The following is a 46,604-nucleotide window of genomic DNA, read 5'->3' as shown; positions in this document are numbered from 1 at the left end:
GACCGTCGCGGGGGCCGGGTGAGCCCGGCGCACAGCGGAATACCGGCGGTTCGGGGCGTCCGCCGGGGCCCGCACCCGTGCGGGGTCCGGGTGATCCCGCCTCGCAGCGGAATCCGAGGCGGGTGCCGCCGCCCGGCGGGCCCGGTGCGCCGCAGGGTCCGGGGGAGTTCGCGCCCTGGGGGCCGGAAGGACCTGCCTCGCAACCGGTTCCGGGTCCGCCGCCGTATGTGCCCGAGGTGGATGAGGAGACCGTTCGGCGGACGCTGTCCAAGGGTGATATCGATGCGGACTCCGGTGCGAAACCCGCTGTCGCCAAGGAGAAGCCGGACTCGGCGCGGCCCCGGGTGGGGCGCAGGGACGTATCGCTGGCGTCGCTGCTGTTCGCGGTGGATATCGCGATCATGGCGCTGTGGTCCTATGACCTGTTCGGCAAGGCGTTCGGGCTGATCCACAACCGGTGTACGGCCAAGAAGGATTTCTCGGTGCAGTGCACCGTGGTCCGGCCCGGCGCTTCCGCCCTGTGGGGCTTGCTGATCGGCGGTGGCGGTATGTCCCTCGCCCTGGTCGCGGCCCTGGTCCTGGCGGCCGTCGCCGCCATGACCGGTCGCCGTGTCTGGTGGTGGACGGCCGCCGCGCTGCCGATCATCGCGATCTGTGGCGCACTCGGTCATGTGCTGGTGGGTGACCCGGTCGCGGGCTGATCCGAAGCTGCCATGCCGGAGGTATGGCGCAGTGGCGACCGCCGATTCGGTCGGTGGATCTCGCTGTCGCCGGGGTGATCTATCGCGCGGCGGTGGTGGCCGCCCGGGGGCTGCCCTCCGGTCAACAATGCGGGTACCTGCGTGGCCGCGCCGATGGAGTGCGCCGACATCGACGACTTCCGTGCTGAACTGGAGGTCAACCTCATCGGAGTCGCGGCGGTGACGCAGGCCATCCCGCCCCTGCTGCGAGCGGCGGATCCGGCGGTGCCCGCCGCGTGGGCTCGCGCGGGCGGCGATTTCCCCGCCCGGAGCCGGCGGCGGTGCTGTCGTCGGTCTATACGCGGGCGGCGGCCCCGCCGCCGGACGAGGTTGTCGCGCTGGTGGATTCGATCGTGCGCTCGGGTGCGGTGCGCCGGCCAAGGCCGATCGCTGTCGAGCCGCCGCGCTCGCGGAACTGGATGTGGTGTCCATTGATTCACGGGCCCGCGGCGGGCTCGCGGCGGTAGCCGATCCGGCCGTGCGATGGGACCGGCTGGAGCGCGGGGATCCGGTCGGCGGCTGAGTCCGGTCCGCGGGCGTGTCACCCGGTTGAACTCAGTGCAGCGCCTCCAGGATCATGGCGTTGGCCAATCCGCCTGCCTCGCACATGGTTTGCAGGCCGTAGCGGGCGCCGCGGTCGTGCATGGCGTGCGCCAGGGTGGTGGTCAGGCGGGAACCGGACGCGCCGAGCGGGTGGCCGATGGCGATGGCGCCGCCATTGACATTCACCTTGGACAGGTCGGCTCCGGTGTCGTGCGCCCAGGCCAGCACCACCGAGGAGAAGGCCTCGTTCACCTCGAACAGGTCGATATCGGACAGTTGGAGTCCGCTGCGCCGCAATACCTTCCGGGTCGCGGGAATGACGGCGGTCAGCATGAGCAGGGGATCGTCACCGGCGACGGCGAAGCTGTGCAGCCGGGCCAGCGGGGTCAGGCCGAGCTGGGCGGCGCGCTCGCCGGTCATGATGAGCGTCGCGGCGCTGCCGTCATTGATCTGGCTGGCATTGGCGGCGGTGATATTCCAGCCGATCTGCGGGAAGCGGGCCGCCATCTCCTCGCTGTAGTAGGCCGGGCGCAGGTTGCCGAGGGTTTCCAGGGTGCTGCCGACGCGGATGCCCTCATCGGTGGTGAGTCCGGCCAAGGGGGCGAGCTGGGCGTCGAACGCGCCGTCTTTGGTTGCGCGGGCGGCCTTTTCGTGGCTGGAGAGTGCGAACTCGTCCAGTTGGGTGCGGGACAGTCCCCATTTCGCGGCGATCAGCTCGGCGCTGATGCCCTGGGGCACAAGCCCTTCCGGATACCGTTCGGCGAATGCGATCCCGCTGATGTCCTGGGCGCCGACCATATTCGCGCCCATCGGCACGCGGCTCATGGATTCCACGCCACCGGCCACGACGATGTCGTATGCCCCGGCGATCACACCCTGGGCGGCGAAGTGGATGGCCTGCTGGCTGCTGCCGCATTGGCGGTCGACTGTGGTGGCGGGGACGGATTCGGGGTATCCGGCCGCGAGCGCGGCGCGTCGGGTCAGATTGCTGCCCTGTTCGCCGACGGCGGTGACCACGCCGCCGATCACATCGTCGATGAGTTCGGGATCGATGCCGCTGCGCCGGACGACCTCGCGCAGGCTGTGCGCGAACAGGTCGACGGGGTGGGTGCCGTGCAGTGCGCCATTGGCCTTGCCCTTGCCGACCGGGGTGCGTACCGCTTCGACGATGACTGCGTCTCTCATGGCCTGTCCTTTTCCGGAGTAGCTGGCTTCATTGCCCTAATGTCAGGGTAGGAGCTGGCCATAGTTGAGGCAAGTCAGCATGTGTATGATGTACGCCATGCCCGTCGTATTGGAAGGAAAGCTCGCGGACCTGAGCGCGTGGAAGCCGCAGGGCTGCTCCATAGCCAAGGCCCTGGACATCGTCGGCACCCGCTCGGCGATGCTCATCCTGCGCGAATGCTTCTACGGCACGACGCGGTTCGACGGTTTCGCCACCCGCGTCGGCATCACCGATGCCGCCGCCGCCAGCGCGCTGCGCAAACTCACCGAGGCGGGATTGCTCGAGAAACGGCCCTATCGGGAGGAGGGCAAGCGGACCCGGCACGAATACGTGCTCACCCCGATGGGATCGGATCTGCTGCCCGTCGTGCTGGCCCTCTGGCAGTGGGGTGACGAGTATCTACAGGACGGCGAACCGCCGCTGGAGCGCGTCGAGGACGCGACCGGTGAACCGGTGCGGGTGCAGGTCCGCTCCGCCTCGGGACATGAAGTGCCGCTGGAGAATCTGCGCGTGCGCGTCAACAAGAAGTGGCGTCGCCCCGCGTAATGCGGGACGACGCCGTCGTGGATCGCCCACCCGTCATCCCGGCATGGCCGGGATGCGCGGTGTCAGTTCAAGCGCCGTCCGTCCTGCGGGTCGAAGTAGTAGATGTGCTCGGCGGTGGTGACCAGGCTCAGGCGTGCGCCCTTGACCGGCGGGTTGCGCCAATCCGCCCGCGCCACAATGGTTTCCCCGTCGCCGAGGGTGCGGCCGTAGATGTAGGCGTCGGAGCCGAGCTCCTCGACCACGTCCACCTCCATATCGATGGCCTGCCCGTCGCCGGTCGGCTCCAGATGCTCGGGCCGTACGCCCACAACGATATTCGGCCCGGCGGCATCGGCCACCGTGCGCGGCAGTTCGATGCGGTGACCGCCGAGCGATACCCCGCCGTTCCGCACCGGCAGCGTGAACAGGTTCATGGCGGGCGAGCCCATGAATCCGGCCACGAACAGATTCGCCGGATCGCGGTACAGATCGCGCGGTGAGGCGCACTGCTGCAGCAGTCCGTCCTTGAGCACGGCGACCCGGTCGCCCATGGTCATGGCCTCGACCTGATCGTGCGTGACGTACACGGTGGTGGTGCCGAGCCGGCGCTGCAATTGCGCGATCTGGGTGCGGGTCTGCACGCGCAGCTTGGCGTCCAGGTTCGACAGCGGCTCATCCATGAGGAAGACCTGCGGCTGGCGCACGATGGCGCGACCCATGGCCACGCGCTGGCGCTGACCGCCGGAGAGCGCCTTGGGCTTGCGATCCAGGTACGGCTCCAGATCCAGGAGTTTGGCGGCCTCGAGGACGCGCTGCTGCCGCTCCTCCTTGGCGACCTTGGCCATCTTGAGTGCGAAGCCCATATTCTCGGCCACGTTCATATGCGGGTAGAGCGCGTAGTTCTGGAACACCATGGCGATATCGCGTTCCTTGGGCTCGGCATGGGTGACATCCCGGTCGCCGATGAGAATGCGACCTTCGCTCACCTCCTCGAGCCCGGCGAGCATGCGCAGTGAGGTGGATTTGCCGCAGCCGGACGGGCCGACGAGCACCAGGAATTCGCCATCGGCGATCTCCAGATTCAGTTCATCCACAGCGGGTTTGGCCGAGCCCGGGTACAGCCGGGTGGCCTTGTCGAAAGTCACCGTTGCCACGGTGCACATCCCTTCACCGGCAGGAACGTGCCGGACGATCCGAGTAGAGGGGTGGTTCCCGGGCATCGGCCCGGGTCACCGGGACGATATCAGGGCGAATCGCCGCGTGCGGGGGTGCGAGGTTCGCTTCTCGCGAGCGACGGTTCCCGGAGATGAGTAGCCTCGGATTGGAACCTCGCCCGAGCTTGTTCGGGCTACCGGAAATTCCGAGACTCGAGGAGTTGCCCGATGAGCCGACCGGTTCGTATCGGAGTTCAGCTACAGCCGCAGCACGCACCCGATTACGGGCTGATTCGGGACGCGGTGCGCCGCGCCGAGGATGCCGGGGTGGATATCGTCTTCAACTGGGATCACTTCTATCCGCTGTACGGCGATCCCGAGGGCGCGCACTTCGAATGCTGGACCATGCTGGCCGCGGTCGCCGAGCAGACCGAGCGGGTGGAGTTGGGCGCGCTGGTCACCGGCGGCGGCTACCGCAATCCGGATCTGCTGGCCGATATGGCGCGCACGGTCGACCACATCAGTGGCGGGCGGTTGATCCTGGGCATCGGCGCGGGCTGGTTCCAGAAGGACTATGACCAGTACGGCTACCAATTCGGTACCGCCGGAAGCCGTTTGGATCTGCTCAAGGATTACCTGGCGCGGATCACCGATCGGCTGGCCAAGCTGAATCCGCGGCCGGTGCGCGATATTCCGATTCTCATCGGCGGTGGCGGCGAGAAGAAGACGCTGCGCCTGGCCGCGCAGTACGCCGATATCTGGCACAGCTTCGCCGATCTCGAGGTGCTGCGGCGCAAGTCGGGAATTCTGGCCGAGCACTGCGCGGCGGTGGGCACCGATCCGGACACGATCGAGCGGTCGGTGGATTGGCCGGGGGCGGACACGGCGGCCGAGTTCGTGGCGGCGGGCGCGACGCTGTTCACGGTCGGGGTCGGCGGGCCGGACTACAACCTCGACGGCGTGAAACAGGCGATCGCCTGGCGGGATCGCTTCTCGGAATAGGTGTGGATCCCGGCCAAAAGCATGCCGGGATGACGGGGGAGGCCTCGCCGGGGTGATGGGGCGGGCTGGACTCCGGGTGATGGCAACTCTAGGAATGCGGGTCTATCCCACTAGGGTGGTTTGTCATGGTTTGCTTGCGCACGGCCAGGTCCCGACGGTACGGCCGTCGACCTCGCATGCTGTCGATGGCGGGGGCGTTGCTGCTCACCCTGGGCGCGGTCACCCTGGGCGCCGGTCCGGGTGCGGCCGCACCGAGCGGCGGTGATCTCTGCGCACCGCCGGGCCTGGCCGCGGCCAGCGCCGCGCCCACCAATCTGGCGACGGGGTCGGCCACGCCATCCTCGGACAGGTACACCACGGCCACCACCGAACCCCTCGACCGCATCGATGTGACCAAGCTGGGCCTGCTCACCCCGGGCAAGCTCAGCGTCGGCACGCTCTCGGACGCCCCGCCGAGCATCTGCCTGAATTCACAGGGCGTCTTCACCGGCTTCGACAATGAACTGCTGCGCGCGGCCGCCGCCAAGATCGGTGTGCAGGTGGAGTTCACCGGTACCGATTTCGCGGGTCTGCTGGCGCAGGTGGCCAATGGCCGCTTCGATGCCGCGTCGTCGAGCATCACCACCACCGATGCCCGCCGCAAACTGGTCGGCTTCACCAATGGCTACGACTTCGGCTACTTCTCCCTGGTCGCCCCGAACGGCAGTGCCATCAAGGGCTTCTCGGATCTGCACCGCGGCACCCGCATCGGCGTGGTGCAGGGCACCGTGCAGGACGAGTACGTGGTGAACGAACTGCATCTGGATCCGGTGAAGTTCCCCGATTACAACACCGCGTACGCGAATCTGAAGACCGGGCAGATCGATGCCTGGGTGGCCCCGTCGCAGCAGGCCATCGGCGCGATCAAACCGGGCGATCCGACCTCGATCGTGCAGAACACCTTCAGCCTCAACAACTTCACCGGCTGGGCGGTGCGCAAGGACAATCAGCCGCTCACCGATGCGCTCAACGCGGGTCTGGACGCGGTGATCGCCGACGGCACCTACGCGAAACTCTATGAGGACTGGGTGCCGCGCGAGCTGCCACCGGGCTGGAAGCCGGGCTCCAAAGCCGTTGCGCCGCCGCAGCTCCCCGATTTCAACAAGATCGCGGCCGAGCACGCGAACGACAATGCCGGGCAGCCGGTGGCACAGCCGAAATCCACCCTCGCCCAACTGAAGGACACGTTCTTCGACTGGTCGCTGTACCGCAAGGCCTTTCCCGATCTGATCAAGACCGGTCTGCCCAATACCCTTGTTCTGGCGCTGGTCTCGGGCGCGCTGGGCACGGTGCTCGGCATGCTGCTCGCGGTGGCGGGCATCTCCCGCACCCGCTGGCTGCGCTGGCCCGCTCGGGTGTACACCGATATCTTCCGCGGTCTGCCCGCCGTGGTGATCATCCTGATCATCGGCCTCGGCATCGGCCCGGTGGTGAAGAACGTGACCGGCAACAACCCGTACTGGCTGGGTGTGGTGGCGCTGGCGCTGCTGGCTTCGGCCTATATCGGCGAGATCTTCCGCTCCGGTATCCAGTCCGTGGAGCCCGGTCAGCTGGAGGCGGCCCGCGCCATCGGATTCGGCTACCGGCAGTCCATGACCCTGGTGGTGATTCCGCAGGGTGTGCGCCGGGTGCTGCCCGCGCTGATGAATCAGTTCATCGCGCTCATCAAGGACTCCTCGCTCATCTACTTCCTGGGATTGCTCGCCACCCAGCGCGAATTGTTCGCGGTGGGCCGGGATCTGAACGCGCAGACCGGAAATCTCTCACCGCTGGTCGCCGCGGGCCTGATGTACCTGGTGCTGACGGTCCCGCTCACCCACCTGGTGAACTACATCGACCGCCGCCTGCGCACCGGCCGCGCCGAGCAGACGATCGAACCGGTCGAGCAGGCCGTGATCACGGAAGGGCGTGGAGCATGAGTGCCTCTCTCACCGGTACCGGATTGCATGTGACGCTGGGCGGCAATGAGGTGCTGCGCGGTGTGGACATTCATGTGGACGCGGGCAAGACCACCACGGTCATCGGCCCCTCGGGTTCGGGTAAGTCGACCCTGCTGCGCGTGCTGAATCGCCTGTACGAGCCGAGCCGGGGTGACATCCTGCTGGACGGCGCATCGGTGCTGAAGGATGATCCGGATCAGCTGCGCCGCCGGATCGGCATGGTGTTCCAGCACTTCAATCTGTTCCCGCACAAGACCGTTGCCGAGAATGTGGCGCTGGGTCCGCAGAAGTTGCACGGCCTGTCCAAGGAGCAGGCCCGCACCCTCGCCCTCGAGCAGTTGGAGGCGGTCGGGCTGGCGGGCAAGGCCGACTCCCGGCCCGCGAACCTGTCCGGCGGTCAGCAGCAGCGTGTCGCCATCGCCCGTGCGCTGGCCATGAAGCCGCAGCTCATGTTCTTCGACGAGGCCACCTCGGCGCTGGACCCGGAGCTGGTCAAGGGCGTGCTGGCGCTCATGGCCGAGCTGGCCGAGGGCGGTATGTCCATGATCGTGGTGACGCACGAAATGGGTTTCGCCCGTTCGGTATCGGATCGGGTGGTGTTCATGGATCACGGCAGGGTTGTCGAAACCGGTACGCCGGAGGCGCTTTTCGACAACCCCGAAACCCCGCGCCTGCAACAGTTCCTGTCGCAGGTGCTCTGAACCGCGGCAGCGGCTAACCGCTGCCGAAGCTGGGCATATTCGCGAAGCGGCCGAAATCGCCCTGGGCACCGCTGTATACGTTCAGATCGGTGCCCCCGGCGATGCCCGGCACATTCCCGGAATCGGTGTACTGCCAGAACGTCCAGGCGGGCCAGCCGCCCGGCACCTCGGGGCCGTCATTGCCGCGGTAGTCCGCGATCCACAGCGGGTACCTGGTGAATTCCTCGCTGTCCGCCATGGCCGTCCGCCAGAAGCGCGGATAGGTGTAGATGATCGGCACGCGACCGGTCAACGCCTGCACCGTATTCAGATAGCGGTGCGTCCAGTCGATGAGCGCCGGCGCGGGCAGTCCGCCCGAATCCTCCAGATCCAGTACGGGCGGCAGATCGAGCGGTCCGTTCTGGCCGAGCACGGTGGCGGCGTACAGCGCGGCCTGCGCCTCGGGCAGCAGATTCGGCCGCGCGTAGTGGTAGGTGCCGCGCGCCACGCCCGCCGCCCGCATGAGCAGGCTGTCCGCGACGAAGTAGGGGTTCACGTAGTTGACGCCCTCGGTGGCCTTGACCATGGCGAAGTGATTGCCGGAGGCGCGCACCTCGAACCAGTTGATCATGCGGCCGTCGAGGTGCTGCCAGGACGAGACATCCGGCCCGCCCGCATCGGCCGCCGCGGGAGCGGCCGACATTGCTGTGAGGATGCCGGCCACCGCGAGGGTGGCCAGTCCCAGCTTCTTCCGTCGAACCATGCGAGGGGACGCTATGTGGGATTACGCACCTTGTCGGGCGAACGCGCCCGCCTGTTGTCCAAGTGTTAGCTGAATCTCAGCTGCCGCGGGATATCACCCCAGCCAATCGAGTACCGAGGCCGCCGTCCAGGATTGCTGCATACTGCCCAGCGGTTCGCCGGTGAATGGTTCGTAGTACTCGGCGAAGGTGCCGTCACTGGCCTGTCGCAGTCCCTCCGCGCGCAGCATGAAGGACCGTTCGGCCCAGCCGCGGCGCGCGAAGACCCAGGAGAACAGCCAGCTCATTACCGGCCACACCGGCCCGCGCCAGTATTCGCGCGGCCGGAAGTCCCTGGCCACCGGTGAGGTCGAGGGCGGCAGTGCGTATCGCAGATCCGGATGCCCGCACCAGCGCGGCCCCTCGAACAGGCGCAGCAGCCGTCTTTCGGCATCGCGCGGCAACCCGCCGCAGAGCAGCGGCGCGAAGGAGGCGAGGGTTTCGGTCTCGATCCACTTGTCCGCGCGCACATCGAAATCGCGCGCCACCCCGGTGCGCGGATCGGTGGTGCCGACCACGCCCGACCGGAAGTAGTCGGCCCATTCGTACAGTTCGCGCACATCGGCGTTCGGCTGTTTGTAGTCCTCGCCGATATTGGCCAGCACATCGCAGGCGAGCGCGAAAATCGCGGTGACGAACACATCCTCGACGGCGAAGCTCATTGTCGAGGCCAGTTGATAATCGTCGTAGCCGCAGCGCCGCATCTGCTCGACCAGCCACATGTACCGGTCGTATTCGCGATCACTGGGCCGCTGGGTGGGATCGCCGACCACCTGCAGATCCTCGCGCTCATACGGCGGAAGATCCGGTCCCGGAATCACATTGGCGTAGGCGCGATCCCAGCGCGGCGAATTGTCCATTCCGGATTCCCACCCGTGATACAGCGTGATTCGCCCGTGCTGCTTGGGATCTCGCGCATAGGCGAGCCAGCGATGCCAGCGCATCAGATCCGGCCAGCGCCGCTGCAGGAACTCCTCCGCGGTGGCGCGGGTGCTGCGCCCGTGCCGCCGGGAATGATCCAGAATCCGTTGCACCGCAATGGCGTGCACGGGCGGCTGGGTGATGCCGGAGGTGTCGGGACCGTCCGGCGCGTCCGTGGCCAGGCGACGGCACTCCCAGCGGCTCGGTCCCGGGAAGTAGCCGTCCACGCCATTGGCGAAGACGATGTGCGGGATCATCCCGTTGCGCCATTGCGCCGACAACAAGGTGTCCATCTCCAGCACGGCGCGCTCCACGCTCAGCGGGGCCAGACCGACCGCGACGAAGGCGGCGTCCCAACTCCACATGTGTGGATAGAGTCTGGGCGCGGCGGTGGTCATGGACCCCAGGTCGTTGCCGCGCAGCAGGTAGGCGGCGCGGGCCGCGAGCTGGGTAGGCGTGAAACCCGAGTGCGTCATCGCCCTATTCTGCGACGGAACCCGCAGGTATGCGCGGTGTCCGTCCGCTGTCGGGCGGTCGGGCGGCGCTATGGGCGTTATGTCCACCTCCTCGTAGGACGCTGTGCCTGCCGAGGACGCCGGTTCGTCGAATTGCACTGTGTACGCCTTTTCACATTTTCGAACGCGCGTGTGTTTGAGCCCTCTGTGCCTAGCCAACGCATCGTCGGTGCCGCGCACCCGGTTACGGTGATCGCATGGCGAATTCCGCGCAGTCCGGCAGTGACCGTCCTACCGCGTTGATCACCGGAGCGAGCCGGGGCCTCGGCGCCGCCATCGCCCGCGCGCTCGCGCCCACGCACCGGTTGCTGCTGGGTGCGCGCACGCCGGAAGCCCTGGAACCGATACTGCGGGAATTGCCGGATGCCACGGGGTGGCCGGTGCAGCTGACCGACTACGAGGCCGTGGCCGCCGCGGCCGAGTCGATCGAGCGGCTCGATGTCCTGGTGCACAATGCCGGGGTCGCCGACCTGGGAACAATAGCCGATTCGTCCGTTGCGCAGTGGCGGAATACGTTGGAAGCCAACCTGATAGCGGTATCGGAGCTGACCCGGGTGCTGCTGCCCGCCCTGCGCGCGGCGCACGGGCACGTGGTGCTGATCAATTCCGGTGCGGGGTTGCGCGCCAATCCCGGCTGGGGCGTGTACGCGGCGAGCAAATTCGCACTGCGCGCCTTCGGTGACGCATTGCGGCTCGAGGAGCCCGATCTGCGCGTGACCTCCATCCATCCGGGCCGCATCGATACCGATATGCAGCGCGAACTGGTCGCGGGGGAGCAGCGCGAATACCGGCCGAGTGAATTCCTCACCCCGGAGACGGTGGCGTGGACGGTGCGCAATGCCATCGAGACCCCGCGTGACGCCCATCCCACCGAGATCGTATTGCGGCCGATCCCACGCTGAGAGCAGCCTTAACGTTTCTCTTGAATTCGGATCGTTTCGCGCGGAATTGGTGTCCAGTTCATCGCGGGTGGATATAACCGGATGAACCGCCCGAAACTCGCGCGGGGCTGAGGTGATTCCGCATGCGGAACCGAAATTCGGAGCGATCGAACACGATGGACAGACGACGGCTGCTGACCCTGCTCGCGGCGGGCACGGCGGTCGCCCTCACGGGCTGCACCCAGGCGCACAGCGATCCCCTGGACTCCGGATCCGCGGGCGGGAACGGGCAGCCCGGAACCTCCCCGCGCCTGCTCCCGGCCCCGCCCGGCGGACCCAAGACGCCGATCGGCGCGGGCACCATCACCGGATTGCCGGGTAGCGGCAATTCGCTGGCGCTCACCGTCGATGACGGCGCCAGCGCCGAAGTGGTCGGCGCGTACATCGAATTCGCCAGGCGCACCGGTGCGCGCTTCACCTTCTTCGTCACCGCCTACTACGACTCGTGGAGTATCCATCGCGACGCGCTGCGCCCGCTGGTGGATTCCGGGCAGATCCAGCTGGGCAATCACACCTGGAATCATCCGGATCTGACCACGCTCTCGGCGAGCGCGGTGTCCGCGCAGCTGGATCAGGCGAAGACGTTCCTGCGCAATACCTTCGGCGTCGACGGCACCCCGTTCTATCGGCCGCCGTTCGGCCGCCACAACGGCACCGTCGACAAGGTGGCCGCCGATCTCGGCTACACCGTGCCCACCATGTGGTACGGCTCGCTCTCGGACTCCGGGGTGATCACCGAGGACTACCTGATGGAATGCGCGCGAAAGTATTTCAACCCGCAGACCATTGTGATCGGCCACGCCAATCATCCGGCCGTCACGCACTGCTACGACCAGCTGGTGGATGTGATTCGGGAGCGCAATCTCGCCATGGTCACGCTGAACGACGTGCTCGCCCCGCCGCGATGACCGCGTGATTCCGTAATCCCCAGGGGGAGTGGATTTTCCGGTCGTCTTTCCGGCGGGCGGGTGCTAGTGAAGAGGTTCGACGATGGACAGAAGACGGCTGCTCACGCTGCTGGCGGCGGGCACCGCTGCCACCCTGCTCGGCGCGGGCGAGGCGCGTGCCGATTTCCCCTTCGACAATGGCTCATCGGGCGGTCTGATACCGCCGAATCTGCTTCCCGGAACGACACTTCCGCCGATCGCGCCGCGCGTGGCCATCGGACCGGGGACCATCAGCGCGCTACCCGGCGACGGAAACAATATGGCGCTCACCATCGATGACGGCGCGAGCGTCGAAACCGTCGGCGCTTTCATCGAATTCGCGCGTCGCAGCGGTATTCGCATGACCTTCTTCGTGACCGCGTACTACAACTCCTGGATGGTGCATCGCGACGCGCTGCGCCCGCTGGTCGATTCGGGCCAGATCCAGCTGGGCAATCACACCTGGGACCATCCGGATCTGACCCGGCTCTCGGCGGGCGCGATCGCGGATCAGATCGACCGCGCGAAAGCGTTCCTGTGGAACACCTTCGGTACCGACGGCACCCCGTTCTACCGCCCGCCGTTCGGGCATCACAACGGTCTGGTCGATCGGGTGGCGGCCGACTCCGGGTATGCCGTGCCGACCATGTGGTACGGCAATCTCAACGACACCATGACGGTGATCAACGAGGACATCATCCTCACCGCCGCCCGGCAGTGGTTTCGCGCGCAGTCCATCGTGATCGGGCACGCCAACCGGCCCACCGTCACCCATGTCTTCGATCAGCTCAACGACATTATCCGCGAGCGCAATCTCGCGACCGTGACACTGAACGACGTCCTGGTGCTCACCTGACCGCCCTGTCATCCCGGCCAAGAGCGCGCCGGGACGACGGAGGTGGGTCTCAGGCGACGATGTTCACCAGGCGACCGGGGACCACGATAATCTTGCGAGGTTCCTTGCCGCCCAGCAGTTCCGCGATCTTCTCATCCGCCAGGGCAGCGGTCCGCACCGCGGCCTGATCGGCATCGGCCGCGACGCTGACGCGACTGCGGACCTTGCCGTTGACCTGGATCGGGTACTCGACCGAATCCTCCACCAGCAGTGCGGGATCGGCGATCGGAAACGGACCGTGGGCCAGGGATGCGGTGTGGCCCAGGCGTTCCCACAGCTCCTCGGCGATATGCGGGGACATCGGGGCCAGCATCAGCACCAGGGGTTCGACCAGGGCGCGCGGTGCGCCGTCGCCGAAGTTCTTGGTCAGGTAGTTGGTCAGCTCGATCAGCTTCGCGCCGGCGGTATTGTCCCGCAGGTTGGCGTAGTCGTCATCCACCCCGGCAATCGTCTTGTGCACCAGGCGCAGTGCCTCGCCCGAGGGTTCGGCGTCGGTGACGCGAATCGCGCCGGTCTCCTCGTCCACCACCAGTCGCCAGACGCGCTGCAGGAAGCGCTGCGCGCCGACGACATCCTTGGTGGACCAGGGGCGCGAGGCGTCCAGCGGACCCATGGACATCTCGTAGAAGCGGAAGGTATCCGCGCCGTAGGCCTCGTACATCTCATCCGGGGAGACGGCGTTCTTCAGCGATTTGCCGATCTTGCCGTACTCCTGGAACACCTCGATCTCGGTGCCGGAGGTGTTGGTCCAGAAGAACTTTCCGTCCCGCTCCACGATCTCGGCGGCGGGCACGTACGCGCCACGCTCATCCTTGTAAGCGAAACCCTGGATATAGCCCTGGTTGAACAGGCGACGGTACGGCTCGCTGGAGGACACATCGCCCAGATCGAACAGCACCTTCTGCCAGAAGCGCGAGTACAGCAGGTGCAGCACGGCGTGCTCCACACCGCCGATGTACAGATCGACGCCGCCCGGATCCTTCGGACCGTGTTCGGCCGTGCGCGGGCCCAGCCAGTACTGCTCGTTCTCCTTGGCGCAGAACGCATCCGAGTTCGTCGGGTCCGCGTAGCGCAGCTGATACCAGGAGCTGCCCGCCCAGTTGGGCATGACATTGGTATCGCGGCGGTACCGCTTGGGACCGTCGCCCAGATCCAGCGTGACGTGCACCCAGTCGGTGGCCTTGGCCAGCGGCGGGGACGGTTCGGAGTCGGCATCGTCCGGATCGAAGGTGACCGGGGCGAAGTCCTCGATCTCCGGCAGCCGCACCGGCAGCATGGATTCCGGCAGGGCGTGCGGCGTGCCGTCCTCGTCGTAGACGATGGGGAAGGGCTCGCCCCAGTAGCGCTGGCGGGCGAACAGCCAATCGCGCAGCTTGTACTGAATGGTGCCCTGACCGTGGCCGTTCGCCTCCAGTTCGGAGATCACCCGCGCCTTGGCGGCGTCGATCTCCAGACCGTCCAGGTAGCCGGAGTTCACCAGGGTGCCCTCACCGGAGTAGGCGGCCTCGGAGATGTCGCCGCCCGCGACGACCTCCACAATGGGCAGGCCGAAGGCGGTGGCGAACTCCCAGTCGCGCGGATCGTGACCGGGGACGGCCATGATCGCGCCGGTGCCGTAACCGCTCAGCACATAGTCGGCGATGAAGATCGGCACGCGCGCGCCGTTCACCGGATTGGTGGCGTACGAGCCCAGGAAGACGCCGGTCTTCTCCTTGCTCTCCTGCCGCTCCAGATCCGATTTCGCCGCGATCGACTTGCGGTATGCCGCAACGGCTTCCGCCGGGGTGTCGGACCCGCCGCCGGTCCAGCGGGCATCGGTGCCGGACGGCCAGGACGCCTCGGTCAGCCGGTCGACCAGATCATGCTCGGGGGCCAGCACCACGTAGGTGGCGCCGAACAGCGTGTCCGGGCGGGTGGTGAAGACCTCGATGGTGTCCGAGCCCGCGTCGAACTTGACCTGCGCGCCGCGCGAGCGCCCGATCCAGTTGCGCTGCATGGACTTCACATTGTCCGGCCAGTCCAGCTCGTCCAGGTCGTCGACCAGGCGATCGGAGTAGGCGGTGATGCGCATCATCCACTGCCACAGGCGCTTGCGGAATACCGGGAAGTTGCCGCGCTCACTGCGGCCGTCCGCGGTGACCTCTTCATTGGACAGTACGGTGCCCAGACCGGGGCACCAGTTGACCATCGAATCGGTCTGGTACACCAGGCGATACGAGTCGATGACGGTATTGCGCTCGGTCTGCGACAGCTCGGCCCAGGCGCGGTCCTCGCCGGGGATCGTCCGTTGTCCGTTCTCGAACTGTGCGATCAGTTCGGCGATCGGGCGAGCCCGGCCCAGCACTTCGTCATACCAGGCGTTGTAAATGCGCAGGAAGATCCACTGCGTCCATTTGTAGTACTCGGGATCGGTGGTCGCGAAGGAGCGGCGGCGATCGTGGCCCAGGCCCAGTCGATCCAGCTGACGCTGCATATTCGCGATATTGGATTCGGTGGTCACCCGCGGATGCGCACCGGTCTGCACCGCGTACTGCTCGGCGGGCAGGCCGAAGGCGTCATAACCCAGGGCGTGCAGCACATTCCGGCCGCGCATGCGGTGGTAGCGGGCGAACACATCGGTGGCGATATAGCCCAGCGGATGTCCGACGTGCAGACCCGCGCCGGAGGGGTACGGGAACATGTCCTGTACGAACAGTTTGTCCGCGGGGGTCTCGCCCCGCAGCGGGCCGACCGGATTGGGCGCGTAGAAGGTGCCGCGCTCCTGCCACGCCCGCTGCCACTTCTGCTCGACCCGGCCGGCCAGTTCTGCGTTGTAACGGTGTGCGGGCACATCGCTGGCCCCACCCGCCGCCGCGGTGGGTGTGTCGGTTGCACGAGTGTCCTGCACGGTCCTGCCTTCTTATTCCTAGCCGATCCCCGATAAGGTCGCTCACCAGGGTAAAGCGTGCGCACCGCCGAACCCAAAAGGGGTGACGACCTCGCGCACCGGCACGCCGGGGCCGATCGGGGAGTCGCGGGACACCCCGCGGGACTTCGGACCGGAGCCGGAGCTGACCCGAGCGCGCTGTAGCCTGCAGGGGTGTTGGTTGTCGCGATGATTCTGTTTGTTCTGTCGGCTGTCGCCGTGGTCACCGGAGTGCTCGGACTGACCGGCACGCTGCCCGGTAACCGCTATTTCGGGGTGCACTCCGAGGCCGCGGTGAAATCCGAGGAGAACTTCAAGCTGGCCAATCGCGTGGCCGCGCCGACCACCATCGTGGCCGCGCTGCTGCTCGCCGCCGGTGGCGCGGTCGCGCTCGTCGGCGGCGGTATCGCCGGAATTCTGATTCCGCTGGCGGCCGCGGCCATCGCGTTCTTCACCCTCGGTTCGGGCGCGCTCGCCGCCGAGAAGGCCCTCGAGGCCGCGGCACCCGCGGAAGCGGTCGGCGGCTGCGGCAGCGCCTGCGGTTCGTGCTCGCTGCGCGATACCTGCGCGCCCGCCGCGAACTGATTCGCGAGCCGGTGTCCTAGCGCAGGCTCTTGCGCATCCAGATGTGCGGGATCCCCGCGTCATCGCCGATCTCGCCGTACGCCTCATATCCGAGCCGCTCGTAGAAGCCCTGCGCGTGGGTCTGCGAATGCAGTTCGATCGCACCGAGACCACGCGCACGCGCACGCTCCTCGATGGCCCGGACCAGCGCCACGCCCATACCGGTGCCCCGCGATTCCGGTAAGACGGCCAGGCGGCCGAGCACACCGGTGTTCTCGCGCACCAGCAGTCGGCCCGCGCCCATGGGTTGCCCGTCGAGCCGGGCGAGGAAGTGATCGGCGACCGCGTCCAGCTCGTCGAGCTCCAACTCCTGCGGTACGCCCTGCTCCGCGACGAACACCTTCATCCTGATGTCGTACGCGTCGGCCAGCTCCTGCTCCGTGCTCACGGTGACTACCTCGATCATGTAGCCAGCATGCCTCAGCGCTCCGGGGGCGCGATGCTCCGGGACAGCGGGCTGCCCGCCGGGTTCACATAGACGACGGTGAGCCGCACCGGCCGGTCGCCGAGATTGCGGGCCAGGTGAGCGTGCGCGCGCCCACTCGGTTCCCGGAAGATCCGCCACGGGCGTTTGGTGACCGGTACGCAATCGGTGGCCGGATGATTCAGCGGCCCGCCGGTGACCAGGACGAACAGCGTCCCGTCGTGATAGTGCCAGCCGCTCTGCCCACCGGGTTCGAGGATGGTCTGCCGGAGAATGAATTCTCTACCGGCACAGCGGAATCGAATGAATTCGCGGCTGCGGGTGCCCGATGCCGGGACCGGATTCTCCCGGAAGCTGCGTGCGAGGAAGGCCATGATCGAATGATCGCGGTGCCGGGCGGCGCGTGGCCGCCCGAGCGCGATCAGTGGTCGTCGTAGTGCCCGGCGTGCGCCGCGTGCCGGTGGCCGTCGTGGACGTAATCGACATGATCGCCGTGCGGTACCGCCACATGGCCGCAATCCGGTCCGTGTTCATGCTCGTGACCGTCGTGGGTGATGTGCCCGGCGGGCTCGCACTCGTCGAAATGATCGTCGTGCGCCCGATGCAGATGCCCGTCGTGCACATAGTCCACATGATCCCCATGTGGAACAGCTACATGGCCGCAACTGGGACCGTGGACATGATCATGACCGGTGTGAGCGGTATGAACCTGAGACATGGAACTTCCTTTCCGAGATGGACAGGACAATCCGGCAAACAGGTACGGACATTAGCACCCATGCATCTGTCGCTCACGAGGGCGCCTGGAAGTACGGCCGGACAATGTCAGCGCTTGTGGCGCAATAGGTCCCGGCCGGAGCTCGCGGGGAACCGTTGCGGTGCGGGGTGTGGATCCCGGCCGAAAGCGCGCCGGGATGACGGGTGGGGCGTGCCGAGGTGGCGGGTGAGGCTGGGTGGTCGTGCGGTCCAGTCGACGTGTCAGCGTTTTCGCCAGCGGTGCAATGGGTTTCGTGAGGCGTGCCCGGGAGGGGGAAGTCCGAGCGCCGCCGCGAAGGCCGCGGCGTCGGCGGCCGTCGAGGACTTGGGGCGGGTGCTCGCCCATTGCATGAATTTCGCGGGGAAGTCACCACCGCAGGCGTGTGCGAGCAGCGGAAACCGCCGGGCCACCTCGTCGGCGCGCTTGTGCAGCAGTGCGTGCGCGGTGGCGGAGATATCGGCGGCGTCGAATCCCGCGGGTGCGGGTGCGCCCGCGACCAAGGCGCGCACCAGGGCCGCCTGCTGTTCCGCGAGTGTTCCGGACAGGTTCTGAAGGGAATCTCGCTGCTCCGTCCCGTTCGCGAGGGGTTCGTTCACGGGCCGCTCATTCCCGCCGAGAGCGCGGGGCGCAGTGTGACGGGCGGGCGGCCGGAGGCGGTGGCGAGGGAATTCAGTTCGGCGGCGAGTTCTGTTGCGGGGGGATAGTTTCCGTCGCGCTCCAGCATGAGCGGCACCGGCCGGTCCGCGGTGAATTCGGTGACCAGCGCCAGCACCTCGGCGGGTACCGGGTGCGAATGGGTGTCGTGGTAGCGGCCGCCGACCTCGTGTCCGCCCGCGACATGGCAGTAGGCGAGTCGTTCGGTCGGCAGTCGCAGCAATTCGGTGAGCGGATCGCGAGATCTGTTGCGCGCGTTGGCATACAGGTTGGCGATATCGATCAGCAGGTATACCCCGGTGCGCTCCACCAGCTCCTGGAGGAATTCGGCCTCGCTGAACTCCGCGTCCGGCCACTCGAAGAGCGCGGCGATATTCTCCACCGCCAGCGGCACCTCCAGTTCGGCCCGAGTGCGGGAGATATTGCGCGCCAAGGCGTCCAGTGCCTCGCGGGTGCGCGGCACCGGTAGCAGATGTCCGGCCTCCACCCCGTCCGCGCGCACGAACGCGATGTGCTCGCTCACCACCGGTGATCCCAGCGCCCGTGCGCACTCGGCCAGGTGCGTGACCCGCGCGGGATCCACCGCCTCCGCCCCGCCCAGCGACAGCGAGATGCCGTGTGGCACCGCCGCGATACCACCGGCCATGAGCAGCTCCAGCTCCTCCGGGACCGCGATATCGGTGTGCCGCCCACTCTTTCGCGCGGCCGCGCGCCCCCGGTGCGGCGCAGCGAATGCACGCAATGCACCGGCCGCGCCGCCGTACCGCGAACCATGCTGCGGCACCAGCGATTCCGCGATGACCTCACAGAATCCGATCCCGTCCAGCGCCGCGATCATGCCGCAGATCTCGCGTCGCCACCCGACTCCGATGGCTCCGTGCGGAAGCGGCCCGCTCGATGCGGAACGTCGCGGCCGATCCGCCGGTTGTCCGGTGCCGGGGCGGGGGCCGCTCATCCGCCGCAACCTCCGCCGCCGCAGCTGCTCCCGCCGCCGCAACTACTGCTGCTGCCGCCGCCGCTGTCTCCGCTGGAGCAGTTCGAACCGGAGCTGGAGCAACTGCCGCCGGAGCCGCTGACCCCACCCGCGCCGAGAGTGCCGGTGGCGCCGGCCAATCCGGGATCCAGGTTCCAGAGCACCATGGCGCCGAACAGTGCGGTGGCCATGGCGGCGCTGTCCGGACCGTAGGCGGCGTAGGCCGGGGCATTGGTGGGGCGCAGGTGTCCGTTGCGCTGCACGGATTCCTGTTTGGCCAGTCGCCCGCGGCGGGTCAGGCGCGGGGCGCGCTGAATCAGGAACGCGCAGATGAGTACCACGATGAGGGCGAGCACCAGATAGCCGACGGGGTGCCGGTTGGCGATACCGGCGAATACGCGCACGATGCCGAAGACCAGTAGCGCCCAGAGCGGCAGGGCCGCGAGCCACAGCGCCCTACGCTGTTCAGCGCCGATCAGATAGCCGCGATCGGTGAGCGAATCGCGCAGCGCCGCCACCGATTCACGGCTGGCCCGCGCCAGGTGGATGACATGCCGGTGACGCGCGTCGGTGCCCACCATGTACCGGTGCATGCTGCGCGACACCTGATCCAGGGTCTGCTGTTCGGTCCCGCTGGGCGAGCGGGTGGGCGTACCGGCGGAGTCGATGAGCTGATGCCCGCGCAATTGGGCGAGTCCGGCCAGTACCGGCCGCCGATCGTCGAAGAGCATGGCCGTCTCGACCGGTGACAGCGCGGTGGCCAGATGTGCCCGGGAGTGATCGGTGCGAATGATCCTGGCGCGCTGGGTGAACCCGTACACCGCGGCCGCCAGCCCCAGCAGGACGTACCCGCCGAGGAACTGCGGACCGGAGATACCCCAGGTGTCGGCGGCGATCGGGCTCGCGGCCAGTGCGGTCCCAGCGACCATGGCGATTCCACCCCCGTGCGTCTGGACGGTCGATCACCATCAGTATCGCCGTCCCACGGGTGGGATGTTAATAACGGAAAAACCGGGCGATTAGCCTGGTTCGGTGCGATTTCTCAGCAAGTTCTATATCGACGGGTTCATTCTGTCGATTCTCGCCGTGGTAGCCCTGGCCGGCATCTTCCCGGCGCGGGGCGAGGCCGCCGAGGTGGTGGGCTGGCTGACGAAGATTGCCATCGCATTGCTGTTCCTGCTGTACGGCGCGCGCCTGTCCACCCACGAGGCCGTCACCGGTCTCAAGCATTGGCGACTGCACGCCACCGTGCTCGCCTGCACCTTCGTCCTCTTCCCGATCCTCGGTCTCGCCGCCCGGGTGCTGGTGCCGCATATCCTGACCGAGGACCTCTACACCGGTCTGCTGTTCCTGTGCCTGGTGCCGTCCACCGTGCAGTCCTCGATCGCTTTCACCTCGATCGCCAAGGGCAATGTGCCGGGTGCGATCGTCAGCGCCACACTGTCGAATCTGCTGGGCGTCTTCCTGACTCCCGCACTGGTGATCGCGTTGATGAACACCACCGGCCAGGCCAAGGTGGATCTGTCCTCGGTCCTGGACATCGTGTTCCAGTTGCTGGTCCCGTTCTTCATCGGCCAGCTGATCCGCCCGAAGGTCAAGGGTTGGCTGGCCCGCTATGCCGAGCCGACGAAACTCGTGGACCGCGGTTCCATCCTGCTGGTGGTGTACAGCGCTTTCAGCGCGGGCATGGTGGAGGGCATCTGGCATTCCCTGTCCCCGTGGCGGATCGCGGTGCTGGCGCTGGTGCTCTGCGCCCTGCTGGCGATCGTGCTCGCCGCGACCTCGGCGCTGGGCCGGGCCCGGCACTTCGATCGCGGCGACCGGATCGTGGTGGTGTTCTGCGGTTCGAAGAAGTCGCTGGCCACGGGTCTGCCGATGGCGACGGTGCTGTTCGCCGGTCACCCGATCGGACTGATCGTGCTGCCGCTCATGATCTTCCACCAGGTGCAGCTGATCACCTGCGCGGCGCTCGCACAGCGCTGGGCTCGGACCGCACCGTGAGCGAGAGCACCCGGCTGTCCTCGCGGCGCAGCGGTCGCGCGCCGCCGGCGGGGCGGGCGGCGAGCGCGTGCAGCACCGCCCGCCCGGCGATCGGATCGCCGACGGCGATGCGGGCGCCGCCGTCCGGATAGCGTTTGGCCACGATACCGGCGCGCGCCAGTGCCGGGGCCACCTCGGGTCCGGGCAGGTAGAGGAAGTTCGCGCTACTGCGCGGCACCCGAATCCCACTGCGGCGCAGTGCGGTACGCAACATGTCCCGTTCGGTGGTGATGCGCAGGATGCGCTCGCCGAGTTCGGCCTCGGCCGCGTACGAGGCGCGCACCGCGGCCACCGCGGTGGCCTGCACCCCGAACGGCAATTGCAGCCTCCGCACCCGCCGCATGAGTTCCGGCGCACCGAACGCGTAGCCGATGCGCAGTCCGGCGAGCCCGTACGCCTTCGAGAAGGTGCGCAGCACCAGCACATTCGGGTGCCGCCGCACCAACTCCACGGCGTCCAGGCCATCGGCCGCACCGAGGAATTCGATATACGCCTCATCCAGAATCACCGGCACCGTCGCCGCGATCGCGCACAGGAACGCCTTCAGCTCACTGGCGGCGACCACCGTCCCGGTCGGATTGTGCGGGCGGCATACCGCCACCAGCCCGGTGCGCTCGTTCACCACCCGCGCCATGGCCCACAGATCCTGGCGGCCGTTGCCGTCCAGCGGCACCGGCTGCGCGCGCAGCCCGACCATATCGCTCATAATCGGATATCCGTCGAAAGTCGGTGTGGCGAAGACGAATCGGGATCCCGGCGCGGGCAGGGTCTGCATGATCTGCATGGCCACCCCGGTCGCTCCCGAACCCACCACCACCTGTTCGACGTCCACGCCGAGGTGCTCCGCGATCAGCAAGGGCAGTTGCCGCGGCAGGAACTCCGGATACCGATTCGCCTGCACCAGAGCGTCATCGATGGCCCGCAACACCGAAGGCAGTGGCGTGAACGGGTTCTCGCTCAGGCTCAGATCGAAACGCACCGTTTCGAAGCGGTACGTCTCCAGCGGAGCACTCATCGCGCCGCTCCCCAGCGCACCGCCGCCGCGCCCGCGAAATCTCCCGCGTGCGCGAAGGCCGACATGAGCACCACCGAGCCATTGCGCAGCCGACCCGCCTGATTCTCGGTGTCGAGGGTGACGGGAATGCCCGCGGCGAAGAGGTTCCCGCACTGGTCGAAGGTATCCGGATGGCGTTCCGCGGGCAGTTCCAGCGCGTCATGCCAATTGCGCAGGAACAATCGATTAGGCTGATTGGTGACCAGGGTGTCGATGTCCTGGCTCTTGACCCCGATGCGCTTGCACACCTCGTGCGCCACCTCCGGAACGAGGCGGTTCCCGCGCGCGAACACCTTGGCCACCTTGGATTCGGTGAAGCTCACGCAGCCCTGGCCCTCGCCCGGCTCCCAGTACTTGCGCTCGGATCCGGTGGTGAACTCCATATCCCCGGCGAATTCGGGGTAGGTACGGCATTCGATATCGAGAATCGGTGCGCTGCCGTCCTTGACGAGCAATCCGACCCCGCAGCCGTCACCGGGTACCGGCGCCTGGGCGAGTTTGCGGATCTCGGTCTGGGTGAATACCGGACCGGCGCAGTTCTGGGTGGCCACGATCAGCGCGGTGCGCGCGTCGGTGGTCTGCATGATGGTGCGCGCCAGCCACATCATGTGCACGAAGGCGGCGCAACCGCCGTTGTGCACGTCGAAGACGTAGCGCGGGTTCATATTCAGTCGCCGCGCCAGTTCCCCGCCCGCGCCGAGCACCGGATTGTCCGGCAGCTGGGTGTGCGTGAGCAGGATGTCGACATGGGGAAGCAGCTGTGTGCCATGGCGATCCACCAGCGGTGCGACGGCCCGCTCCGCCATATCGACCACGGTTTCGTCCCGGCCGCGATGGTGCCGGGTCTTGGGCGCGCGGAACATGACGTTCTTGGCCATCCGCTCCGAGCGCGAGAACTGCGTGAAGTACTCGGTCCCGACCGGCTCGCCCGGCAGATAACTGGCCACATCGACCAGGCTGACCGGGGGCGGGGGTGTGAGCCGAGGGTCCGTGAAATCCATGGCGCGCCTACCTATTTCATCCAGTCGGGGGTGATGGGCAGCCCGTTCGCGGCGCGGTACTCGGCAATCGCCTTGAGATTGCCCAGCTCCAGCTGATGTCCCGCGGAGAACATCTCCCAGAAGTCGCCCACCCACACCTTGCGGCCCTCGGGTGCGGTGTCCGGATAGGGGTTTCGGTCGTAGAACGGGTGATGACAGTTGGTCCACAGCACCACCGATCCGGGCTTGTCGAACACCAGCTGGGCGTCGACGACCCGCATCAGGTAGATCATCCACAGGTGATCGCCCTGATCCCAGGCGCAGTGGTAGTCCACGGTCATGGCATCGGGATTGGCGACGGTGCGGGTGTAGATCTTGGTATTGGGGCCCAGCCGGTCGTACGACTCCCAGAGGTCCGGCTTGCCGGTCTCGGTGAAACCGCGCAAACTGTACGTCCACTCCTCCAAAGACCGTGTGTCCGCGAGGTATTCGTACAGCTCCCGGGGCGGGCAGTCGATATACCCCTGCACCGGGCAGTAGTCGCCGAAGATCTGATCGTGTGGATACACCGAGCGGAGCATCTCGAGGATGACGGGGGTGGTGGCCTCGCGGTCCGAGTTCTCGATACGCAGGAGTCCGGGCACCACCCCCTCGGGGATGTCGCTGAGTGCGGGCAGGGCGCTGGTGGTCACAATTACCTCCTCGGTGCCGTCAAAAACGGCGTGAAGGGCGGGATTTCGTCGGGATCGCAGTCGACGGCGATGAACGACGGCCCGGGACTGCCGAGGCAGTGCCGAAGGGATTCGGCGAACTCGGCTCGGGTGATGGGTGCGTGTGTGCACAGATCCGGGAACATGGCCGCGAGACCGGCGCCCGGATACGCCGGTCGAAATCTGTTGAAGCTGTAGCGATCCCCGTAAAACAGCTGTTCACGAGTTATGCACATGGCATGTGCGTTGTTGTTGAAGACGATGAAGGTGATCGGCAGGCCGTGTTCGATGGCGGTGTGAATCTCCATGCCGTGCATGAAGAAAGCGCCGTCACCCGCGATGACGAAGGTGCGCCGCATACTCCCGTCCGCGCGCTGGTGTCGGGCGAAAGCCGAACCGATCCCGGCTCCGAAGGCATAGCCCATCCCGCCCATCCCCAGGGCGACGGTGAAACGGCCGTCGCGCGGCAGTCGCAGATGATGCACCGCCGCCGCACCGGTATTTCCCGCATCGGCGAATACGTCGGACCCCTCGGGCAGCGCCTTGTTGATGGTCTCGACCACCTCCCGATACCGCAAGCCCGGACCCTCGGATTCCGGGACCGCCAGTGCGGTGAGCGGGCTTTCGGTCCGCACCGGTTCGGCGCGCACCGGTTCGTCGCGCGAGTTGTGCAGGTGAATCGGTGTGGCGGAGGTGAATTCGCCGATCAATTCGGCGAGGGTGAGCGCGAGATCGGTGCTGTGCGCGTGGATCGAGGTGAGGAACGGGATCTGCGCTCCGATACTGGCCAGCGGTACCTCCTGCAGCGGCCCCTCCAATCCCGCGCGCGCGGTGACCGGCATCCGGGTGCCGACCAGCAGGCACAGCGTGGCCTGTTGCAGGGCGTCGATGAGTTCCGGGTGACCCATACTGCCCGCGATACCGCAGTACCCGGGATCGTCGTGGTGGTAGACGTCCTTGGCATCGGGTGCGACACCGACCGCGGCCTCCAGGGCCGCGGCCAATCGCGCCAATTCGTCACGGGCATCGTCGCGGGCGACCTGGTCCCCGGCGATGATCACCACCTTGCCCAGGGCGCGTGCGGCGCGCAGCGTGTGCAGCACTCGGCGCAGGCTCTCGGTATCGCGGCGGTACAGCGGTGCGGGCGGGCTGAAGGGCGGCGCGATCAGCTCGGACTGCTGAATATCCTTGGGCAGCAGCAGGACCGCGGGTCCGCCGTGGTGCAGTGCGCTGAACGCCCGGGTGAGGTGAACGGGCAGGTCGGCGGCGGCGCCGACGCGCGCACAGTAGTGCGTGATCGGCCGGAACAGCCGAACGGCGTCGAAGGCCCCGGCCTGCCCGCTCGTGTCCTGGAAGGCGCCCTTGCCCTCCAAGACGGTGGGTGGCTGTCCGATCAACGCCAGCACCGGGACCCGAGAGGCGAAGGATTCGGCCAGTCCGGCCACCAGATTCACGGCGCCGCCGCCCGACGTCGCGCACACCACCCCGAATCCGGAGGTGGAGCGCGCGTACCCGTCGGCCATGGTGGCCGCGGCGAACTCGTGTTTGGCGACCACGGCGGTGAGGGCGTGCCGATGCTCGAAGGCCGCGTCGTAGAGATCCTCGATATTCGCGCCATCCACCCCGAAGATGTGTCGCACACCGACCCCGGAAACCGCTCTGACCAGGTGATCCACGACCCGTGTTCCGTTGTGCATGGGGGCGGCTCCTTTCGGTGCCCGGCACCGCAGTCCCGAGTCCGTCACCCGAGATACGTATGTCGGCTATAGCCGGTTCAATCCCGGTAATTCCGGTGAGTTCGAACCGCCCCTTGCAATGTATGTATACGTCTACGTATAGTTGGCTCATGCCGAACAAGACGATCTACGTATCCGATGAGGACCTCAAGCTGTTTCAGCGAGCGCAAGAGCTGGTCGGGGGAAATCTGTCGGGCGCGATCGTGACGGCGCTGCGCCGCTTCATCGAGCTCGAGGAGGGACGCATCGAGGGCTACGAAGAGGTGGTCCTCAAAGTGGGCAAGGAAGGCACCCGGCAGATCCGATTCTCCGGCGCCCTGCTCAGCCACTGGCACCAGGTCGGCGACCATCGCGTCGAAGACATTCGGGTGTATCGCACTCGCAAAGGCGCGTTCGCGGTGCACAGCCACTTCTCCAACTGGAGTGAATTTCCGGCCGATACCAATCCGCTCAAGGACTGGAAGCAGTGGCGCCGCTTCCTCGGTCTGGGCGAACAGGATTGGGGCGATTACGACTTCGAGGTCTTCGAGAAGATCGAGGACATGAAGGGCAAGATCCCGGATCGGCTCTACGCCCGCGTACTCGACGCCGCCGACCACTCGAGCATCGAAGAGCTCGACATCTGACCGAACACTGATCCGAAAGCACTGTCACACAACTGAATAACCCGCTTTGTCCGCAAGCCTCGGCGGACACGGCCCAGCTGACGCATGCATTCATGCATACCTATTGTTGAGAGGGACACCCATGAACCCCAACCACGGCCCGACCGCGATACAGGTCCGGGGCCTGTGCAAATCCTTCGGGGAGCACATCGTGCTCGACCGCATCGACTTCACCGTCCCGCAGGGCAGCATCTTCTCCCTGCTCGGCCCGAACGGCGCGGGCAAGACCACCACCGTGCAGATCCTGTCCACCCTGATCAAGTCGGACGGCGGCGAAATCACCGTCGGCGGTTACGATCTCGCCACCCAGCCGGAGCAGGTGCGCTCGAGCATCGGGGTGACCGGACAGTTCTCCGCGGTGGACGAACTGCTCACCGGCCGCGAGAACCTCATGCTCATGGGTGACCTGCATCGGCTGCCGCGCGGTGAAAGCCGCCGTCTCGCAGCGGATCTGCTGGAGAAGTTCGATCTGGTCGAGGCCGCGGACAAGGTCGCCTCCAGTTACTCCGGCGGTATGACCCGCCGCCTGGATCTGGCCATGACGCTGGTCGGCGACCCGCGGATCATCTTCCTGGACGAGCCCACCGTGGGCCTGGATCCGCGCAGCCGCCGCGCCATGTGGGACATCATTCGCGAACTGGTCGCGGGCGGGGTCACCATCTTCCTCACCACCCAGTACCTGGACGAGGCCGATCAACTGGCCGACCGCATCGCGGTGCTGTACCAGGGCCGCTTGGTCGCCGAGGGCACCGCCGATCAGCTCAAGCGAATGGTGCCGGGCGGATACGTCAAGCTCGACTTCAACGAGCGCGCCGAACTCGACCTGGCCGCAAGGGCTTTCGGCAATGCCGCGCAGATCAACGGCGATCTCACCCTCGCCATTCCGAGCGACGGCGGGGTGCGCTCCATGCGCGAGGTGCTCGACCGCCTCGACGCCGCGCGCATCGAACCCGCCGGGCTGTCCGTGCACACCCCCGACCTGGATGACGTCTTCCTCGCCCTGACCGGCGGCCACTCCACCGATAAGGAGAACGCGCGATGAGTTCCCTGGCAATGACTTTCACCGATTCCAAGACCATGCTGCGCCGGAACCTGTTGCACGCCAAGCGCTATCCGGCCCTGACCATCAGCATGCTGGTGATGCCGATCGTCATGCTGCTGATGTTCAACTACATCTTCGGCGGTGCGCTGAAGAATTCCACCGGCGGCGAGAAGTACATCCAGTACCTCACCCCGGGCATGATGCTGATCATTCCGGCGTACATGGTCGCGGGCATCGCGGTGGGCATTTCCACCGATATGACCAAGGGGATTGTGAATCGCTTTCGCACCATGCACATTTCGCAGCCCTCGATCCTGACCGGATCGGTGCTGGGCAGTGTGATCCAGGGCCTGCTGGGCACCGTGGTCATGACCCTGGTGGCCGTGGCCATCGGCTTCCGCTCGCATGCGAACGTGCTGGAGTGGGCGGCCGCCCTCGGGCTCATCGGCCTGACCCTGTTCGCACTGAACTGGCTCGGCGCGGGCTTCGGCGTCATCGCGCAGAATCCGGAGAGCGCCAGCAATCTGCCCACCCCGATTCTGCTGCTGCCCTTCTTCGGCAGTGGTCTGGTGCCCACCGACACCATGCCCGCCGGTGTGAAGCAGTTCGCCGAATATCAGCCCTTCACTCCCATCACCGAAACCCTGCGCGGACTGTTGCAGGGCACCGAGATCGGGCACAACGGCATTCTCGCGGTCGGCTGGTGCGTGCTGCTGGGTGCGCTCGGCTACGTCTGGTCCACCTCGGCCTTCAAGCGGAAGACCAGCTGAAATCGACGCTGCGCGAAGCGAAGACGGCGTACCCCACCGGGGTGCGCCGTCCTCGTGCGTTCGGAGTCGGTGCTCAGAGCCCGGCGGCCAGCAGCACCTTGCCGACCGAATTGCGGATCTGCACGTTCTTCACCTGACCGGGTGCGGCGGAGGTGGTGCCGTCCGGGGTGAACACCTGCCCCGGCTTCGCGGTCCACTCGGCGAGTTTGGATTGCGTCCCGTCTTCGCGCACCACCCACAGCGATAGTTGCCAGGCGTAGTACTCACCGGACTCGGGATAGTTGCACCACATGTCCACCCGGGTCTGACCATTCACCGTGAGCAGTTTGAAGGTCGCCACGATCGGGGTGTCCACCTGCGCCTGCAACGGCCCCTGCGCCACCACCTGCTGAATCGCCGGACCGTCTCGATCGATGACGGTGGCGGTCACCGGCACCGCGATCAGGGCCGCCGCGGCGGCCGCCGCCACCGCCCCGCCGACGGACAGAAACCGATGCCGCCGTTGCCGTTTCGCCGCCTGTGCGGCGAGGGCGGGCAGCATGCGGTCCGGCGGCGGCGGGATCTCGGTCGGCGGATCCTGCTGTGCCGCAATGGAGAGCGCGGTATCGGTGTCGACCAGTGCGAGCAGTCCGGGCAACCCGGCCAGCTTCGATGTGGCGGCGCGACAGTGTTCGCAGCCCGCCAGGTGCTCCTCGTATTCGCGGCGTTCGTCCCGGGCCAGAGCGCCGAGCACGTACGCGCCGTCCCACGTGGTGTAGCCGTCGCAGAGGTCGTGGCCCTCCGTCATCTCGTCACCCCCATCTCCTGCAGCACCAACCGCAACGCCCGCATGCCGTAGTGCATACGGGATTTCACCGTCCCCTCCGGAATCTCCAGTTCCCCCGCGATCTGCGCGGTGGACAGGCCCCGGTAGTAGGCGCGGACGATGACATCACGGTGATCGATGCTCAACCGCGCCAGGGCGTCCGCGACCAGCCACCCGTCCAGGGCGCGGTCCGACTGATCCGGTGTGGGCACCTCCGGCGGATGGTCCGTGCGGAACTCCCGCCGACTGCGCGCGCTGCGATGCTCGTCCACCGCCAGGTTACGGGCCACGGTGAAGAGCCAGGCCCGCGCCGAGGTGGTGGACTGATCCAGCACATTCGGTCGCTGCCAGGCCCGCAGCAGCGTTTCCTGAACGATGTCCTCGGCCCGGCCGGGATCGCCCACCAGGCCGAACGTGTACCGCCACAACGCGGCCGCGTGCTCTTCGTAGAGAACGCGCAGTAGCGCCGCCTGGTCGTCGGGCATCGGTCACCTCCGCACCCTTCACGACACAGACCGTGCCGACGGTTCAGATCAGTTTCGTTCCACTTCGATAGGGTGCGTCGCCAGCAGCGATAACGGCAGCGGTTGGCGGCGCAGCACCTGCGCCCAGAGATCGACGCGACCCGCCAGCGGGTCGCTCGGAAGCGCCGAGAGCACTATCCAGTCACCACGATCCAATTCACCCTCGAGCTGTCCGAAGGTCCACCCGGCATAACCGGCGAAGACCCGCACGCCCTCCACGAGCGGGGCGATGCTGTCCGGATCCGAATCCAGATCGACCAGGGCCACCCGGCCGTCCACCCGGCGCAGGCCGGGCACCCCGTCGAACGCGGTGCCCACCTTCACCGTGGCCAGGCACAGGGCGGCATCGCGTTTCACCGGGCCGCCGAGGAAGAGCGCGCGCGGGGTGGCGGCCAAATCCGACCAATTCGGCAGCACATCGTGCACCGCGGTATCGCTGGGGCGGTTCAGCACCACGCCCAGACTGCCCGCGTCATTGTGTTCGATGATGTACACAATGGTGCGCCGGAAGGATTCCTCCATCAGATCCGTCGCCGACACCAGCAGGGTGCCAGGTCGAACCACCTGGTCCTCATGCCGGAATTCGCGTCGAGAACGGTCACCGTGTTCCTCTGCGCGTGCCACCAAGCCATCATCGCACCGGCACACCGTAATTGCGTGGCCAAATTTCGGACGTGCGCGATTGCGCCGCCGAATTGCGGCGGATACGGGCGAAACGGCGCACTGGGGACCGCGATCGAACCCGGCTAGGGTGACGGCATGGGAGCTCCTGAGGTCGTCCTCGAGAACAGTGACGCGGTGTACGACTTCTATCGTGATCACCAGCAGAATCCACTGCAGGCCAAGGCGGCGTACTGGTTGCTGGGGCGGCGCTACCGGCCGCGCATCTCGTACGCGCCGGGGGCTCGGGAGCGGCTGCGCGAGTTGATCTCCCAGCGGCGGCCGCTGCTCATCGCGGTCAATCACCTCTCCCAGTTGGATCCGTACACGGTGGCGGCGGCCGCCTGGCGCAGTGCGCTGCGGCCGGTGATCGGGCGGACCCGGGTGCTGGCCAAGGATGAACTCTTCCTGGAACCGGACTTGCGCGCGCGCATCGACATGATGGGCGGCATACCGGTTTTCCGCGGTAAGGACCATGGACTGCGCGCGGTGAACGCCGCCGGCCAGCGCATGATCGATATCTGCGCCGAGCGGATGGCCCGCGGCGACGGGGTCGCGGTCTTTCCCGAGGGCACCTGCAATGACGTCGATCCCACCCGGGTGCAGACGGTGGGAACGGGGATCGGGCACATCGCCTTCCGCGCCAAGAAGCTCGGCGCGGATCCGGTGCTGGTGAGTCTGGGACTCAGCTACGGCCCGCGCCCCGACCCGACGGTGGAGCCGACCAAGGAGCAGGCCCGATCGGCCAGCTTCTATTTCGGTGTTCCGGTGCCCGGATTGCCCGGTAAGCCCGCCGAGATCACCCGGGTGGTGCGCGATGAATTGCAGACCGCGCTGGACGGCGCGGTCGCGGCCTACTAGGGATTACTGCGGCAGATTCAGTCGCTGCCGCGACCACATCGGCACCAATGCCAGGTATTCCGGCCGGGATTCGACGAAATGGTGCACCATCGGGCACATCGGCAGAATGCCGAAGCCGGCATCGCGGGTCTGATCGAGCGCACCCTGGACGAGTTTGCGGCCGTAGCCCAGGCCCTCATGCTGTGGATAGATCTCGGTGTGCACGAAGGCGCGCTCATTGGCGGTGTCCTGATATGCGGTGACCCCCGCGAGCATGCCGTCGACATACAGTTCGAAGCGATCAAGTTCGGCATTCTTGCGGACCTCGACAGACGCGATCGACTCACTCGGCATAATGCCAAGCTAACCCGATTACCAGGCAATTTGTCCGTATCTCGAATTCGCGTTCCGGGCGTGTCGCGATTGGACATGCCGCGGCGACGCGGAGTGATCACACTGTGTGGGTGACGCACGCCGGACCGCGCCGGGTGATCCTCGCCCCGGACAAATTCAAAGGCTCGCTGACGGCCGCGCAGGTGGCCGCCGCGCTCGCCGCGGGCATCGAACGCGCCGCGCCCGGGACGCGGGTGCGGCAGCTGCCGATCGCCGACGGCGGGGACGGCACGGTCGACGCGTTCCTGGCGGCGGGGTGGGAACGGGTATCGCTGCGCGCTCCCGGACCGACCGGTGAACCGGTGTCCACCGCCTACGCCAGGCGGGCCGGAACCGCGGTGATCGAGCTGGCCGCCGTGGTCGGCCTCGCGAAACTGCCCGGCGGACAACCGGATCCGCTGGGCGCGACCACCTACGGCCTCGGTGTGGTCATCGCCCATGCACTCGATCACGGCATCCGCGATATCGTGCTCGGCCTGGGCGGCAGCGCCTCCACCGATGGCGGCGCGGGCATGCTGGCCGCGCTCGGACTGCGCATCCGGGATGCATTCGGCACCGAATTGCCCTGCGATGGAACACTTCTGGGGCACGATGGCCGAGTGGATCGAAGTGGCCTGCATCCGGCGCTGGCCGATGCCCGCATCACCCTCGCCAGCGATGTGGACAATCCGCTGCTGGGTCCGAACGGCGCGGCCGCGGTCTACGGTCCGCAGAAGGGCGCGACGCCCGAACAGGTCGCGATTCTCGAAGCCGCACTGTCGAATTGGTCGATTCTTCTCGGCCGCGACTGGGCCGACCGGCCCGGCGCCGGTGCGGCGGGCGGTACCGGATTCGGGGCGATGGCGGTGCTGGGCGCGGTCCCGCGCCCCGGTATCGATGTGGTGCTCGACCTGGTGGACTTTCCGGCCGAGATCGCCGGGGCCGATCTCGTGGTCACCGGCGAAGGCTCCCTCGACGCGCAGAGTCTGCACGGTAAAGCCCCGATGGGCGTCGCCGATGCGGCTCGGCGCGCCGGGATTCCGGTGGTGGCCGTGTCGGGCCGACTGCGACTCACCCCGCAGGAGTTGCGCGACAACGGATTCGCGGCCGTCTACGCACTCACCGAACTCGAACCCGATCCCGCGCGCTGCATGGCCGATGCCGCCGCACTGCTGGAGCGAATCGGCGCGAACCTGATCACGCCGTAGCGGTGCGGTGACCGATCACGCCGTCGCGGTGAGGGAACGGCCCAGAACCGCACAGGCGTTGTGGCGCAACGCGATCGACGCCACCGATGCGAAGGGTGAGGCCGTGCCGGTCTATCAAGTGCTGCGCGGACGCGCCTGATCAGGCCGATTCGGAGCCTATTCGAGGGAAGGGCGTGGTCGAGAAGATCACCTCGACCGGCACCTCGAAGTACTGCGAAACCCGAAGCCGATCCGATCCGGTGTCAGCGGGTCGCGAGGAATTCGATCGCCGCGGCGTAACCCTGGATGCCCATGCCCGCGATGACGGCGGTGGCGATGGGGGAGACGTACGAGTGATGCCGGAACTCCTCGCGCGCATGCACATTGCTGATGTGCACCTCCACGATCGGCACCTCCGGGATGACCAGGGCATCGCGCAGGGCGACCGAGGTGTGCGTGAGCCCGCCGGGATTGATGACGATGCCGGACTCGACACGCCGGGCGGCGTGAATCCGGTCGATCAGCGCTCCTTCGGAATTCGACTGGAAGGTATTGACCTCGCGGCCGAACCGCGCCGCCGTCTTGTTGCAGAGTTCGACGATGTCGTCGAGGGTGTCCGAGCCGTACACCTCGGGCTGCCGAATACCGAGCATGTTCAGGTTAGGACCGTTCAAGACCAGGATCGGACCCACGGTGTCAGCCATGGGTCCGATCCTATTGCCTTACCCGGGCCGTACCGGCTCAGAGCCCGCGCGGGCCCTCCGAGCGCAGGTCGTCGACCTTGCGCATGGCGTCGCGGAGTTCTTCGAGCCATTCCTCGGCGTGCTTGCCCGCGAGCTTGACGGTCCAGGCCAGCGCATCCGACCGCGACCGCGCCACGCCCGCGTCGATGAGGGTGTCCAGCACCTTGCGCTCGGGCTGGCGCAGCCGGGTCATGACCGGAACCGCCAGGTGGGTGAACAGGATTCGCTCGTCGCCGACCCGCACGCCCCAGGCGACGCTGCGGCCGTAGCGGGCCTGCGCCTCCTGTGCGATCTGCATGCGGGCGCCGCGGGTGGATTCCCGGAAGCGTGAGACCAGGCCCTCGCGGGTGGCCTTGGGTACCTCCGAGGGCGCGTCGGCCGGAGTTTCGGCGTCGGCGGATTCGGCGGATTCGGGGGCGGGCAGGGGTAGTTCGCCGACCACGACGATTTCGTCGCGATCGATCTCGAGGGTTGCGGGACCGGTGAACCAGTCTGCTGGCAACCTTCCGGCGAACCAGTCGGAAGCGTCTGCGGCATCGGGCAGATCGGCCTGTTGCCAGCCGCCGGGGCGGCCGAATTCACGGCCGCGGTGTCCGTACTTCATAGCGGTCACTCTCACTTGCTGTCTGGAGTTGTAATACTGATTACAACGTTACGTTCATTCCGGCGGATTGGATTCCGCTCTCGGAGAACGGGGCTCGGGATCCTGCCCAGCGCGGTTGCGCAACGGGGTCACGGAGTAGTCCGTGGCGGCGTGAATACGCCGGGGGCCGTAACCGACCGGTGATCATGTAAGTGGTCCCTGCTGACCGAAATCGGCACTATGGTGGTGCTCAATACGTGTACGCCTGGTGGAAATGGTGGCACCGCGGGTGTTGTGAACGCGGTACCGTGGTCCTGTTGCTGATGTGGCAAGAGTGAAGAGTGGGCGATATGGATGTGTGGGGATCCCGCCGCTTCCGGATTCGTGGCGCGATCGTGCTCGCGGTGGTGCTGGCCGTCGCGATCGCGATGGGGTCGTGTGCTTTCCGGGAGCGATCGACGGGTGCGGAGGCGGTGGTCGAGCGATTCACCAGCCTGCTCGACCAACAGGACTATGACGGCGCGGCCCGGCTCACGTCCTACCCGAACGGTGCCTCCGCAACGCTGAAGCAAGTTTTCAGCGGCCTCAACCCGGGCAAAGCCGACTACCGGGTGACCCAGTTCATCGGTCTCGACGGCAATACCGGACTCTTCAGCATGACCGCGGCCTGGAACTTCGGCGACAAGCGCGACTGGAAATACGATCTGCAGGGCACCGTCCGCAAACTCAGTGTGGGCTGGCGCATCTCATGGGATCCGGCCCTGGTCATCCCGCAGCTGGACAGCAAACGCAGCGTCAAACTCGTCCGCACCTACGCCACGCCGTCCCCGCGGGTGAACGATATCGTCGGCGCGCCGCTCATGACCGAACAGACCATCAATGTGGTCAAACTCGATCCCACCAAGACCGGCGATCTGGTCGGCTCCAGCAACGCGCTGGCCGCCGCCATCGAACCGGTCGCCCCGCTCATCACCGGACCGGTACTGCTGCAACAACTGTCGGCCTCCCAGGGCAAACCCATCGTCGCGGTCAATCTGCGCGACGGCGACTTCGAAATCCTGGAACCGCGCATGGCCGCCATTCCCGGTGTGGTGCTGGAGAAGCAGCCCCGGCTCATCACCGCGGACCGCCGCGTGTGGTCGCCGCTGCTGGACGCCATGCGCAAGGTGTGGCAGGACAACAATGATCAGCGCGCCGGGTGGGGTGTGCAGCTCTTCGAACCCGACGGCACCTTCGTCACCCAGCTCGCCGGTGAACAGGGGCCGCCGGGGCCGGATATTCCGGGCACCATGGATCAGCGGCTGCAGCGCGCCGCCGAGGATGCCGTGGTGAGCGTCGGCACGCCCGCCTCCATCGTGGCCATCCAGCCCTCCAGCGGAGCGGTGGTCGCGGTCGCGCAGAACAGTCAGGCCAGTGAACACGGCTCGGTCGCCTTCACCGGGCTGTACCCGGTCGGCGGCATGATCGAACTCTTCAAGAACATGGCCGCGCTCACCAAGAAGAAAGCGCCGCAGGATGTTTCGGTCGGCGATGCGGCCGAGGCGGCGAGCCGGCTCGGAATCGGCCTCGACTTCAAGGTGCCCGGTCTGGACGAGACCACCGGTCGGCTACCGTCGGGCAAGAACGCCGCCGAAACCGTCGGGCGCGGAAACGCCGCCGACTCGCTGCTGGCGAGTCCGTGGGGGATGGCCATCGCCGCCGCGGCCATCGCCAATGGCCAGGTACCCAAACCGATGATCACCGTCGGGGTGCCCGCCGGGGCCGAGGCCGATCTGCCCGCCCTGCCCGGCGATGTCACCGATCGCCTGCGCACCATGCTGCGCGAGGGTGCGGCGGCCCCGGAAGCGGCCAGCCTCAATAGGTATCAGGGTGTGCAGGCGTACGCGGCCACCGCGGGCAACAACGGCTGGATCATCGCCACCATGGGTGATCTCGCCTTCGCCATTCACATCGACGATGTGGACAGCCCGGACGCCACCGCCCGGATGGCCGCGCGACTGTTGCAATCGCTCGCGACCCCGGACTGATCCGGCCGCCCCGTCATCCCGGCGTGCTCACGGCCGGGATCCATATCTAGGGCAGGGCTTTCGCGGCGGCGCGCCAGCCCAGCAGGAACACGGCCAGCGCGGTCGCGGCCACGATGATGAAGCTGAGCGCGGTGCCCTGCCCGCTCACCACGCGCAGCAGCATGCCGCCGATCAGCGTGCTCAGCCAGACGATCACACCGGTCGGCCATACCGCGCGCGCGTCGAAGCGCTGTGCGGCATCCCCGCCCGCGCGCCGTGCGGCATCCCCGCCCGCGCGCCGTGCGGCGACGGCGGCGGCGATCACCCAGCCCAGCAGCAGGCCGACGCCGAACGGCCACACCGTACGCAGCATGCCGGCCAGCACCGCCTCGTCATGACTGCGTCGGCCGATCGCGCAGAACACGATCACCAGCACGGCATCGACGAGGAAAGGCACCGATCTCTTCACGGGCCACAGGCTATCGGGCGGTCGCGGCGCGCCGACGCGGGGACACGCCCGGGCCGTCAGGACTCGGCGGGCGGCGGATTCGGGCGACGGCGATCGGCGATCAAAGGGGTGCCACCGCGCTGGGTGAACTCCTTCTCGTACTCGGCATCGTCGGCCTGCGGCTTGCGGAACAGGAACAGGAAGACGATCCAGCCGATGATCGCCACCAGAATGAAACTGACCAGGCGGTACAGGAAGGCCGCCGCCACCGCCTGCGCGGCGGGCAGACCCGCGGCCGCGGTCAGTGAATAGATGAGCGTGGCATCGACGTAGACGATGCCGCCGGGCGCGAAGGGAATGGTGCCCACCGCTTTTCCGGCCGCGAAGGCCAGCATGAGCCCGGCCAGCCGGGGATCGGCGCCCACCGCGTAACAGGCCGCGCCGAGGCAGGCCACATCCGCGAGCCGATGCACCAGCGCCCAGCCGGCGACCACCGCGCCGTCCCGGGTACCGAGGTCCACCGACTCCAGCTGATTCAGGATCTCGCCGACCTTCTCGGCGCCGGCGTCCACCGGTCTATGACGAATCCTGTTGAACAGATGCAGAATTCGATACAGCGCCGACTCGACCGTGCCCGGATGCCGGGATACGTAGTTGAACGCCCACACCAGCGCGGCCACCGCGCCCAGGGACAGGATCACCTTGACAGGGCCGATCCGATCCCCGCCCAGCACCGCGCCGAACACGCCCAGCAGCGTCAATCCGGCGGTCGCCACCACCCCGGACATCACCAGTTGCCAGGACGCCACCAGCGGACTCGCACCCAAGCGGCGGGTCTGCCTATAGGTGAAGGCGGTGGAGAACACCTGTCCGGCGGGCAGGGTCAGGGCCATACCGGTGGCCCCGTAGACCACCGTCACCGATTTGCGCTGACTCACCTCGACGCCGCCCGCGTGCAACAGCTGCTTCTGAATGCGGCCGAATCCACTCATGGAGAACGCCTGCATGAACACGCAGGCCACCACCCAGCCCCAATGGATTTCGGTGAGGTTCTTCCAGGATTCGTGCAGGCGCGGATAGAGATAAACGCCTTCGGAAATCAACAAACCGAGCAGCGCGGCGCCGAGTACCCATTTGGCCCACCAGAACCTGCCGCGGTGCGAGTTCTCCGCGGGCGGCGCAGGTTCGCCGGCCAGCTCACCATGGGCCGTCACCAGCTCACCCTAACGAACCGGCGGTGGCCTCGTCTGCATCCGTTACGTCGATGGTTTGTTTCGGCCAGGCCAGACGTGTTTTCCGGCGGCGGCCGCGGAGCTGAACTTCTTCTCCCGTTTCCCATAGCCGCTGTTCGTTCGCATCCGCGAAATACAGTGCGCTACTGGAGGTCAGCACCCGTTCCGGGCGATCCTTGGCGAGTTCGGTGAGGCGGGAAGCCTCATTGACGGGGTCGCCGATCACGGTGTACTCGAAACGATTCGCGCCACCGATATTCCCGGCCACCGCCAGACCCGCCGAAACACCCATACCGATATCCAGACCCGGCACCTCGCGCAGGGCTTCGCGCAGCTCACGGGCGGCTGCCAGGGCCGCGGTCGGCGCGTCCGGGCGATCCAGCGGGGCGCCGAAGATGGCGAGCGCGGCATCACCCATGAATTTATTGATCAATCCGTGGTGCCGGTCGATCACATCCACCACGATCCGGAAGAACTCATTGAGCAGGCTGACCACTTCGGTCGGCGGGCGCTCCGCGGCGGTCGCGGTGGAACCGACCATATCCACGAACAACACCGCGACAAATCGCGTTTCACCACCGAGTTCGGTGCCGTACTCCAGGGCCCGCCGTGCCACATCCTCACCGACATGGCGACCGAACAATTCCTGTAGTTCGCGACGTTTCGCCGCCTCGCCCATCATTCGGTTGAAGCCAACCTGAAGCAGCCCGATTTCCGAACCGTCGAATACCTCCACCTGCACATCGCGCGCACCTTCCTGTACGCGATCAATGGCCTGGCTGAGCTGGCGAATCGGATCGGAAATACTCGCCGCGGTGAGCATGGAAAGCGCCAGCGCCTGCATGATCACCACACCGCACAACAGCAGAATCGAGACCGCCAGCGACTGCGCGGAAAACTGAACGCGCGAGGAAATCTGCGTGACGCACAGCAGCGCGATCGCGATCACCGGGGCGAAGGTGCCCATCCCCCAGGTCATGGCCATCCGGGTGCCGACACCCGCGGTCAGGGTGTGATCGAACGTGCCGACCGTCAGCGCCTCCGCCGCGACCGGGCGCAGAATGCGCTCGCCGAGCATGTAGGTGAAGCCGAAAACAATGGTGGCGGCCATACATTCGGTCACGATCACCGCCGCAGCCAACTGCGGGGTGCGCACGATGATCACCGATGCCAGCACCGCGCCGCCCACCAGCCACAGCACCAGATGCACGATCGCCTGCCGCAGCGGTGCGTGCAGCGCCGCCATCTGCTCCTGCCGGCTCGGCGGCCCGCCCCGCATCTGCCAGCGCATCACCGGCCGCAGCATCAGCGCCGACGCGGTCAAGCTCAGTAGGCCACCGACAATGAATACGAGCCCCGGAAGCAGCAGGCCGGCCTGGCGTGTCGCACTCGAGCCGTCTTCCGGAACGGGCAGGCCGTATTGGATGAACGCCCACACCAGGACAGCACCGAACGCGTTGGCCGCGAGCATCGATGCGAGGTACAGCGGCCAGCGAGTTCGCATGGTCTGTTTGACCGCTTCCAAGGGCGCTGACACGATCACCAATCTAGCTCCCCCGGCCTCTCCCGATCCTGCCGCGTGCCCGGGAACCGTTCACTCACTCGGGCGCGCGGCACGGCAAAATGCCGCGATTTCCCAGTAGGCTCGCGGACGTGAGTGACGTGCAGGCGGAGTCAGGCCAATCCGGCAGACCGGGCAAGGTGCGGCGGCCCGCTGCCGACGCGGTGCATCCGCTGGTTCGGGAGAGCGCCGAATGGTGTTGGCGGCTGCTGATCATCCTCGCCGCGATCTACGCCGTCGCGTGGATGGCGCATCGACTCTCGACCGTGACGATTCCGCTGTCCATCGCATTGCTCGGGGCGGCGCTGCTGTCACCGCTGGTGGATTGGATGCAGCGGCTCGGGGTGCCGCGCTCGCTCGGCGTCTTCGTCGCACTGGTCGGATCGCTCGGACTGCTCGCCGGAATCATGACCTTCGTCGTCGAACAGTTCGTCACCGGTGTGCCGCAGCTGTCCGACGAATTCAAGACCTCCGTGCACCAGGTGCAGGACTGGCTGATCAACGGGCCGCCGCATATGTCCAATGAGCAGATTCGCAATGCGGGCGACACCATCGTCAAGACCATCGAATCCAATCAGGACACGCTCACCAATGGCGCGCTGACCACCGCGACCGTCATCGGCGAATTCTTCACCGGCACCTTCCTGACGCTGTTCATCCTCATTTTCTTCGTCTACGGCGGCGATCAGATCTGGACCTTCGTCACCCGCATCGTCCCCACCCGGCAGCGCGAACGCGTGCGCACCGCCGGACGACTCGGCTTCGGCAGCCTCACCGGATTCGTGCGCGCCACCGTCCTGGTGGCTGCCGTGGATGCCATCGGCATCGGCTCCGGACTCGCGATTCTCAGTGTGCCGCTGGCCCTTCCGCTGGCCTCGCTGGTCTTCATCGGCGCGTTCATCCCGATCATCGGCTCCTTCATCGCGGGCTCGGTGGCGGTGTTCATCGCGCTCATGACCAAGGGCGCGGTCACCGCGCTCATCGTGCTGGGCATCACCGTGGCGGTCATGCAGCTGGAAGGGCATGTGCTGCAACCACTTCTGATGGGGCGCGCGGTGCGCATTCATCCGCTGGCGGTCGTGCTCGCCATCGCGGCGGGTGTGGTGCTGGCCGGTATCGCGGGCGGTCTGCTCGCGGTACCGTTCGTGGCGGTGCTGAACACCGCCATTCGCTCACTGCTCGCGGACTCGCCCGATGAGCTCTATCAGGAGCTGCACACCGGCGATCCGCACCGGCCGATGTTCAGCGCCGAACCCGATTCATTGGAGCTGGGGCGCTTCGAATTAGCCGCTCCCGTAAGCGAATCCGGCACGGCGACGGCCGGCCCGGATAACGGTTCGGCCACCCGCACGGACGAGCCTCCCGCGAGCGCCGCCGGTGACTCCGCGGACTGAACCGGACGACCGCGACGCCGCGACCGCGCCGCTGTGGCGGGCCGCGCAGGCTTTTCGGCTCGTCACCCTGCTGTACGCCATCGGACAGCAGTTCGCCTCGGCGCCGCACTACACCAATCAGCGATTGAGCTGGGTGCTCATCGCACTCATGGCGGTGTGGTCGGGCGTCTCGGCGATCCTTTTGTCACAGTGGCGAATTCATAAGGTGCGTGAGGTACGCACGGCGGTCGTGATCGGCGACCATCTGGTCGTCATCGCGCTCATCTTCGCCACCCGGTTGGTCGCGGACTACGACTGGTATCACGGACATCAGACGCTGCCCACCACGCTGTGGGCCGCCAATGCCGTCATGTCCGCGGCGATCATGTGGGGTCCGTTCGGCGGCATCTGCTCGGGATTCCTGATCGCCGCCGCGGTGGTCACCACGCGCGCCCAATGGGAACTGGACCTGTGGCGCGACGCTACCGCGCCCGTGCTGGTCTCGGTCGGACTCGCGATCGGCTTGGCCTCCAACACCGCTCGCCGCGCACAGGCGCAATTGCAACGCGCCGTGCGACTCACCGCCGCCGCGCAGGAACGCGAACGACTCGCGCGCGAAGTGCACGACGGCGTACTCCAGGTGCTCAGCTATATCAAACGACGCGGGACCGAGATCGGCGGGCCGACAGCGGAATTGGCGCAGCGGGCGGGCGAGCAGGAGGTGGCCCTGCGGGTGCTGCTCTCCGAACAGGGCGGCCGCGCGGATACCGGTGGCGCTGAACAGGATTTGCGACCCCTGCTCACCGCGCAGGCCACCCCCTCGGTACTCGTCTCCACCCCGGGCGAACCCGTGCCGATCGGCCGATTCGAGGCCCGGGAGATCTCCGCGGCGGTCGCCGCCGCCCTGGCCAATGTCGCCCAGCACGCCGGCCCGTCTGCGAAAGCCTATGTGCTGCTGGAGGATACCGGCGACGAACTTATCGTCAGCGTGCGTGACGACGGTCCGGGTATTCGCGCCGGGCGGCTCGTCGAAGCCGAAGGCCAAGGCCGCATGGGTGTTTCCCGCTCCATCATCGGCCGTATCGCCGCCTTGAACGGCACCGCGCAACTGCTCTTCGAAGCCGACGGCGAGGAGGGTTCGGGCGCCGAATGGGAATTCCGGGTGCCCAGGCAGAGCCGATAATGGGAGCCGATCACAGCGGGAAATCCGAATCGGGAGGCGATGTGTCCGAAGACGCCGGGGACGAACGAATTTCGATCATGGTCGTCGACGACCATCCCATCTGGCGCGAGGGCGTGGCCCGCGATCTCGCCGAGGCGGGCTTCGACGTGCTCGCCACCGCCGACGGCGTCGCCGCCGCCGCTCGCCGCGCCGCCGCCGTCCAACCCGATGTCGTGCTGATGGATATGCAACTCCCGGACGGCAATGGCGCCGACGCCACCGCCGAGGTGCTGCGCGCCTCGCCGCGTACGCGCGTGCTGGTGCTCTCCGCCTCCGCCGAACGCGATGACGTCCTCGACGCCATCAAGGCCGGGGCCATCGGCTACCTGGTGAAGAGCGCCTCCGCCGCCGAACTGGTGGCGGCCGTGCGCGCCACCGCCGCCGGACAGGCCGTATTCACCCCGGGCCTGGCCGGATTGGTGCTCGGGGAGTACCGGCGCATCGCCAATACCCCGCCCGATCGCGATGAACCACACCGGCCCGCCCTCACCGAACGCGAGACCGAGGTGCTGCGCATGGTGGCGAAAGGGCTCTCCGCCAAACAGATCGCCACCCGGCTGAGCCTGAGCCATCGCACCGTCGAGAACCATGTGCAATCCACCCTGCGCAAACTGCAACTCGGCAATCGCGTGGAGCTCACCCGGTACGCCATCGAACAGGGCCTGGACGGCGAATAGGGATGTGGATCAGGGATTGCCCTGATGCGCGGCCGCCCACCGGCTCGTAGCCTCGAATACATGGGAGGTCCAGAATCGGTCAGCAGTGTCGAGGCCGCCGTGGTGGGCGAGCGCGACCTGCGGGTATCGGATATAGAACGCGAACACGTCGGACGGCTGCTGCAGCGCGCGGTTGGGCTCGGCATGCTGTCACTGGGGGAATTCACCGAGCGCATGGACACCGCGCTCGCCGCCAAAACCCGCGGTGAACTCAATGCGGTGCTGGTCGATCTGCCGGGCATCCGGCTCGCCGGGCAGCCCGCGCCCAAGACGCCGCAATTCCAGTACGCGCCGCGCCCGCAGTACGGGTACACCGCGCGACCGCAATACGCACCGCGCACGGCGCATCAGGTGCCGCCCGGCAATGTGATCCGCAGCCGCCTCTCCGGTGTCAAACGGCACGGCAACTGGCATGTGCCGCAGACCATTCTGGTCGACTCCTTCCTCGGCAGCGTGCGACTCGACTTCACCCAGGCCATCATGTCCACGCAGGTGGTGGAGATCCTCGTGGACGATTACCTCAGCTCGCTCGAGCTGATCCTGCCGCCGGACGCGACGGTCGACCTGAACGGTCTGGAGCTGATCGGCGGCAGCGCCGAGACCAAGGTGCGCACCGGTCCGCCCATCGGCCCGCTGCACGTGGTGGTTCACGGCAAGGTGCGCTTCGGCTCGGTCAGCGCCAAACACCCCTTCGGCGCCCAGTGGAAGAAGTTCCTCAACGGGGCCTAGCCGTGGGTCGGCCATCGGTTCGAGTGGGGATGGTCACCGATCGCGAATACGGTTCGGCGGCAAGCGTTCCGGCCGGTATCGTCTCGCCCATGGCGGCAGGCACCGGAGCGGATTCGACCCCCGAACCACTACTCCGGACCGGTCGCGGCGCACCGCTGCTGCTCCTGCACGGGGTACTGCTCACCTGGCAGTCCTGGACTCCGGTCCTCGGCGATCTGCGCGCCGACCACGATGTGCTGGCCCCCACCCTCCCGGGCCACCACGGCGGTCCCGCCGCGGACCATCCGGCCACGGTCGCAGGGCTGGCCGATTGGGCCGAAGCGCTACTGGATGAAACCGGTTGGCCCACAGCGCATATCGTCGGCAATTCGCTGGGCGGCTGGATCGCGCTGGAGCTCGCCGCCCGGGGACGCGCCCGCACCGTCACCGCCATCTCCCCGGCCGGCCTGTGGAGCGGCCCGTCCTCGGCGCAGGCGCTGGTCCGCAAATTCCGCGGGATGAGCCCGCTCATCGGCTTCGGCTCGGACACCCCGCCGGTACTGCCCGGCATGATCCGCAGTCTGCTGCTGCCGCTGCTGGCCCATCACCCCGGCACCGTCGCGCCCCAGCTGGCCCGGGCCATGGCCGCCGCCCCGGCGCACTGCACCATCCTCGATGATCTGGCCGAGGATCCGGCCCTGCCGACGGGTTTCACCGGTCTGCCGGACCTGACCGTTCCCGCCACGGTACTGCTGCCCGAATTCGATCGGGTGCTGCCGCCCCGGCTGTATCCCGAGCTGACCTCCACCCCCGTGCTCACGGTGCGTCCGCTCCCGGGCCTGGGTCATGTCCCGATGCTCGAGGACCCCACCCGGATCACCGCCGAAATCCGCGCCACCATCGCCCGGGAAACCGCGCTGCGATCCGCCTGACCCGCGACCGTTCGACCGCCTGGCGATTCACCCGGCGGAAGTCGAGTAGGATCCCGGCCGCGCGCGAGTGTTTCTACTCATCCGGCGGAACGCGCTGGTCGAGAGCATTACCGGCATGAATACAGCCATCGATCCCCGCTTGATCGCACGGTTGTCGACCGAGTTCACCTCCCTCAGTGAGCACATGGGAACCCTCGGCCGCGACCTCGAGGTCCTGCGTACCCAACTGATCACCGATCCGCCCGCAGCCGCACCGGCAGCGGGCGTTCCCATGTCCGCCCGGGCCCCGCGCCCCGGACCGGAGCTATCCGGTCCCGCCGAAGCGGTACCCGGAGCCATTCCCGGGGTGGTCCAGCCCGTATCCGGGGTTCCCCGGCCCGTGCCCGGAGCCCCGCAGCCCGTGCCGGGAGTTCCGCAGTCGGCGAGCGGAGGTCCCCGGCCGGTACCCGGAGATCCCCAGGCGACTCCGAATTACGCGCAGGCGACCCCGGGTTACGCGCAGGCGGTGCCGAACTACGCCCAGGCGACCCCGAGTTACGCGCAGGCGACTGCGAATTACGCGCAGGTGGGGCCGGGTTACGCGCAGGCGGGGCCGACGGGGTATGACCAGATGACGGGTGGATACGCGCAGGCGGGGGCCGGGCGTGCGGGATGGATGGGGGGTCCGCAGGGTGGGTATCGGGCGATGCCGCCGCTCGCGCAGCAGCAGCGGAGGGGAGTGCCGGTGCGCGAGCGGCGGGCACCGTGGTGGCAGCGCGAGGGCGTGGTCAGCCGGGTGCTGGCGGTGGCCGGGGTGGGGGTGACGCTGATCGGGGTGGTGATGCTGCTGGTATTGGCGGCGCAGGCCGGATTCTTCGGCCCGGTGCCGAGAGTTGTTGCGGGAGCGGTCTTCTCGGGTGCGCTGCTGGCCATCGGAGCCCGGGTGCACGGTAAGGCGGGAGGCCGGGTCGGGGCGGTCGCGCTGGCGGCCACGGGTATCGCCGGGGGATACCTGGACGTCATTGCCGTGACGACCGAATACGGGTGGCTGAATCCCGTGGTGGGATATGTGATCGCGCTGGGGATCGCGGCGGGCGGGGTGGGCCTGGCCATGCGGTGGCGGTCGCAGGCGCTGGCGGTCACGGTGGTGCTGGGGGTGGCGCTGCTCGCACCGATGGTGACCACCGAGGTCGCACTGCTGGCCTTTCTCATCGTGTTGCAGATCGCCGCTGTGCCGGTGCAATTGGGCCGAGATTGGCCGTACCTGCATATCGCGCGGACGCTTCCGGCGGTGTTCGCGACGCTCGTCGCGGTGGCCGCGGCCGGACTGGGTGACGCCGCGCGCGGGCATCGATACGAGGTACTGGCGGCTGCCATCGCGATCGCCGTGGTCGGATCGGTGGGCACGGTGCTCGTGGTGCGGCAGCGGTCCACCGATATCACCGCGAGCCTGACCTTCGCGGCGGCGACCCTGCCGCTACTGGCCGCGCCCGCGATGTTCGAGCGGCGCACCGCCGTACTCATCTCCGCCGTATTCGCCGCGGTCCTGCTCGCGCTCGCCGCGCTGCGGTGGCTGCCGAAACTCGGTGAGCGGGTGCGGATTCCGGGCCACCTGGCGCTGGTCGCCGCCGTGGCCGGGGCCTTCGCGGTGCTCGAGAGCTGCTTCGGGGTCACCGATACGCAGACCCTGCCCGTCGCGCTGTTCCTGGTCGCCGTCGCCTTCCTGGGCGCGGGCGGGCAGCGGCGATCGCGGGTCGCCGCGGGGATCGGCGCTGCCTTCGGCGCGATCGGCATGGTGGCCTTCGTGGATACCGCCGGTCCGGCCACGCTGTCCGATCAGTGGTATGCGCAAGAGCGCCTGGGTATTTCGACCGCGCTGTCGGCGGTGGCGGCGCTCGCCGCCCTGGCCGCCGCGTTCCGGTGCGCCCGCCGACTGGGTCTGGTCGCCCGGGACAGCGATGCCACGGCCGTCGCGGTCGTCGGCGGTATGGCGGGCCTGTATGCCGTTACCGCACTGACGGTTTCGCTCGGCGTGGTCATCGATCGCCAGGACGGCTTCCGCGCGGGCCACGGTATCGCCACCGTGGTGTGGATGGCCGCCGCCACCGCGGCGCTGTTCTTCGGATTGCGCAGGCTGTCCCGCGCCCCGCAGTCGGCGAAGGTGGCGCTGGCGGGTGGACTGCTGGTCACCGCCGCGGCATTGGCCAAGCTGTTCCTGTTCGACCTGGCCACCCTCGACGGTCTGCTCCGGGCCGCCGCCTTCCTGGTCGTCGGCGTGCTGCTACTGCTGGTCGGCACCCGCTACGCCCGCGCCTTCGCCGAGGCGGGTGAGCCCGCGCGGCGGAGCTGAGCCGGATCAAGAGCCGAGCTGCCGGATCAAGAGCCGAGCAGCCGGATCAAGAGACGAGCAGCCGAATCGAGAGACGAGCAGCGGATCGAGAGACGAGCAGCCGGATCGAGAGACGAGCAGCCGGATCAAAGATGCGCAGCCGGGCCGGGAGATGAGCTGCCGGGCCGAGAGACGAGCAGCCGG

46 protein-coding genes and 1 pseudogene are annotated in these 46,604 nt (G+C 67.5%); 23 read left to right on the top strand and 24 right to left on the bottom strand.

Annotated elements, in window-relative coordinates; all coding sequences use genetic code 11:
* Positions 1–701: pseudogene (locus tag NA10_RS37675) on the top strand (hypothetical protein); the annotation flags it as partial.
* Positions 702–1,295: 594 nt separating this feature from the next.
* Here NA10_RS37675 and NA10_RS24845 read toward each other — a convergent pair.
* Positions 1,296–2,468, bottom strand: coding sequence for a thiolase family protein (locus tag NA10_RS24845; RefSeq protein ID WP_067572027.1), 1,173 nt, complete (start codon positions 2,466–2,468; stop codon positions 1,296–1,298).
* A 97-nt stretch (positions 2,469–2,565) separates the two neighbouring features.
* Here NA10_RS24845 and NA10_RS24840 point away from each other — a divergent pair, with 97 nt between their 5' ends.
* The gene (locus NA10_RS24840) at positions 2,566–3,054 is read left to right on the top strand and encodes a winged helix-turn-helix transcriptional regulator (RefSeq protein ID WP_067572058.1); all 489 of its coding nucleotides are present in this window, start codon (positions 2,566–2,568) and stop codon (positions 3,052–3,054) included.
* A gap of 62 nt (positions 3,055–3,116) precedes the next feature.
* Here NA10_RS24840 and NA10_RS24835 read toward each other — a convergent pair whose 3' ends face one another.
* Positions 3,117–4,187 carry an ABC transporter ATP-binding protein gene (locus tag NA10_RS24835; RefSeq protein WP_067572052.1) on the bottom strand — a complete coding sequence of 357 codons (1,071 nt, stop codon included), beginning with the start codon at positions 4,185–4,187 and terminating at the stop codon, positions 3,117–3,119.
* Between the two features lie 228 nt (positions 4,188–4,415).
* Here NA10_RS24835 and NA10_RS24830 point away from each other — a divergent pair, with 228 nt between their 5' ends.
* From NA10_RS24830 to NA10_RS24820, 3 genes are all read left to right on the top strand, one after another.
* Complete coding sequence (locus NA10_RS24830) at positions 4,416–5,189, top strand: LLM class F420-dependent oxidoreductase (protein WP_067572026.1); 774 nt, start codon at positions 4,416–4,418, stop codon at positions 5,187–5,189.
* A 176-nt stretch (positions 5,190–5,365) separates the two neighbouring features.
* Positions 5,366–7,147 (top strand): ABC transporter substrate-binding protein/permease, encoded by a 1,782-nt coding sequence (locus NA10_RS24825; protein ID WP_373862413.1) that lies wholly within the window; start codon positions 5,366–5,368, stop codon positions 7,145–7,147.
* Entirely contained in the window at positions 7,144–7,869 is a 726-nt protein-coding gene (locus tag NA10_RS24820) for an amino acid ABC transporter ATP-binding protein (RefSeq protein WP_067572025.1), read from the top strand. Before NA10_RS24825 ends, NA10_RS24820 begins: the two co-directional genes overlap by 4 nt.
* A 13-nt stretch (positions 7,870–7,882) precedes the next feature.
* Here the strand turns inward: NA10_RS24820 and NA10_RS24815 are convergent, their stop codons facing one another.
* Positions 7,883–8,611 carry a glycoside hydrolase family 25 protein gene (locus NA10_RS24815; RefSeq protein ID WP_067572024.1) on the bottom strand — a complete coding sequence of 243 codons (729 nt, stop codon included), beginning with the start codon at positions 8,609–8,611 and terminating at the stop codon, positions 7,883–7,885.
* A 93-nt stretch (positions 8,612–8,704) separates the two neighbouring features.
* Positions 8,705–10,045 (bottom strand): glucosylglycerate hydrolase, encoded by a 1,341-nt coding sequence (gene ggh, locus NA10_RS24810; protein ID WP_067572023.1) that lies wholly within the window; start codon positions 10,043–10,045, stop codon positions 8,705–8,707.
* A 236-nt stretch (positions 10,046–10,281) separates the two neighbouring features.
* On the opposite strand from ggh, the gene NA10_RS24805 reads away from it, so the two are divergent.
* The 3 genes from NA10_RS24805 (at position 10,282) to NA10_RS24795 (ending at position 12,807) form a co-directional block, all read left to right on the top strand.
* On the top strand, positions 10,282–10,986 hold the full coding sequence (locus tag NA10_RS24805) for an SDR family oxidoreductase (RefSeq protein WP_067572018.1): 705 nt from the start codon (positions 10,282–10,284) through the stop codon (positions 10,984–10,986).
* Positions 10,987–11,141: 155 nt separating this feature from the next.
* Positions 11,142–11,933 (top strand): polysaccharide deacetylase family protein, encoded by a 792-nt coding sequence (locus NA10_RS24800; RefSeq protein ID WP_067572011.1) that lies wholly within the window; start codon positions 11,142–11,144, stop codon positions 11,931–11,933.
* An 82-nt stretch (positions 11,934–12,015) separates the two neighbouring features.
* Positions 12,016–12,807 (top strand): polysaccharide deacetylase family protein, encoded by a 792-nt coding sequence (locus NA10_RS24795; RefSeq protein WP_067572009.1) that lies wholly within the window; start codon positions 12,016–12,018, stop codon positions 12,805–12,807.
* Between the two features lie 49 nt (positions 12,808–12,856).
* On the opposite strand, the gene leuS is transcribed toward NA10_RS24795, so the two are convergent.
* Positions 12,857–15,733 carry a leucine--tRNA ligase gene (leuS, locus tag NA10_RS24790; protein WP_067572008.1) on the bottom strand — a complete coding sequence of 959 codons (2,877 nt, stop codon included), beginning with the start codon at positions 15,731–15,733 and terminating at the stop codon, positions 12,857–12,859.
* Between the two features lie 207 nt (positions 15,734–15,940).
* Here leuS and NA10_RS24785 point away from each other — a divergent pair, with 207 nt between their 5' ends.
* Complete coding sequence (locus NA10_RS24785) at positions 15,941–16,336, top strand: SdpI family protein (RefSeq protein ID WP_245677834.1); 396 nt, start codon at positions 15,941–15,943, stop codon at positions 16,334–16,336.
* A gap of 16 nt (positions 16,337–16,352) precedes the next feature.
* Here NA10_RS24785 and NA10_RS24780 read toward each other — a convergent pair whose 3' ends face one another.
* The 6 genes from NA10_RS24780 to NA10_RS24755 all read right to left on the bottom strand — a co-directional run bounded on the left by NA10_RS24780 (position 16,353) and on the right by NA10_RS24755 (position 20,112).
* The gene (locus NA10_RS24780; protein WP_067572004.1) at positions 16,353–16,781 is read right to left on the bottom strand and encodes a GNAT family N-acetyltransferase; all 429 of its coding nucleotides are present in this window, start codon (positions 16,779–16,781) and stop codon (positions 16,353–16,355) included.
* A 14-nt stretch (positions 16,782–16,795) separates the two neighbouring features.
* Positions 16,796–17,173, bottom strand: a complete 378-nt coding sequence (locus tag NA10_RS24775) for a cupin domain-containing protein (protein WP_067572002.1) — start codon at positions 17,171–17,173, stop codon at positions 16,796–16,798.
* Between the two features lie 47 nt (positions 17,174–17,220).
* Positions 17,221–17,517, bottom strand: a complete 297-nt coding sequence (locus tag NA10_RS24770; protein ID WP_067572000.1) for a hypothetical protein — start codon at positions 17,515–17,517, stop codon at positions 17,221–17,223.
* 260 nt (positions 17,518–17,777) lie between these two features.
* Positions 17,778–18,152, bottom strand: a complete 375-nt coding sequence (locus NA10_RS24765) for an SCO6045 C-terminal-like domain-containing protein (RefSeq protein ID WP_157556719.1) — start codon at positions 18,150–18,152, stop codon at positions 17,778–17,780.
* A complete protein-coding gene (locus NA10_RS24760) occupies positions 18,149–19,048 on the bottom strand; it encodes an MbnB/TglH/ChrH family RiPP precursor modification enzyme (protein WP_084515210.1) in 900 nt (299 codons plus the stop codon). Before NA10_RS24760 ends, NA10_RS24765 begins: the two co-directional genes overlap by 4 nt.
* A gap of 113 nt (positions 19,049–19,161) precedes the next feature.
* Entirely contained in the window at positions 19,162–20,112 is a 951-nt protein-coding gene (locus NA10_RS24755) for a TIGR04222 domain-containing membrane protein (protein WP_067571996.1), read from the bottom strand.
* A 103-nt stretch (positions 20,113–20,215) separates the two neighbouring features.
* On the opposite strand from NA10_RS24755, the gene NA10_RS24750 reads away from it, so the two are divergent.
* Complete coding sequence (locus NA10_RS24750; protein ID WP_067571994.1) at positions 20,216–21,184, top strand: bile acid:sodium symporter family protein; 969 nt, start codon at positions 20,216–20,218, stop codon at positions 21,182–21,184.
* On the opposite strand, the gene NA10_RS24745 is transcribed toward NA10_RS24750, so the two are convergent.
* The 4 genes from NA10_RS24745 to NA10_RS24730 are packed head-to-tail and all read right to left on the bottom strand — an operon-like array spanning position 21,138 to position 25,664.
* Positions 21,138–22,238 (bottom strand): aminotransferase class I/II-fold pyridoxal phosphate-dependent enzyme, encoded by a 1,101-nt coding sequence (locus NA10_RS24745; protein ID WP_067571993.1) that lies wholly within the window; start codon positions 22,236–22,238, stop codon positions 21,138–21,140. The two genes, NA10_RS24750 and NA10_RS24745, sit on opposite strands and share 47 nt — an antisense overlap.
* Positions 22,235–23,278 (bottom strand): 3-oxoacyl-ACP synthase III family protein, encoded by a 1,044-nt coding sequence (locus NA10_RS24740; protein WP_067571990.1) that lies wholly within the window; start codon positions 23,276–23,278, stop codon positions 22,235–22,237. Before NA10_RS24740 ends, NA10_RS24745 begins: the two co-directional genes overlap by 4 nt.
* 11 nt (positions 23,279–23,289) lie before the next feature.
* Positions 23,290–23,949, bottom strand: coding sequence for a DUF8713 domain-containing protein (locus tag NA10_RS24735; protein WP_067571987.1), 660 nt, complete (start codon positions 23,947–23,949; stop codon positions 23,290–23,292).
* A 2-nt stretch (positions 23,950–23,951) separates the two neighbouring features.
* Positions 23,952–25,664 (bottom strand): thiamine pyrophosphate-binding protein, encoded by a 1,713-nt coding sequence (locus NA10_RS24730; protein ID WP_067571985.1) that lies wholly within the window; start codon positions 25,662–25,664, stop codon positions 23,952–23,954.
* A gap of 149 nt (positions 25,665–25,813) precedes the next feature.
* Between NA10_RS24730 and NA10_RS24725 the strand changes: the two genes are divergently transcribed.
* The 3 genes from NA10_RS24725 (at position 25,814) to NA10_RS24715 (ending at position 28,180) form a co-directional block, all read left to right on the top strand.
* Entirely contained in the window at positions 25,814–26,329 is a 516-nt protein-coding gene (locus NA10_RS24725; RefSeq protein WP_067571983.1) for an EXLDI protein, read from the top strand.
* 121 nt (positions 26,330–26,450) lie between these two features.
* On the top strand, positions 26,451–27,410 hold the full coding sequence (locus NA10_RS24720) for an ATP-binding cassette domain-containing protein (protein WP_067571981.1): 960 nt from the start codon (positions 26,451–26,453) through the stop codon (positions 27,408–27,410).
* Complete coding sequence (locus NA10_RS24715) at positions 27,407–28,180, top strand: ABC transporter permease (protein WP_067571979.1); 774 nt, start codon at positions 27,407–27,409, stop codon at positions 28,178–28,180. Before NA10_RS24720 ends, NA10_RS24715 begins: the two co-directional genes overlap by 4 nt.
* Before the next feature lie 73 nt (positions 28,181–28,253).
* On the opposite strand, the gene NA10_RS24710 is transcribed toward NA10_RS24715, so the two are convergent.
* The 3 genes from NA10_RS24710 to NA10_RS24700 are packed head-to-tail and all read right to left on the bottom strand — an operon-like array spanning position 28,254 to position 30,133.
* Complete coding sequence (locus NA10_RS24710) at positions 28,254–28,967, bottom strand: zf-HC2 domain-containing protein (RefSeq protein WP_067571977.1); 714 nt, start codon at positions 28,965–28,967, stop codon at positions 28,254–28,256.
* Complete coding sequence (locus NA10_RS24705) at positions 28,964–29,470, bottom strand: sigma-70 family RNA polymerase sigma factor (protein ID WP_067571976.1); 507 nt, start codon at positions 29,468–29,470, stop codon at positions 28,964–28,966. Before NA10_RS24705 ends, NA10_RS24710 begins: the two co-directional genes overlap by 4 nt.
* 48 nt (positions 29,471–29,518) lie before the next feature.
* Positions 29,519–30,133 carry a YqgE/AlgH family protein gene (locus NA10_RS24700; RefSeq protein ID WP_067572042.1) on the bottom strand — a complete coding sequence of 205 codons (615 nt, stop codon included), beginning with the start codon at positions 30,131–30,133 and terminating at the stop codon, positions 29,519–29,521.
* A gap of 135 nt (positions 30,134–30,268) precedes the next feature.
* On the opposite strand from NA10_RS24700, the gene NA10_RS24695 reads away from it, so the two are divergent.
* Positions 30,269–31,030: a lysophospholipid acyltransferase family protein gene (locus NA10_RS24695; protein WP_067571974.1), complete on the top strand. Its 762-nt coding sequence runs from the start codon at positions 30,269–30,271 to the stop codon at positions 31,028–31,030.
* 3 nt (positions 31,031–31,033) lie between these two features.
* On the opposite strand, the gene NA10_RS24690 is transcribed toward NA10_RS24695, so the two are convergent.
* Complete coding sequence (locus tag NA10_RS24690; RefSeq protein WP_067571972.1) at positions 31,034–31,363, bottom strand: GNAT family N-acetyltransferase; 330 nt, start codon at positions 31,361–31,363, stop codon at positions 31,034–31,036.
* A 110-nt stretch (positions 31,364–31,473) separates the two neighbouring features.
* On the opposite strand from NA10_RS24690, the gene NA10_RS24685 reads away from it, so the two are divergent.
* Positions 31,474–32,589, top strand: a complete 1,116-nt coding sequence (locus NA10_RS24685; RefSeq protein ID WP_067572041.1) for a glycerate kinase — start codon at positions 31,474–31,476, stop codon at positions 32,587–32,589.
* 7 nt (positions 32,590–32,596) lie between these two features.
* Entirely contained in the window at positions 32,597–32,728 is a 132-nt protein-coding gene (locus NA10_RS39245) for a hypothetical protein (protein ID WP_281180242.1), read from the top strand.
* A gap of 103 nt (positions 32,729–32,831) precedes the next feature.
* Here the strand turns inward: NA10_RS39245 and aroQ are convergent, their stop codons facing one another.
* On the bottom strand, positions 32,832–33,272 hold the full coding sequence (gene aroQ / locus NA10_RS24680) for a type II 3-dehydroquinate dehydratase (RefSeq protein WP_067571970.1): 441 nt from the start codon (positions 33,270–33,272) through the stop codon (positions 32,832–32,834).
* Between the two features lie 37 nt (positions 33,273–33,309).
* The gene (abmR, locus tag NA10_RS24675; protein ID WP_067571967.1) at positions 33,310–33,915 is read right to left on the bottom strand and encodes an ATP-binding transcription factor AbmR; all 606 of its coding nucleotides are present in this window, start codon (positions 33,913–33,915) and stop codon (positions 33,310–33,312) included.
* Between the two features lie 329 nt (positions 33,916–34,244).
* Here abmR and NA10_RS24670 point away from each other — a divergent pair, with 329 nt between their 5' ends.
* Positions 34,245–35,921 (top strand): NTF2-like N-terminal transpeptidase domain-containing protein, encoded by a 1,677-nt coding sequence (locus NA10_RS24670; RefSeq protein WP_067572040.1) that lies wholly within the window; start codon positions 34,245–34,247, stop codon positions 35,919–35,921.
* 46 nt (positions 35,922–35,967) lie between these two features.
* On the opposite strand, the gene NA10_RS24665 is transcribed toward NA10_RS24670, so the two are convergent.
* From NA10_RS24665 to NA10_RS24655, 3 genes are read right to left on the bottom strand one after another with little or no spacing between them, the layout of a single operon-like run.
* Positions 35,968–36,369: a DUF3054 domain-containing protein gene (locus tag NA10_RS24665; protein ID WP_067571965.1), complete on the bottom strand. Its 402-nt coding sequence runs from the start codon at positions 36,367–36,369 to the stop codon at positions 35,968–35,970.
* 56 nt (positions 36,370–36,425) lie between these two features.
* Entirely contained in the window at positions 36,426–37,562 is a 1,137-nt protein-coding gene (locus tag NA10_RS24660) for a lysylphosphatidylglycerol synthase transmembrane domain-containing protein (protein WP_067571963.1), read from the bottom strand.
* Between the two features lie 4 nt (positions 37,563–37,566).
* Positions 37,567–39,084, bottom strand: coding sequence for an adenylate/guanylate cyclase domain-containing protein (locus NA10_RS24655; RefSeq protein ID WP_067572036.1), 1,518 nt, complete (start codon positions 39,082–39,084; stop codon positions 37,567–37,569).
* 158 nt (positions 39,085–39,242) lie between these two features.
* Between NA10_RS24655 and NA10_RS24650 the strand changes: the two genes are divergently transcribed.
* The 6 genes from NA10_RS24650 (at position 39,243) to NA10_RS24625 (ending at position 46,421) form a co-directional block, all read left to right on the top strand.
* Positions 39,243–40,535, top strand: a complete 1,293-nt coding sequence (locus NA10_RS24650) for an AI-2E family transporter (protein WP_373862414.1) — start codon at positions 39,243–39,245, stop codon at positions 40,533–40,535.
* Positions 40,519–41,697 carry a MacS family sensor histidine kinase gene (macS, locus tag NA10_RS24645; protein WP_084515208.1) on the top strand — a complete coding sequence of 393 codons (1,179 nt, stop codon included), beginning with the start codon at positions 40,519–40,521 and terminating at the stop codon, positions 41,695–41,697. Before NA10_RS24650 ends, macS begins: the two co-directional genes overlap by 17 nt.
* Positions 41,698–41,774: 77 nt before the next feature.
* On the top strand, positions 41,775–42,413 hold the full coding sequence (locus tag NA10_RS24640; RefSeq protein ID WP_245677842.1) for a response regulator: 639 nt from the start codon (positions 41,775–41,777) through the stop codon (positions 42,411–42,413).
* Between the two features lie 60 nt (positions 42,414–42,473).
* A complete protein-coding gene (locus tag NA10_RS24635) occupies positions 42,474–43,181 on the top strand; it encodes a DUF1707 SHOCT-like domain-containing protein (RefSeq protein ID WP_067571960.1) in 708 nt (235 codons plus the stop codon).
* Between the two features lie 29 nt (positions 43,182–43,210).
* Positions 43,211–44,092 (top strand): alpha/beta fold hydrolase, encoded by an 882-nt coding sequence (locus tag NA10_RS24630; protein ID WP_084515207.1) that lies wholly within the window; start codon positions 43,211–43,213, stop codon positions 44,090–44,092.
* A 115-nt stretch (positions 44,093–44,207) separates the two neighbouring features.
* On the top strand, positions 44,208–46,421 hold the full coding sequence (locus NA10_RS24625; RefSeq protein WP_281180239.1) for a DUF2339 domain-containing protein: 2,214 nt from the start codon (positions 44,208–44,210) through the stop codon (positions 46,419–46,421).
* Positions 46,422–46,604 lie beyond the last annotated feature (183 nt).

The sequence above is a fragment of the Nocardia acidivorans NBRC 108247 genome (genome assembly GCF_001625085.1).
GTDB lineage: Bacteria > Actinomycetota > Actinomycetes > Mycobacteriales > Mycobacteriaceae > Nocardia > Nocardia acidivorans.
The sequence above is the reverse complement of the archived record's forward strand: the minus strand, read 5'-3'. Positions and strand labels throughout refer to the sequence as shown.

Coding starts and splice junctions, on each gene's coding strand:
- NA10_RS24845 (WP_067572027.1), bottom strand. CDS start 2,468: ATGAGAGACGCAGTCATCGTCGAAGCGGTACGCACCCCGGTCGGCAAG.
- NA10_RS24840 (WP_067572058.1), top strand. CDS start 2,566: ATGCCCGTCGTATTGGAAGGAAAGCTCGCGGACCTGAGCGCGTGGAAG.
- NA10_RS24830 (WP_067572026.1), top strand. CDS start 4,416: ATGAGCCGACCGGTTCGTATCGGAGTTCAGCTACAGCCGCAGCACGCA.
- NA10_RS24825 (WP_373862413.1), top strand. CDS start 5,366: ATGCTGTCGATGGCGGGGGCGTTGCTGCTCACCCTGGGCGCGGTCACC.
- NA10_RS24820 (WP_067572025.1), top strand. CDS start 7,144: ATGAGTGCCTCTCTCACCGGTACCGGATTGCATGTGACGCTGGGCGGC.
- NA10_RS24815 (WP_067572024.1), bottom strand. CDS start 8,611: ATGGTTCGACGGAAGAAGCTGGGACTGGCCACCCTCGCGGTGGCCGGC.
- ggh (WP_067572023.1), bottom strand. CDS start 10,045: ATGACGCACTCGGGTTTCACGCCTACCCAGCTCGCGGCCCGCGCCGCC.
- NA10_RS24805 (WP_067572018.1), top strand. CDS start 10,282: ATGGCGAATTCCGCGCAGTCCGGCAGTGACCGTCCTACCGCGTTGATC.
- NA10_RS24800 (WP_067572011.1), top strand. CDS start 11,142: ATGGACAGACGACGGCTGCTGACCCTGCTCGCGGCGGGCACGGCGGTC.
- NA10_RS24795 (WP_067572009.1), top strand. CDS start 12,016: ATGGACAGAAGACGGCTGCTCACGCTGCTGGCGGCGGGCACCGCTGCC.
- NA10_RS24785 (WP_245677834.1), top strand. CDS start 15,941: ATGATTCTGTTTGTTCTGTCGGCTGTCGCCGTGGTCACCGGAGTGCTC.
- NA10_RS24780 (WP_067572004.1), bottom strand. CDS start 16,781: ATGATCGAGGTAGTCACCGTGAGCACGGAGCAGGAGCTGGCCGACGCG.
- NA10_RS24775 (WP_067572002.1), bottom strand. CDS start 17,173: ATGGCCTTCCTCGCACGCAGCTTCCGGGAGAATCCGGTCCCGGCATCG.
- NA10_RS24770 (WP_067572000.1), bottom strand. CDS start 17,517: ATGTCTCAGGTTCATACCGCTCACACCGGTCATGATCATGTCCACGGT.
- NA10_RS24760 (WP_084515210.1), bottom strand. CDS start 19,048: ATGATCGCGGCGCTGGACGGGATCGGATTCTGTGAGGTCATCGCGGAA.
- NA10_RS24755 (WP_067571996.1), bottom strand. CDS start 20,112: ATGGTCGCTGGGACCGCACTGGCCGCGAGCCCGATCGCCGCCGACACC.
- NA10_RS24745 (WP_067571993.1), bottom strand. CDS start 22,238: ATGAGTGCTCCGCTGGAGACGTACCGCTTCGAAACGGTGCGTTTCGAT.
- NA10_RS24740 (WP_067571990.1), bottom strand. CDS start 23,278: ATGGATTTCACGGACCCTCGGCTCACACCCCCGCCCCCGGTCAGCCTG.
- NA10_RS24730 (WP_067571985.1), bottom strand. CDS start 25,664: ATGCACAACGGAACACGGGTCGTGGATCACCTGGTCAGAGCGGTTTCC.
- NA10_RS24725 (WP_067571983.1), top strand. CDS start 25,814: ATGCCGAACAAGACGATCTACGTATCCGATGAGGACCTCAAGCTGTTT.
- NA10_RS24720 (WP_067571981.1), top strand. CDS start 26,451: ATGAACCCCAACCACGGCCCGACCGCGATACAGGTCCGGGGCCTGTGC.
- NA10_RS24715 (WP_067571979.1), top strand. CDS start 27,407: ATGAGTTCCCTGGCAATGACTTTCACCGATTCCAAGACCATGCTGCGC.
- NA10_RS24710 (WP_067571977.1), bottom strand. CDS start 28,967: ATGACGGAGGGCCACGACCTCTGCGACGGCTACACCACGTGGGACGGC.
- NA10_RS24705 (WP_067571976.1), bottom strand. CDS start 29,470: ATGCCCGACGACCAGGCGGCGCTACTGCGCGTTCTCTACGAAGAGCAC.
- NA10_RS24695 (WP_067571974.1), top strand. CDS start 30,269: ATGGGAGCTCCTGAGGTCGTCCTCGAGAACAGTGACGCGGTGTACGAC.
- NA10_RS24690 (WP_067571972.1), bottom strand. CDS start 31,363: ATGCCGAGTGAGTCGATCGCGTCTGTCGAGGTCCGCAAGAATGCCGAA.
- aroQ (WP_067571970.1), bottom strand. CDS start 33,272: ATGGCTGACACCGTGGGTCCGATCCTGGTCTTGAACGGTCCTAACCTG.
- abmR (WP_067571967.1), bottom strand. CDS start 33,915: ATGAAGTACGGACACCGCGGCCGTGAATTCGGCCGCCCCGGCGGCTGG.
- NA10_RS24670 (WP_067572040.1), top strand. CDS start 34,245: ATGGATGTGTGGGGATCCCGCCGCTTCCGGATTCGTGGCGCGATCGTG.
- NA10_RS24655 (WP_067572036.1), bottom strand. CDS start 39,084: ATGCGAACTCGCTGGCCGCTGTACCTCGCATCGATGCTCGCGGCCAAC.
- NA10_RS24640 (WP_245677842.1), top strand. CDS start 41,775: ATGGTCGTCGACGACCATCCCATCTGGCGCGAGGGCGTGGCCCGCGAT.
- NA10_RS24635 (WP_067571960.1), top strand. CDS start 42,474: ATGGGAGGTCCAGAATCGGTCAGCAGTGTCGAGGCCGCCGTGGTGGGC.
- NA10_RS24630 (WP_084515207.1), top strand. CDS start 43,211: ATGGTCACCGATCGCGAATACGGTTCGGCGGCAAGCGTTCCGGCCGGT.
- NA10_RS24625 (WP_281180239.1), top strand. CDS start 44,208: ATGAATACAGCCATCGATCCCCGCTTGATCGCACGGTTGTCGACCGAG.